Here is a 54139-nt window from a genome sequence, read left to right on the forward strand (position 1 = left end):
CCTTCGGACTGGACGGCAAGTCGTACGAGATCGACCTGAGCGAAGTCAACGCCGGAGAACTGCGGAAGGCGCTCGCGCCCTACGTGGAAGCCGGCCGCAAGCGGTCCCGCTCGGGCAAGGCGTACCGGCAGACGGAGGTCGCCCCCGACCCGTCGGCCGTGCGGGCCTGGGCCCAGGCCAACAAGATGGAGGTCCCCGCACGCGGGCGCATCCCCAAGAAGGTCTACGAGGCGTTCACCGCCGCGCAGTGACGGCCCGTCGGGCCCGGACCGGTGCCCGGCCACCCGCCCCTCGCGGCAACCGACTTGCGCAGCACCCCGGCTGATCAGCTAGAGTCTGGAGCACGCCGAGGGGCGAGGCCGAAAGGCCCGGCTCACGGAAACATGCGGGTGTAGTTCAGTAGTAGAACATCCCCCTTCCAGGGGGAAGGCGCAGTGTGCGATTCCTGTCACCCGCTCTGCATCGCCGTACCGGCCACCGTTGTGGATCAGGTAGGCTGGTGCCCGCACCGGTCGGTGAAAGCTGATCGGGAGCAATGCGGACGTAGCTCAGTTGGTAGAGCGCAACCTTGCCAAGGTTGAGGTCGCGAGTTCGAACCTCGTCGTCCGCTCGGGAAAGAAGCCCCGGTCCATCAGGACCGGGGCTTCTTCGTGTGCGCCGCACCCGCTTCTGACATTTGTCATGCCGAGTGATGACAGCGCGCACTGCTCGCGGGCCCGCACGGCCGGAACGCTTGGAGCATGGAAACCAACGGACACGAACACGTGATTGAGGTCACTGACCTGCGGCGTGTGTACGGGGGCGGGTTCGAGGCGGTCCGCGGAATCAGCTTCTCCGTCCGGCGCGGGGAGATCTTCGCGCTGCTCGGCACCAACGGCGCGGGCAAGACGTCGACCGTCGAGATCCTGGAGGGCCTCGCACAGCCGGCCGGCGGACGGGTACGGGTCCTCGGGCACGACCCCTACACCGACCGGGCCGCCGTACGGCCCCGCACCGGCGTGATGCTCCAGGAGGGCGGCTTCCCCTCCGAGCTCACCGTCGCCGAGACGGCGCGGATGTGGGCCGGATGCGTCAGCGGCGCCCGCCCCCCGGCGGAGGTCTTGGCCCAGGTCGGCCTGGAGGCGAAGACCGGCACCCGGGTCAAGCAGCTGTCCGGCGGCCAGCGCCGCCGCCTCGACCTGGCCCTCGCCCTGCTCGGCGACCCCGAGGTGCTCTTCCTCGACGAGCCGTCCACCGGTCTGGACGCCGAAGGCCGCCGCGCCACCTGGGAGTTGGTGAGCGCGCTGCGCGACGGCGGAACGACCGTGCTGCTCACCACGCACTACCTGGAAGAGGCCGAGAACCTCGCCGACCGGCTCGCGATCATGCACGAGGGCCGGATCGCCACCACCGGCACCCCCGCCGAGGTGACCGCCGCCGAGCCGTCGCGGATCTCCTTCGAACTGCCCGACGGCTACTTCGTCGGCGACCTCCCTCCGCTCGGTGAACTGGGCGTGACCGGCCACGACACCGACGGCCGGATCGTCCGGCTGCGCACCCACGAACTCCAGCGGTCGGCCACCGGCCTGCTGATGTGGGCCGCGCAGGCCCGGGTCGAACTGCGCCGCCTGGACGTGCGCTCGGCCTCCCTGGAGGAGGCGTTCCTCGGGATCGCCAAGGACGCCTCGACGCGGCAGAACACGGGCATGACCACGAAGGAGTACGCGGCATGAGCGCCACCCACACGACGCCCCGCCCGGCGACGACCCCGCTGAGCCGGATGACCGCCCTGGCCCGCGCCGAACTGACCCTGCTGGGGCGGACCCGGGGCGCGCTCTTCGCGGCGCTGTTCGTGCCGCTGGTGATGCCGGTCAGCGTGCGGTCGGCGTCCGAGGAGATGGATCTCGCCGGGGCCGGACTGAGCCCCGGCACCCTGGTGCTGCCCGCCGCGGTCGGCTTCTCCCTGCTGTTCGCCGTCTACTCCGTGCTCGTCGGCGCGTTCGTCGTGCGGCGTGAGGAGCTGGTGCTCAAGCGGCTGCGCACCGGTGAACTGCGGGACACCGAGATCCTGGCCGGCACAGCGCTGCCGGCGGTCCTCACCGGGCTCGCGCAGTGCCTGCTGCTGGTGGTGGGGTGCGCGGTGCTGATGGACCTGTCCGCGCCGGCGGCGCCGCACCTGGTCGTCCTCGGGCTGCTGTCGGGGCTCGTGATCAGCGCCGCCCTGGCCGCGGTCACCGCGGCTTTCACCCGGACCGGCGAAAGCGCCCAGGTCACGCCCATGCCGCTGCTGATGGTCTCGATGATCGGCTCCGGCATGTTCGTCCCCCTGGAACTGTTCCCGGACAAGGTGGCCTCCGTCCTCGAACTGCTGCCGCTGACGCCCGTCGTCACGCTGGTGCGCGGCGGCTGGACCGGGAACCTCTCCTCGTACGAGGCGCTGGGCGCACTCGCGACCGCCATGGCCTGGATCCTCATCGCGGTGTTTGCTGTACGGCGGTGGTTCCGCTGGGAACCGCGGCGTTGACCGAAGGGGAGTGACGGGGCTCATGCGCACGCCGGGCAGGTGGTGGCGGCACAAGACCACGCCGGAGAAGGTCGAGACGTACACACGGTGGTCGTTCCACTTCTTCGCGGTGATGGAGTTCTTCTCCATCGGGCTCACGTCCGTGGGCCCGCTCGGGGTGCGGCTGGGCGGTGCCGCCATGCTGGTGGTGGCCCTGCACGCCGGGCTCTGCTTCGTGGCCGTCTCCCGGGCGATCGACTGGACCCGAGGCCGCAGGCCCCAGCCCACCGGGCTGCTGTGGACCCTGGCCGCCGTCACCGCCGCCATCGCCGCCGCCGCGATCGGACTCGCCGAGCTCGGGCCTCACCGCGAGAGCGTCGACACGGCCGCCGGTGGTGTCTTCGGCGTGATCCTGATCTTCGGCCCCGGCATCATCGCCCTCGGCGTCCGCTCCCGGCGGCGCGCGTTCGGCATCGCGGGCGGCTTCGCGGCGGGCAGCAGCGTCCTGGCGCTCGCGCTCGGCGCCCCGGTGCTCGCGGCGCTGTTCACGGGCCTGATCGTGCTGCTCGGCGGCGTGTTCATCTGCTTCACGGCCGTCTTCTCGGTATGGCTGCTCAATGCCGTCTACGAACTCGACGAGGCCCGCGAGACCCGGGCCCGGCTCGCCGTCGCCGAGGAGCGGCTGAGGTTCGGGCGGGATCTGCACGACGTCATGGGGCGCAACCTCGCCGTGATCGCCCTGAAGAGCGAGCTGGCCGTGCAGCTGGCCCAGCGGGGGCGGCCCGAGGCCGTCACGCAGATGGTCGAGGTGCAGCGGCTCGCGCAGGAGTCGCAGCGGGAGGTGCGGGAGGTCGTGCGCGGTTACCGGGAGGCCGACCTCGGCTCGGAACTCGCCGGGGCGCAAGGGGTGCTGGCGGCGGCCGGTATCGACTGCACGGTCGGCGGGGCGACGGCGGCCGGACTGCCCGCGGCGGTGCAGTCCGCCCTGGGGTGGGTGGTGCGGGAGGCCGCGACCAACGTCCTGCGGCACGGGGACGCGCGGCGGTGTGCGGTGCGATTGCAGGTGCTGGAGGAGCGGGTGTTGTTGTCCGTGGAGAACGACGGGGTGCGCGAGGCGGGGCCGGAGTCCGAGACCGGGCCGTCCGGCTCGGGGCTCGCCGGGCTGCGGGAACGGCTGGCGGAGATCGACGGCACGCTGGAGGCCGGGCCCGACGGGCGCGGGCTGTTCCGGCTGACGGCGGAGGTTCCGCTGCCGTCGCGGCCCACCTCGCTCGACGCCGTCCCGGCCGCCGTCGCGGCGCGTTCGGTGAGTTCCGTGAGTTCCCCGGGTTCCCCGAGTTCCGTGAGTTCCCCGAGTTCCGTGAGTGAGGTCACACCGTGACGGTCGTGGAACCCGTACGGCTGCTGCTCGCCGACGACGAGCACCTCATCCGGGGGGCGCTCGCCGCGCTGCTGTCGCTGGAGGACGACCTCGTCGTCGTCGCAGAGGCCGCCACCGGCCCCGAGGCGCTGGCCATGGCCCGGGCGCACAAGCCCGATGTCGCCGTGCTGGATCTCCAGATGCCCGGCGCCGACGGTGTGAAGGTCGCCACATCACTGCGGACCGAACTGCCCGGCTGCAAGGTGCTCATCGTGACCAGCCACGGACGGCCCGGCCATCTGAAGCGGGCGCTGGCGGCCGGAGTACGGGGGTTCGTACCGAAGACCGTGAGCGCGCAACGGCTCGCCGAGCTCATCCGGACGGTGCACGCCGGGAACCGTTACGTCGACCCCGAGTTGGCCGCCGACGCGATCGCCGCCGGGGACTCACCGCTGACCGCGCGGGAGGCCGAGGTCCTGGAACTGGCCGCCGACGGCGCGCCCGTCGCGGAGATCGCCGAGCGGGCCGCGCTGTCACAGGGGACCGTGCGGAACTATCTGTCGTCGGCCGCGTCGAAGCTCGGCGCCGAGAACCGCCATACGGCGGTACGGCTCGCGCGGGAGCGAGGTTGGGTATAGTGGTTCTCGCGCCACGGCGCATGCGAACGTAGCTCAGTTGGTAGAGCGCAACCTTGCCAAGGTTGAGGTCGCGAGTTCGAACCTCGTCGTTCGCTCCATCAAGAAGCCCCCCGGTTCCGGCCGGGGGGCTTCTTCGTCTCCTACGACCAGCTCGTCCCGGTCAGGCGCTCGTACGCCTCCACGTACTTGGCGCGGGTCGCCTCGACGACCTGCTGCGGCAGGGCCGGCGGCGGCTGCTCGCTCTTGCGGTCCCAGCCGGACTCCGCCGAGGTCAGCCAGTCCCGGACGAACTGCTTGTCGTACGACGGCTGCGCACGGCCCGGCTGCCACTGGTCGGCCGGCCAGAAACGGGAGGAGTCCGCGGTGAGGACCTCGTCGGCGAGGACCAGGTCGTCGCCGTCGAAGCCGAACTCGAACTTGGTGTCGGCGAGGATGATGCCCCGCTCCCGGGCGATGTCCCGGCCCCGGGAGTAGACGGCGAGGGTCGCCTGGCGCAGCCGGGCCGCGGTGTCCGCGCCGACCTGGCGGGCCACCTCCTCGTAGGAGACGTTCTCGTCGTGCTCGCCCACGGCGGCCTTGGTGGCCGGGGTGAAGATCGGGGCGGGCAGTTCACTGCCGTCGGTCAGGCCCTCCGGCAGCGCGAGGCCGCAGACCGTGCGGGTCTCGTTGTACTCGGCGAGGCCCGAGCCCGTGAGGTAGCCGCGGGCCACGCACTCGACCGGGACCATCCGCAGGGACTTGCAGATCAGCGTGCGGCCCGCCCAGTCGGCGGGGGCGCCGTCGGGCAGCTCCGTGCTCAGCACGTGGTTGGGGACCAGGTCGGCGAGCCGCTCGAACCACCACAGGGACAGCTGCGTGAGGATCCGCCCCTTGTCGGGGATCTCGGTCGGCAGCACCCAGTCGTAGGCGGACATGCGGTCACTGGCGACCATCACGAGGTCGCCCGCCTCGTTCCGGTACAGCTCGCGCACCTTGCCGGTGTGCAGATGTACCAGGCCCGGAACCTGGATCGGCTCGGGCTTTTCGACGAATCCGGACACGGTTCCTCCCCGTGGTTCTGTCCAATGGCCTGATTCTCCCGTATGCGCGGGTGATCGCGGACAGTGGGTCAGTCGCGTTTGCAGATGCGGTCCAGGAGATTCGCGGTCGCGCGCTGGACGCGTGCGTCGACGTGGCCGGGACGGTCCAGAGCCGGGGACCAGGCGAACGTTCCGGATGCGAAGACCCAGGCGCCGGAGGGAGCGCGGTAGAGGGACGTCTCCTGGTGTCGCTGGGCGCCCTCCTTGTCGGTGTACGGGGAGTGGGCGAGCAGCATGCGCTCCTCGTGCTCGGGCAGCGGGGTGCGCGGGAAGTAGCGGTCGGCCTCGCCCGCCACCAGGTTGTCGATCTCGTCGCCCTCGTGCGCCCCGGTCGCCTCCCACAGCCAGTGCCCGGCGTTGCGCACGATCAGCGGGTGCGGCACGGGTACGGGCCCGGCGTACTGGATGCCCAGGAGCTGCTGCTCGGCCCGGTCGATCTCCCGCCACAGCACCGGCTTGCCCGGGCCCCGGCGCTTGCGGCAGGTCAGCAGCCGGTCGGGCACACCGGACGGGGAGGGGCCGAGCTCCACCTGCCAGTACATGGTGTTGGCGGAGAGGAAGACCAGCGAGGTGCCGGTGTCCCGGCCGCGCTCCACGGTGGCGCGCATGGCGGCCGACCAGTACTCGTCGTGGCCCGGGAAGACCAGGCCGCGGTAGCGCGTGGGGTCGACGCGGCCGGCGTGCAGGTCGCTCGCGTCGGCGTAGGCGATGTCGTAGCCGTAGCGCTCGGCCCAGCGGATGAAGTCGTAGGCGTGGCCGACGTGCAGGGGCAGGCCCGCGCCCGCGTATGGCCGGTCGAAGGACACCGTCGTGGCGGCCTCGGACTCGCCCAGCAGCCTGCCCTGCTCGTCCCAGGCGTGGTAGAGGCTGGCGCCGGTGCGGCCGTCCTCGGGGTAGAGGTTGTAGGCCTGCCAGGTGACGTCGGGCAGCACGAGCAGCAGGTCGGCGGGCTGGTCGTGGCGGACGGTGAAGGGGACGTGGGAGCGGTAGCCGTCGGCGGTGGTGAGGACGGCGACGTATGCGCCGATGTTCCAGTACGAGGGGACCTGGAGGCGCCAGGACAGCCACCAGTGGTGGCAGGAGACCGTGCGGTCCGCGGTGAGCGGCGCGGGCTGGACGATGCCGGACAGCCGCGGGCTTGTGGTGATCTTCGCGGCGCCGTCACCGCCGTAGTGGCCGATGCGGTAGATGTCGACGGCGAACTGCTGCGGCGGGTCGACGGTGATGTGGAAGTCGATGGCGTCGCCGGGCGCGACCGCGCCGGTGGAGGCGAAGCCCTTGATCTGGCGGTTGACGTCGTCGGCCGCGCGGGGGCCGCCCGAGCGGGCGTCCTTCTTCGGCGGGTGGGCCGTGTCCTGGTCGGCGTACCAGGGGACGACCTGGCCGGAGTGGTCGAAGTACGTGACGTTGCCGCGCAGCCACGGCACCGGGCCCTGTCCGAAGGGGTCCGTCACGGCGTGCGCCAGCGCTCCCGACTCCCAGCGGCGGATCTGCTCCGAGCCCATGGTTGTCTCCCCTCCCCTGTGCCCCCGTGGTGGTGCTTGGCCGTTTCTTGGTGGTGCGTGCCGGTGTGGTGCGCTGGTGCCTGCCGGTGGGTGGTGCGTGTCGGCGTGGTGCGGGCGGTGGTGCGTGCGGTGTTCTGTGGTGACGTGCGGCGTTTCGCGGTCCGTGGGGCGCGGTCGTGCCTATGTGCTTGTCGTATGTCGCAAGCTCTTGCCATGCACGCGAACGGTCCAAGCACATCACATAACGCGCGCACTTCGTCACTGTTCGTTTTGAATTGGCCAGAACCGGAAGCTCGTGCTCCGGTGATCAGCCGAGGCGGACCGGCTTCTCCGGGCGTATGCCGAGCTGGGACAGCCAGACCCGCAGGGGCGTGGCGTCGCCGTCCTCGATGAGGCTGAGGACCTTGGGCGCCAGGTCGGCCGTGCGCTCACCGTCGATCAGGAGGGTCGGGCCGTCCAGCCAGTCCAGGCCCGGGGTCGCACCGGCGGTGTCCATCGCGGCGCAGCAGACCATCGCGGTGAGGTGGTCGGCGAGCAGCTCCCTGGCCGTGCGCGGGGGCTGGAGGGGGAAGAGGGGGAGGGCCCGGTCGTCCCAGAGGGCGGCGGGGTCGGGGGCCGGGGGCGGGGAGGGGGCCGTGGGGGAGACAGCGGCGGGGGCGGAGGGGGTGCTGGAGGAGGGGGCGGCGTAGGAGGGGGTGGCCTCCTCGCGGGCCAGTTCCGCGCTGAGGCGGGCGGCGAGGGTGGCGCTGGGGGCCGTCGTACCGGCGAGGTCCTCGTCGTCGAGGGCGTGCGGTCTGCCGGGGAGTCGGCCGGTGGTTTCGGGGGGTGCCGGGTCCGGCGGGGTCGACGGGTGTGGCTGGTTCGTCTCGGTCGGCTGGTTCAGCTCGTTCGACCGGCCTGGCTGGTTCGACCGGCCTGGCTCGTCCGACTGGCCTGGCTGGTTCGGCTCGTCGGGCTGGTTCGGCCCGGGGCCGGTCGCGCCCGTGCCGCCGGTCGGCCACGCCGGGCCCGTGTCCGTGAGGTGGTCGAGGACGCGGGACAGGGTCGGGGCGACGGCGGCGGAAGCCGTGGGGCCGCTGGCGGGGCGGACGCCCATGTCGTCCAGGACGCGGTGCAGGCGGGCCGCGTCGAGGCGCCACTTGCGGTCCACGACCTCGTCCGGATACTCGCTCCAGGCCACCGGTGACCAGTCGGGGCCGGGCCCGGCGGGACCGCCGTGGAAGAGGCGGGCGGCGAGGAGGGACGCGGCCTCGTCGACCGTGCCCGGCTCCTCCAGAAGATCGCAGGCCGGCCGCTCACCGAGCCGGGAGGCGAACCCCTCGGCCAGGCGGTCGCGCCGGGACAGCTCCGTGAGCGCCGCGACCACACCGGCGTCCAGCCGGGACGGCCAGCGGCCCATCCGCCAGGCGGGCAGCGCGACCCGGGTCAGCAGCCGGTCCCAGCCCGCGTACGCCAGGCCCACCTGCTCCTGGGCGACGATCCGCAGCCCGTAATCCACAGCCTGTGCACGCTCCGCCGCCGCGGCCGCCACGCCCCGCTCCAGCTCGGCGGCATGGACCCGGCAGCTGCGCAGCAGAAGCCGGGCGACCCACCCGACCCCGGCGAGCACCGCCCGCGAGACCGGGTCACGCCGGGGCTCCGAGGCCACGGCCACCGCGGCGTCCAGACCCCGGACGAAACGCCTGGCCGCGGCTATGTCCGGGTGGGCCGAGGGACCCGTACCGGCGATGACCGGGGCGAGGACCGCGCGCAGCTCGCCGACCCGCATCCACCACAGGAACGGGGAGCCGATGACCAGGACCGGCGCCACGGGATGCCGGCGGTGCGCCTGCCTGCCCACTCCCGCGATGTCGCGGTGCTCCTCGGCCGGGGGCGGCGCGTGGGCCGGGTGGGTGCGGTCCTCCAGCCAGCTGTCGCAGTCCGGGGTGAGCGCTATCGCGGAGGGCGCGGGGACGTCGAGGCGGTCGGCGAGGTCGCGGACCATCCGGTACAGGTCGGGAGCCGCCTCCTCGGTGACCGGGACGGTCGGGCTCATGGCGGGCCGGGCCCGGACGACGACCAGGGCGATCCCGGCGGCGGCCAGCAGCACGAGGACCGCGAACGGCGTCAGCACCCAGCGGGCCGCGTCCCAGCCGGGGCCCTCAAGCCGGTCGCCGACCATGCCCGCGAGCAGGATCACGGCTACGGCGGCCGGCAGCAGGGCGACGGCCAGGGCACGGCTGCGGATCCGCAGCACGGCCAGGGCCCGTGCTCGCGCGACCTGCGCTCCTGCCTCCACACCCATTCCGGTCACGACCGACCTCACCCCCTCCCCGTTGACCCGACGCTGCCCTTGCTCACTCCCCCACTGTGGCACCCGGCACTGACATCGCAATGCCGGTGGGCCAAGTGCCGGAACGCTTGCGCCGCACCCTAGTTGGGGCTCCGCCCCCCGTCAGCCGGATAGAGCATCGGTCACTCGATGGAATGGCTTTGGGGAAAGGTGGATGACGGAAAACGAGCGTCAGGCCCCCGCCATTCGTATACGGCCCCCCGCCTGTCGTATACGGCCCCCGTCCCCTCGCATGCTTCGGGCCCCGGATCCTGAGACGGATCCGGGGCCCGGGGGGTTCATCGGCGGCGGGGTGTTTCGGGAGAAGGGGGCGTTACGCTCCCGCCGCCTTCGCGGCGATGTCCGTGCGGTGCTGAGAGCCGTCGAGGCGAATGCGGCCGACGGCCGTGTAGGCGCGGTCGCGGGCCTCGGTGAGGTCCTTGCCGGTGGCCGTCACGGACAGGACGCGGCCGCCCGCGCTGACCACGGCGTCACCCTCCTGCCGGGTGCCGGCGTGCAGCACGTACGCGTGCGGGGCGTCCTGGGCGGCGACCTCGTCGAGTCCGGTGATCGGGTCGCCGGTGCGCGGGGTGCCGGGGTAGTTGTGCGAGGCGACGACCACGGTCACGGCCGCGTCGTCGCTCCAGCGCAGCGGCTCCAGGTGGGCCAGGTTGCCGGTGGCGGCGGCCATCAGCAGGCCGGCCAGCGGCGTCTTCAGCCGGGCCAGCACGACCTGGGTCTCGGGATCGCCGAACCGGGCGTTGAACTCGATCACGCGGACGCCGCGCGAGGTGATCGCGAGACCGGCGTACAGCAGACCGGAGAACGGCGTGCCACGCCGCTGCATCTCGTCCACGGTCGGCTGCAGCACGGTCTGCAGCACCTCGTCGACCAGCTTCGGGTCGGCCCACGGCAGCGGGGAGTACGCGCCCATGCCGCCGGTGTTGGGGCCCTCGTCGCCGTCCAGGGCGCGCTTGAAGTCCTGGGCGGGCTGGAGGGGCACGACCGTCTCGCCGTCGGTGACGGCGAACAGGGAGACCTCGGGGCCGTCGAGGTACTCCTCGATGACCACACGCTCGCAGGCCGCCGCGTGGGCCCGGGCCGCTTCGAGGTCGTCGGTGACGACGACGCCCTTGCCCGCGGCGAGCCCGTCGTCCTTCACGACGTACGGAGCGCCGAAGGCGTCGAGGGCCGCGTCGGCCTCTTCCGGGGTCGTGCAGACGTACGAACGGGCCGTGGGCACCTCGGCCGCCGCCATGACGTCCTTGGCGAAGGCCTTGGAGCCCTCCAGCTGGGCCGCCTGGCCGGACGGGCCGAAGACAGGGATGCCCGCCTCACGTACGGCGTCGGCCACACCGGCGACCAGCGGGGCCTCCGGGCCGACGACCACGAGCTCCGCGCCGAGGCGGGTGGCCAGCTCGGTGACCGCGGCGCCGTCCGTGGCGTCGACCTGGTGCAGCTCGGCGACCTCGGCGATGCCGGCGTTGCCGGGGGCGCAGTACAGCGCGGTGACATCGGGGTCGTGGGACAGGGAGTGGCACAGGGCGTGTTCGCGGGCGCCGCTGCCGATGACGAGGACCTTCACGGGGGTCAGCCTAACGGCAGCCGCCGGGTTCCCTTTGTGCGGGCTTCCGAAGGGAGGGGGGATCTTGAGCTGGATGTTCCTCCAAGGCAGGCCGCGTGTTCGCCGGGCCGGGTGGTCGTCGGGCCGGGTGGTCGTTGGGCCGGGAGGTCGTCGGCCGGGTGGTCGTGAGGCCGGGAGGGGGCGTCGGGGCGTCGGGGCGTCGGGCCGGGGGGCGTCGGGCCGCTGTCCGGCTATTCGTTGGTGAACTCCTCGACCACCGTCGCCCCCAGCTCCCGGACGATCAGCTCCTGGCCGGAGAGGGCCGACTCGTCCAGGTCGGGGTCGTCGTCCTCGGGGATGTCCTCCTCGACCGAGACGTGGCGCGGCGGTGGTGCGGAGGGCTGGGGGACGGAGGCTGCCGGTGCCGGGGCCGGGGTGGAGGCCGGGGCAGGGCTGCTCGACTGCTGGGTGGGGGCGGCCGGGGGCGCCGACTGCGGCGGGGCGGGGCGCTGGGCCGTGGCCGTACCGCCGCCCGCGTTGTAGCCGCCGCCACCACCCGCGTTGTATCCGCCACCACCGCCGGTGCCGTAGCCACCACCGCCGGTGCCGTAGCCGCCACCGCCGCCGAAGCCTCCGCCGCCCCCGGAGCCGGAGGGACCGCCCGAGGGTGGGGGCGCGGAGCCGCCCGAGGGGTCGACGATCGCCTCGATCTTCCACTGCACGTTGAACTGCTCGCCCAGCGCCTGCCGCAGCACCTCCTCGCTGCCGCTGCTCAGGAAGTTGTCCCGCGCGCCCGCGTTGACGAAGCCGAGCTGGAGGGTCGTGCCGTCGAAGCCGGCCACCTGGGCGTTCTGACTGAGCAGGATCCAGGTGAAGCGGCGACGGTTCTTGACCGCGTCCAGGATGTTCGGCCACAGCATCCGGGGGTCGAGGCCACCGCCGCCGCCCGAGGCGGTGGGGGCGGGGGCCGGGGCGGTCTGCGCCGGAGCCGGGGGCGCCGCCGCGGGTGGGGCGCTGGGGGCGGGGGCGCTGGTCGGCGGGGTGTTCGCCGAGGAGGCGTTCGAGCCGCCCGCGCCCGGAGCGGCCGTGGGCCAGTCACCGGGGCGACGACCACCGCTGCCTGCGGAGGCGGCGGTGGGCCAGGCACCCGGCGCGGACTGGGGATGTTCGGCCGGGGCCGGGGCCTGGGCGGGGGCCTGGGGCGCGGCCGGTGGTGCTGGCGGCGCCGCGCCCTGGTCCGGTGCGGCGGGCTGCGGCACGCCCTGGCCCGTCGCAGGAGGGGCGGAGTCGGCGGCGGCCGGTGCGGGGCCGACGCCACCGGCGCCGGGCGCGGCACCGCCGTGGCCCGGTGCTCCCGCTGCCGGTCCCGCGCCCGCGCCTGGTCCCGCTCCGGCCGTACGGACGGCAGCACGGGCCGCGGCCGGGCCACCGCCCGGTGCCACCGCCCCGCCACCGCCCGGCGGCACGGCAGCCCCGCCACCCGCCTGCACGGGAGCCGCAGCCGCTCCCCCATGACCTTCCGGCCCGGGCGCGTATCCCGCGGCGGGCAGGCCGGCGGGGCCCGCGGAGAAGTTCACACCGCGCTCGATCCGGTCGAGGCGGGCCATCACGGACCGCTCGTCGCCGTAGGCGGCGGGGAGCAGTACACGGGCGCAGATCAGTTCGAGCTGGAGACGGGGCGAGTTGGCGCCGCGCATCTCGGTCAGGCCCTCGTTGACGAGGTCGGCGGCGCGGCTCAGCTCGGCGGGGCCGAAGACGCCGGCCTGGGCCTGCATGCGCTCGATCACATCGGCGGGGGCGTCGATGAGCCCCTTCTCGGCCGCGTCCGGGACGGCGGCGAGGATCACCAGGTCGCGCAGCCGCTCCAGGAGGTCGGCGACGAAACGCCGGGGGTCGTTGCCGCCCTCGATCACGCGGTCGACGACCTCGAAGGCCGCGGCTCCGTCGCCGGTGGCGAAGGCCTCGACGACCGAGTCGAGCAGGGAGCCGTCGGTGTACCCGAGCAGGGCGGTGGCCATGGCGTATGTCACACCGTCGGCCGCGGCACCGGCGAGGAGCTGGTCCATCACGGACATGGAGTCACGCACGGACCCGCCGCCCGCGCGCACGACGAGCGGGAGCACGCCCTCCGCGACGGGGATGGTCTCCTTCTGGCAGACCTGCCCGAGGTACTCCCGGAGGGTGCCGGGGGGCACGAGCCGGAAGGGGTAGTGGTGGGTCCGGGACCGGATCGTCCCGATGACCTTCTCGGGCTCGGTGGTCGCGAAGATGAACTTGAGATGCTCCGGCGGCTCCTCGACGACCTTCAGCAGCGCGTTGAAGCCGGCCGACGTGACCATGTGGGCCTCGTCGATGATGTAGATCTTGTACCGGCTGCGGGCGGGCCCGAAGAAGGCCTTCTCCCGCAGGTCACGGGCGTCGTCCACGCCTCCGTGGGACGCCGCGTCGATCTCGATGACGTCGATGGAACCGGGGCCGTTGCGCGCGAGGTCCTGACAGGACTGGCACTCTCCGCAGGGGGTCGGCGTGGGCCCCTGCTCGCAGTTCAGGCAGCGGGCCAGGATCCGCGCGCTGGTCGTCTTGCCACAGCCGCGCGGCCCGCTGAACAGGTACGCGTGGTTGACCCGGTTGTTCCGCAGCGCCTGCTGCAGCGGGTCGGTGACATGCTCCTGCCCGATGACCTCGGCGAAGGTCTCCGGGCGGTAGCGGCGGTACAGAGCGAGAGACGACACGCATACGAGGTTATAGGCGCCCACTGACATCGAGCCCGGCCCGGCCCCGCCCGGCAGACCGCGTCCGCGAGATCCCGGCTGACAGACCCCGTCCGGCAGGCCCCGCCCCCGGCACCCCGCCCGGGAACGCAGACGCCCCCCACGCACCCGCCAGAGCCAACCTACCCTTGCTGCCTTCCGGCCCTGGGGGAGTTCAGTCAGATAGCGCCGCGTGAGGGGCTGCGCCAAGGCTACCTGATGTCTGGGGTGGGGAACGAGTTCGCGAGCACTCCTCAACGTCTTGTATTGTTTGCGGCGGAGGATTCGCCTAGAGGCCTAGGGCGCACGCTTGGAAAGCGTGTTGGGGGCAACCCCTCACGAGTTCGAATCTCGTATCCTCCGCCAGTGCCTCACCGGGCACGATGTCGAAGGGCCCCACCGTTCGCGGTGGGGCCCTTCGACGTTGTCCGTCTCGGAACGCGGCGGCCTCAGCGGCTGGCCATGGCGGCGATGCGAACGGTGGCTGTGGGGCTCATGCCTGGCTCGCCGGGGCGATCTCGTGGATCAGGCCGCGGATGCGCTGCTCGATCTCGTCTCGGATCGGGCGAACCGCGTCCACGCCCTGTCCGGCCGGGTCGGGGAGTTCCCAGTCGAGGTAGCGCTTGCCGGGGAAGACGGGGCAGGTGTCCCCGCAGCCCATCGTGATGACGACGTCGGACGCCTGGACCGCTTCCACCGTGAGCACCTTGGGGACCTCGGCCGTGATGTCGATGCCCGCCTCGGCCATGGCCTCGACCACGGCGGGGTTGACGGTGTCGGCGGGGGCGGAGCCTGCGGAGCGGACCTGGACGCGGTCGCCCGCGAGGTGGGTGAGGAAGGCGGCGGCCATCTGTGAGCGTCCGGCGTTGTGGACGCAGACGAACAGGACGGAGGGGGTGGCTGTGTCAGGCATGGGCTGCGTCTTCCTGAGGTGCGGGGGCGGCGGCTGGGGCGGTGAAGTAGCGGCGCGCGTACAGGGCGACGTACACCAGGCCGATGAGTACGGGCACTTCGATGAGGGGGCCCACGACGCCGGCGAGTGCCTGGCCGGAGGTGGCTCCGAAGGTGGCGATGGCGACGGCGATGGCCAGCTCGAAGTTGTTGCCCGCAGCGGTGAAGGCCAGCGTTGTGGCGCGCGCGTGATCCAGACCGACGGCACGGCCCAGTGCCATCGACCCGGCCCACATGACGGCGAAGTAGACCAGCAGCGGCAGGGCGATGCGGGCTACGTCCAGCGGCTGTGAGGTGATCGCCTCGCCTTGCAGGGCGAAGAGGATGACGATGGTGAAGAGCAGCCCGTAGAGGGCGAAGGGGCCGATGCGCGGGATGAGTTCGGCTTCGTACCAGGTGCGGCCCTTGGTCTTCTCGCCGATGCGGCGGGTGAGGTAACCGGCCGCCAGTGGGATGCCGAGGAAGATGAGCACGCTGCGGGCGATCTCCCACACCGACACGTTCAGACCGGTCTGTTCCAGGCCGAGCCAGCCGGGCAGGGCGGAGAGGTAGAACCAGCCCAGCGCCGAGAAGGCGATCACCTGGAAGACGGAGTTCAGGGCGACCAGGACTGCGGCGGCTTCGCGGTGCCCGCAGGCCAGGTCGTTCCAGATGATGACCATGGCGATGCAGCGGGCCAGGCCGACGATGATCAGGCCTGTGCGGTAAGCGGGCAGGTCCGGCAGGAACAGCCAGGCCAGGGCGAACATGAGCGCCGGGCCGACGACCCAGTTCAGCAAAAGGGACGGGAGCAACAGGCGGCGATCGCTGGTGACTGTGTCGAGGCGGTCGTAGCGGACCTTGGCCAGCACCGGGTACATCATCACGAGCAGGCCCAGGGCGATCGGCAGGGACACGCCCGTCACCGTCACCTTGGCCAGAGCGTCGCCCAGGCCCGGGACCAGGCGCCCCAGGCCGAGCCCCACGGCCATGGCCGCGAGGATCCAGACAGCCAGGTAGCGATCGACGAAGGACAAGCGTCCCGCCACGTTCCCCTCGGCAACCGCGGTGCTCACGAGGCGGCCTCGGCAGGCGTCGTGCGGTCGGGCAGTGACTCTCCTGCCGGACGGGTCAGGATCGCGGCAAGCCGGTCGGTCATCTCCGGGACCAGCCAGTAGTAGACCCAGGTGCCGCGCCGCTCGCAGTCGATCAAACCGGCCTGCCGGAGCAGCTTGAGGTGATGGGAGATCGTCGGCTGGGACAGGTCGAAGGCCGGGGTCAGGTCGCACACGCAGACCTCGCCACCCGCACGTGAGGCGATCATCGACAGCAGACGCAGCCGCACCGGATCACCCAAGGCCTTGAACACCTTGGCCAGCTCCGCCGCCTGGCCCTCGTCCAAGGGCGCCGTGAGCAGCGCCGGGCAGCAGCTGCCGGCCGCATCGTCCTGACCCAGCACAACGAACTCTTGATTCGACATTTCTCTATGTTGACATCCTTCGATTAAGAGCGCAATGTTGCATCGACAGACATCAATGCAACCCGTTGGGAGTCGTGCCATGTCTCGCGCTCAGCTCGCCCTTCGCGTCAGCGACCTCGAAGCGTCGATCACCTTCTACTCGAAGCTGTTCGGCACCGAACCGGCCAAGCGTCGCGAGGGGTACGCCAACTTCGCCATCACAGAGCCCCCGCTCAAGCTCGTCCTGATCGAGGGGCAGACCGGCGAGGAAACGCGCCTGGACCACCTCGGCGTCGAGGTCGAGTCCACCGACCAGGTCAACGCCGCCACCACCCGGCTCAAGGACGCCGGTCTGGCCACCTTCGAGGAGAACGACACCTCCTGCTGCTACGCCCTCCAGGACAAGGTGTGGGTCCACGGTCCCGGCAAGGAACCCTGGGAGGTCTACGTCGTGAAGGCCGACGGCGACCACCTCGGCAAGAGCGCCGACCCCACCGCCACCGGGGACGCCTGCTGCACCAGCCAGGCGACCGAGGAAGCCCCGGCGGTCGCCGGATGCGCATGCGGCCAGTGATGCGAACGGCCTGATCGGCCGCGTGCCGGTCCGCCCCCGTTTCCGTCTCGGTCAGCGACCGTCACCACCGTTCACGCGAGTCCCGGACAACGCCAGCGGGCCGAACCGCTTTCGCGGTCCGGCCCGCTATGCCGTCGGAGGATGAGAGATTCGAAATCGTGCGGGGTCAGGGGGACTTCGCGGCGGTTCGCTTCTTGCTTCGGGGCTTTGCGGTGCCGGCGTTGGAGGGTTTGGGTTTCTGCGTGGCGGGGGTGGCAGCCGGGCGGGAGCGGGACGGCCGGGCCGGGGTCGTCGTCCACTTCAGTTCGATCTCCAGCTCGATCTCCCCGCCGCCGATCTCGACCTCCAGCTCGCTCCGCAGGTCGTCGGGGATGCGCAGGCCCAGCGTTCCGGAGCCCAGTTCCAGCTCGGCGTCGCCGCCTTCCCGCAGCGCGTCCGCGAGTGCGGTGAGCTGGTCGGCCGCCTCCTGGCGTGACAGCGAACGCTTCTGCTCGAACTTGAGGTCCGTCATGAGTGCCCTCCGATCCGGTATGGCCATTTTGCGGGCTTTTGGCCGACTGGGCATCCTCATGGGTTCCGTGCGCATCCTCACGTACTCCGTGCGCATCCTCACGTGCTCCGTGAGCATCCTCACGTGCTCCGTGAGCATCCTCATGCGTTCCGCGGGGCCAGGCGCACCTTCACGCCCTCGTCCACCGACTCCCACGGCGTACCGCGCTCCAGGGTCCGGCGGCCCTCGTCGAGCATCTCCTCGCGCAGTCTCAGCGCCGCCTCCATGAGCCTGCGCCACTCCCACTCGGAGCCGAAGGCACGTCTGGAGCGCTCCGCGGAGTCGACCAGCCAGTGGGCGGCCTCTTCCACGTCCCGCACGGACTGCGAGGCCGTTCCGATGCCCTCCAGGTCCCACGTCATCCACATGGCCACGGCACCAATGTCCTGCTCGCCGGCCGCGAGCGCACTCCGAGGGGTGCGGGGCGCCGGACTCGCCGCCGGTCAGTCGCCCGACCGTGGGCCCCAGTCCTCCGGTCCCACCCCGCGCCAGTCGATCCACGACACCTCCGCCACGTCCGCGGGGTCGATCTCCAGCCCCGCTCGGCGGAGGAACTCCGCGACATCGGTCACGTCGTGGGCGAGTCCGAGGATCTCGCCGTCCACGCGCACCCGGCGGCCGCCCGAGGGCGACGGTGGGTGCACGATCACGCGAATAGGTCCGGCCATACCTTCAGGATCATCCGGGACGTACGGTCCCGCAGGCCGGGGCGTCACCGGTGCTGCCGCTCACGAACGTCCCCGGCGGCCCGTCCCAGCTCGCGCAGCTCCCACCACGCCGCCGGATCGGGGCGTCGCCGCTGCCAGTAGGGGTGGAAGAACGCCAGGGCCGACAACCGCAGCAGACGCCTGCGCAGCTCGGTGCGGCCGGGCCGGTCGGCGAGCCGGCGGTAGGTGGCACTCCACTCCTGTTGCGCCCGGACGAGGTCGTCGGGAAACGTTCGCATGGCTGAATTCAATCATGTGTTCGATTTTTCTGGCCAATGCGACAGATCAAGCCGGCGCGACAGGAGGTTTCATGGCTTTGGCAACGCTTCTCTTACGTATCGGTTCGGGCACTGGACGTGGACAGCCGCAGCGCGATGGCCGTCGGTAGGCGCATACTGAGGCCGATGACAAAGCCTGCTGCTCCCAAGCGTCATTTGCCTACCAGCCCCTTCAAGGCCCCGGTCGCCCCGGCGCCGAAGCACTTCGCCGTGGGTGACCAGGTCACGCACGACATGTACGGGCTCGGCCGGGTCATCGGCATGGAGGACGGGATCGCCGCGCTCGTGGACTTCGGGTCCTCGCACATGCGCATCCCCAGCCCCTACGCCAAGATGACCAAGCTGTAGGACCTCCGTGCCCGGTCAGGGCACGCCTGGCCCCGACCGGGCCAGTAACGAAAAGAGACCTCTCATCGAACCGACTTCGCTGTTCTCCGCCGTGGAAGGGCAGACCAGCCGCTCCCGTGCGGCGTCGCCGGCTCCGGCGACCAACCCCTTCCAGGCCCCGGACTTCGGGGAGGACGACACCTTCTCGTTCGACGACGTGACGGAGCAGCCGGCTCAGCCCGCCTCGTCCGGCCGTCCGGCGCGCCGCAGGGCCGCCGCCTAGGCCCGCAGGGCCGCCGCCTAGGCCCGCAGGGCTGAAGCTGGGCTCGAAGCCGGGCTCATCGCAGGGCTCGAACCGGGGCCTCGCAGCGCTCGAACCGGGCCATGCCCTGGACCCGTCAGTTCGGGGACGGCTGTCCGCCCGTGCGGTCCGACGTCGGCCAGACGTACGGCAGATCGTCGGGGACGCCCGGGAAGAGGGTCGCGTAGGTCTCGGGGTCCTTGCGGACCAGGGCCGAGCGGTGACTCTCGTGGAAGGGGCCGTCGCCGAGCCAGGGCGGGACTTCACCCTCGGCGGCCAACTCGTGCTGGTCCCGGATCGGGGCGTGCGGGCGGGTCGCCGCCAGGTCGGCCACGAGCGTCGCCGCGCAGGTGTCCTGGTGGCCCTGTTCGCGCCAGACACGGCAGATCTCCAGGCCGTAGCGGACCAGCGCCTCCTCGTACCCGAGCCACATCCGCACGGCCGGGTGGCGGCGCCAGCCGTAGCCGGGGACGACCAGGCCGCGCAGGACCTGCAGCGCCTCGACGCGTTGTTTGCCGAGCCGGCGGCGGTCGAGGGTCAGGGCCGTGGTGCGGAAATCGGGGTAGGGCAGGAAGGTCTGCATGCCGTCCTCGGTCTCCTTACTACCGCGCGGCTCCCTACTACCGCGCGGCTCCCGTGGGTGTCTCGCGCCGGTTGAGGGCCAGGGCGAGGCCGATCATGGTGACGCCCAGGACGCAGTGGAGCCAGTCGTCCGCGGTGTTCAGCGGCACGAAGTTGGCGGCGCTGTCATGGCCGACCGACAGGCCGTACACCCACAGCACCAGGTAGAAGGCGCCGCCGACCAGCAGGTACGAGTACGCCCCGGCGGTGGTGCCCGCGAGGATCAGCCCCGCCAGGCCGTAGGCCAGGTGCACCAGGTTGTGCAGGATCGACACTTGGAACAGGCCGAACAGTTCGGCGCCCGACTCGTGCGAGGCGAACTCGAGCGAGCCGTAGTCGGTGGTGACGCCGGGGATGAAGCCCAGCACGCCGAACAGGAGGAAGACCAGGCCGAGCAGCACTGCGGCCTGCTGGACGGGGGCGCGGGCGGCCCGGTGGGACGCGGGTCTGGTCATGGCCGGTGGCCTCCTCACGCGGGGGTCAGAGTCTGTTCCGCCCAGATGGTCTTGCCCGTGGCGCCCTGCCGGGTGCCCCAGCGTTCGGTCAGCTGGGCGACGAGGAGCAGGCCACGGCCACCCTCGTCGTAGCTGCGTGCGCGCCGCAGGTGTGGTGCGGTGCTGCCGCCGTCGGAGACCTCGCAGATCAGGGTCGAGTCGTGGATCAGGCGGAGTGTCACCGGCGGCTCGGCGTGCCGGATGGCGTTGGTGACGAGTTCGCTGACGACCAGTTCCGTGACGAACACGGCGTCGGAGAGCCCCCACCGCTCCAGTTGCTCCACCACGTCCTTGCGGGTCTGCGCGACGGCTGACGGCTCGGCCGGCACCGCCCAGGTGGCGACCTGCCGCGCGTCGAGCGCACGGGTGCGGGCGATGAGCAGGGCCACGTCGTCGCCCGGGCGCGGCGGCAGCAGGTCGGCGAGGACCGTGTCGCACAGGGCGTCCAGCGAGGCCGCCGGGCGGGCCAGGACCTCCCGCAGCCGGTCGACACCGGCGTCGAGGTCCCTCTCGGGCGTCTCGACCAGGCCGTTGGTGTAGAGGGCGAGCAGACTGCCCTCGGGCAGGTCCACCTCGGTGGCCTCGTACGGCAGGCCGCTCACGCCCAGCGGGGGCGCGGCCGGGAGGTCCACCAGGTCGACGGTGCCGTCGGGGCTCACCACCGCCGGTACGGGATGCCCGGCCGCGGCGAAGCAGCAGCGCCGCGTCACCGGGTCGTAGACGGCGTAGAGGCAGGTGGCCCCGACGTCGCTGGAGGTCTCGGCGGAGCCGGAGCGGGGGGCGGAACCTCCGGAGCCCGCGCGGGTGCTCCCGCTCTGGAGACCGCCACCCGGGGCGGTGTCACGCTCCTCCTCCGTGTTCAGCCGGGCGACCAGGTCGTCGAGGTGGGTGAGCAGTTCGTCGCAGGGCAGGTCGATGTCGGCCAGGGTGCGCACGGCGGTACGCAGTCGCCCCATGGTCGCCGACGCGACCAGGCCGTGGCCGGCCACGTCTCCGACGACCAGGGCCACCCGCGCGCCCGACAGCGGGATGACGTCGAACCAGTCCCCGCCGACACCGGCGTGCGGGCCCGCCGGGAGGTAGCGGGAGGCGACCTCGACGGCCGCCTGCCGGGGCAGCCGCCGCGGCAGCAGACTGCGCTGGAGCGTGACCGCGGTGGCCCGCTCGCGGGTGTAGCGGCGGGCGTTGTCGATGCTGACCGCGGCCCGGGCGACGAGTTCCCCGGCCAGGACCAGGTCGTCGTGCCGGAAGGCCTCCTGGTTGCGGTGCCGGACGAAGTAGGCGACGCCCAGGGTGGTGCCGCGGGCGGCCAGCGGTACGGCCATCACGGAGTGGATGCCGAACTCCCGGACCCGGGTGGCGCGGGCCGGGTCGCGGCCGAGCCAGGCGGTGAACGCCGGGTCGGTCGTCTCCTGCAGGGCGGGGCGCCCGGTGCGCAGGCTCTCGAAGGGCATCGAGCCCGGCGGGTAGGAGTCGACCGCCCCGGCCGCCACGACCGACTCCGGGGCGCCCGGGGTCACCGACCGCAGCGCGGCCCTGCGCAGCAGCAGCGGCCCGTCCGCCGGAACCGCCGACGCGGGCGGCTCGGGTGCGTCGTCCAGCGCGGCCAGCAGATCGACGCTGACGAAGTCGGCCAGGACCGGGACGGTCACGTCCGCGAGTTCCTGGGCCGTGTGCGTCACGTCGAGTGTGCTGCCGATGCGCCGGCCGGCCTCGGCGATCAGCTGGAGGCGCTTGCGGGCCCAGAACTGCTCGGTCATGTCGTGCGCGGACAGGCAGACGCCCTGGACGGTGCCCTCGGGGTCGCGCAGCGCGGAGATGAAGACCGACCAGGCGTGCTCGTGCTGCTCGCCGGGGGCGCGCAGGAAGTTCTCCTCGTACTCCGGCTCGCCGGTGCGCAGCACCCGGGCCATGGCGCGTTCCGCGCGCCGTCCGGCGTCGTCGTCGACGATCTCGGACACCCGCAGGCCGCGCATCTCCTCCTCGGTGAGCGCGGTGGCGCGCTCCATGTCGGCGTTGGCCAGGCGCAGCCGCAACCGGGTGTCGTAGATCGCCTGGGCGCAGCACGGGGACTGGGTGAAGGTCCAGCTGACCAGGGAGTCGTCGAGACCGGCCGTGGGCTGCCGGTCGGCCGGGGCGGAGACGATGAGCCAGGCGGGGGCGTCGGCGCCGGGCGGCCTGTGGTGGGCGAGGATCCTGACCGTCAGTTTTCGGCCGTCACGGTGCCGGAGCGCAACGTCGCCGTTCCAGCGGGGCAGTCCGGCGAGGGTGGGCAGACCGCCGCGCACCGGGATCGGCTCGGCCAGCAGATCCGCGGCGCGGGTGCCGGTCAGTTGCCCGGCGGAGTACCCGAGGAGCCGCTCGGCGCCCGCGTTCCAGCCGGTCACGACTCCGTGTTCGTCGAGGGTGACGCGGGCCGTGAGGGATGCGTCGACAAGGGCTCCGAGGGTCTCGGGGTCCTCGCCGAACGACCGGCCGGACCGGCCGGTCGTGACGGGCTGCTCCATGATCGGTCATCTCACTCTCGGGGAGGATCGCCCCGTAGCCCCCTATATGAGCACATATTCACCTGCTTACCCCGATTGCGGAGGGTTCTCACCGCGATGTCGGGCCGAGTCGCGGAGCCTGGTGGCGCACGGCCCGGGTAACCGCTCCCCCATGGGTCAGATCCTCGTGGGCACGTGTTCCTGGACCGACCGGGCGCTGGTCGGCAGCGGCTGGTACCCGCCGGGGCGGCGGGACGCCGAGGGGCGGTTACGGCACTACGCCGAGCGGTTCGGTGTCGTCGAGGTCGACGCCTCGTACTACGCGCTGCCGGGCGAGCGGAACAGCCGGTTGTGGGCCGAGCGCACACCGGACGGGTTCGTCTTCGACGTGAAGGCGTTCTCGCTGCTCACCGGGCACCCCACCCGGGCGGCGGTGCTGCCGGACGGCCTGCGGGCCGACTCCCGGGACCCGGCGGTGCTGGACGAGGTGTGGGCCCGGTTCGCGGCCGGGATCGAGCCGCTGCGGGAGGCGGGGCGGCTCGGGAGCGTGCTGTTCCAGTTCCCGCCCTGGTTCCGGCCCGGGCCGCGGGCACAGGCGTTCCTCCGGGAGTGCGCGGAGCGGACCGAGGGCTGGCCCGTGGCCGTCGAGTTCCGGCATCCCTCCTGGTGGGAGCCGGGGCAGGACGAGGCGACCGGCGCGCTGCTGACCCGGTACGGCCTGGCCGCGGTCGCCGTCGACATGACGCAGACGCTGCCCTCCTCCGTCCCGCCCGTCACCCCCGTGACCTCGCCCCGGCTCTCCGTGGTCAGGTTCCACGGCCGCAGCACCGCGTGGGGCACCGGCAGCAAGGAGGACCGGTTCCGGCATGCCTACGACGAGGACGAACTCGCCGAGTGGCTGCCCCGTGTGCGCCGGCTGGCGGAGCGGACCGAGCAGGTCCACGTCCTGTTCAACAACTGCTGCGGTGACGCCGCCGTCCGCGCCGCCGAGACCATGACAGCGCTCCTGGACGGGGACCGGCCGGGGGCGGCACGGCTGCCTAGGGCGCGATCCGCACCTTCCGCTCCACCGTCACCTGGTCCACGTCCGACACCCGCACGGTCGTCTTCATCGTCCAGTTCCCGGGGAGCGGCAGATTGACGGAGTTGGTGCCCCAGTAGCCGCCCACGTCGGTGAGTCCGGCGTCGATCGGGCCGACCTTACGGGAGGGCAGGGTGAAGGTGATGCGGACCTCGGGGACGACGACCAGACCCGTGTCGGCGCCGTAGACCACCGCCTGGACGCCGTTCTCGCCGACCCGGGCCGGATCCAGGGTGACCTGCACCGTGCCGCGTCCGGTCACGCTCCCCCCGCCCGTGTCGAAGGGCACCGTGGCCTGGGTGGTGGGGGGCAGCGCACCCGCCGGGGCCTGCTGGGCCGCCTCGGCCTGGGCACGGCCCGGGAGGGTGCCCGTGAGCACGGTCGTGATCATCAGTACGACCGCGGCGACGGCGACCTCCACGAGGACGGAGCGGCGCAGCAGGCGCCGGGTGTCCCGGCCGGGGCCGGACGGGGAGGGCTTGGACGGTGAGGGTTCGGAGGCGGAGGGTTCGGACGTGGAGGGTTCGGACGTGGAGGGTTCGGACATGGAGGGCTGCTCATCGGCCGACGCGCCGGGCGTCCCGCTGCCATGGGCCTCCCGGGGTTCATGGGGTTGCCGGGCTTCCACGGTTTCCTGCGGCTCCTCGGCTTCCCCGTGCCGGGCCGGTGCGCCGACCGGCTGCGGCACCCGCTCGTGGACGGCGACCCGGGCCACGGACGCCCGGGCCACGGCCGCCGGTGCCGCGAGCCGCCGCGTCCAGCGCCGCGAGTACCCGGCGACCAGCAACAGCACGGCCACCCCGGCGAGTTTGGCGAGCAGCAGACGGCCGTACGGCGTGCCGGTCAGGGCGGAGAGGGAGCCGAGGCCGCGCCAGGACTGGTAGAGGCCCGTGACGGCCAGGACGATCACCGAGGCGAAGGCGATCCGCGAGAAGCGGGCGACGACGTCCACCAGGCCGACCCGGTCGTCCGAGGCGTCCACGTCGTCCAGGTCGTCCAGGTCGTCCAAGGAGTCCAAGGTGTCCAAGGTGTCCGGGTTCTCACCGGCCGGGCGGCGCAGGACCAGCAGCAGCGCCACCAGGCCGCCGAGCCAGACCCCGGTCGCCAGCAGGTGCAGTACGGACGACGTCATCGCCAGCGGCACCTGGATCCCGGCGGAGGCGTGCTCGGCCGCCGCCCAGGTCAGGGCCAGGGCCGCGGCCAGGGCGGTGCCGATCGCCAGGGTGACGGGCCGCTCCTCGGAGGTACGGCGCCTGGACAGCCGTAGCAGGAAGGCGGCGGCCAGCAGGAGGACGACCAGCCGGGCCAGCAGGGCCTCGCCCGGCCGGCCGGTCAGGGTGCGGCCGAGGGCGGTGGCGTCGAGGGCGGCGGCCGGGCCCGTGCCCGTCTCGTAGGGGGCGCGCAGCAGGAGCAGCACGACCGTCGAGCCCAGCAGCGTCCACCAGGCGGCCATCAGCGGTTTGCGCAGCGGGGACGTGTTCGCCGGCCGGCACAGCAGCGCGAACGCGGCCAGGCCGACGAGCAGCGCGGCGGCGAGGTAGGCGAGGTAGCGGGCGGCGTCGTGGAGAGCGCCGGTGAGCGGGTCCTCGGCGGGGCCGGTGTCGATCTGCCCCTTGGTCGCGGACGGTTTCCCCACGGAGAAGGTGAAGGCGCCGGAGACGGGATGGCTGTCGGCGGAGACCACACGCCAGGCCACCGTGTACGTGCCCTGGGCGAGCTTGCCGGGCAGTGCGACCCGGGCCGTGTCGGAGCGGCCGTCCGCGTGCGTGGCCTCGCCGGTGTGGACCCGGCGCTGGTCGGGGCCGAAGACCCGGAAGGAGTCGTCGAGCAGGCCCACGGACTCGGTGAAGCTCAGGGTGAGATGGCGGGGGGCCTGCCGGAGGACGGATCCGTCGTCCGGGTCGGTGCCGCGGAGGGCGGCGTGGGCGGAGGCGGGGGCTGCTCCGGCGAGGAGCAGTACCAGCACGGTGCCGAGCAGCACCAAGGCCTGGAACCGCCGGGGGTGTCCGGCATTGCGATCCTCGTTCCGCCGTTGGTCCACGTGGGTCTCCGGGGTCGGGCTGTACGGCTACGAGTGAAGTACGGACGGGATCGGTGTAGTGCTCACCGGGCTCAGGAGGCCGGTCTGGACAGCTCCGCGATCTCGTCGGCCAGCGCCGGATAGCGGGCCGTCAGTTTCGCGGCGTCCCCGTGCTCGTAGCCGCCGAACGTGAAGCCGGGCGCCATCGTGCAGCCGAACAGGGCCCACTGCCCGGCCCCGCGCACCCGCCCGCCCATCCACGTGCCCGCCGGGACCGTGAACTGGACATGCTGGCCGGCCAGGACGTCCGGCCCGAGGACCACCGTCCGCGTGCTGCCGTCCGGGGCGAGCAGAAGCAACTCCAGGGGGTCGCCCCGGTAGAAGTGCCAGATCTCGTCCGTCGGCAGGCGGTGGAGGGCGGAGAAGTCGCCGGCGGTGAGGAGCGCGACGATCGCCGTGCCCTCCGGCCTGCCGTCGGGGCGTTCGGGACCGGCCCAGGTCTGGCGGAACAGGCCGCCCTCGCGCGGGATCGGTTCGAGGCCGTAGTGGGCGATGAGGTCCTCTGGGGTCACGCCGGGAACAGTATCTCCCGGTCCAGGAAGGCGAGCTGGGCCTTCTTCTCCGGCAGGTACACGTCCGGCAGGTCGATCTCCGGCAGCACCACCACCGGCCCCGGCGCGAAACCGAGCTTGAGGAAACGGGCGACGGCCTTCTCGTTGCGCACGTCCGGGTCGACCACGACGCGCCGGCGGTCCAGGCCGAGCAGGACGTATCCGGCGATGGCCGTCACCAGCCGCGCGGTCCAGCCGGTCCGGACGCCGCCCGGCCCGGCGGGGGCGAGGAGCAGGTGGACGCCGATGTCGCCGGGGCGTACGTCGTAGCACTCGCTGACGCGGTCGGCCTCCGGCTCGTAGGTCTGGAGGAGTGCCACCGGCTCGCCGTCCCGGACGACGAGGTGGGCGTGGTGGGTGTCGAGGGTGGCCATGTGGGCGTAAGTGTCGGCGACCTGTCGCTCGGTCAGGCCGGTCATGCCCCAGAAGGCGGCCCGCTCCTCGCGGACCCACCGGTGGATCACGGCGGCGTCGGCCCCGGGGTCCAGCGGCAGGACGCGGACGGTGCCGAAGCCGTCGATCACCTGCTCGTGGAGGGGCGTGCGGGAGGCGTACGGGTCAGACATCGGTTTCCTTCTTCAGCCGGGTCCAGTCGGTGACGACCGGGACGAGTTCTCCCGCGAGCCAGAGGGGCAGCTGGTCGCGGCGGTGGGGCGAGCCGGGGACGCCGGAGGCGCCGAGCGGGACCACCCAGCGGCTGTCCTCGCGCCGGGCCAGGTCCCAGACGTAGCGGGCGGCGGGGCCCCGCGCGGCACGGTCGGTGAGGCCCGGCACGCCCGAGGTGCACAGCACGCAGTCGTGGTCGCCGGACAGCCCCGGTTCGTCGTACGGCCGCTCCGGCTCCAGGGCGCGCCAGGGGGCGAGGCGGTGGGTGTCGCCCCAGACACCGGCCGGTGGGCGCAGCGCCACGTCCTCGATCGCCGCGCGGACGGCCGCCGGGCGGTCGATCCCGTACAGCTCCTCGGCCCGCAGCAGGTGTTCGAGGGCGAAGCCGACCCGGGGGAGGAGGGCGAGCCAGGGCTGGAACACCTCCGGGTACGCCGGTGGTGTGGTGAGCGCGGCGAATGCCGGGTGCGCCGCGAGATGCCGTACGACCGCCGCGCGCACGGCCGCGTAGAGGGCCGCGTCGGCGCTGCCCGCGTCCATACGGCGGTCCCAGCCGCGGAGCCGGTCCCGCAGGACGGTGGCCTCGGGGGTGAGGTCGTCGAGGGCGTCGAGGTGGTCCAGGAGGGGGGCGGCGGAGGCCAGGTGGGTGTCCATGTGGAGGGCGGGCATGTCGGCGGCGGACCAGCGCCGCTCGCTCGCGAGCAGGGCGGCGATGCGGTCGGCGCGGTGCGGCGGGGCGAACTCGACGCCGAGGGGTTCGGCGGGGCCGCGCTGGTTGGCCATGACGGCGACGCCGTCGGTGAGCCCGGCACGCGGTGGCACGTGCCAGTCCCGCCACTCGTGGCCGGGCTCCCAGGCGGGCACCACGCGGAGGGAGTTGGCCGCGGCGCGCACCGGCACCTGCCCGGCCACGCGGTGCAGGACACCGCCCTCGGTGTCGGCCGCCTGGACGACGTTGACCGGCTCGGCCCACTGGTCGAAGGCCCGGTCCACATCGGCGACCCGCCGAGCCCGCAGCAACGGCAGCAGCGCGCCGAAGCCGAGGTCGCCGGTGACGCGGGGCGGGTAGCGCAGGCTGATCGCGACGGGCGGGGGGAGGGGGGCGCGGGCCGGGTCGGTGTCGTACGCCACGCCGGCCGGGTCACCGGCCGCCGCCACGTCCGCCGGGTCGGTGTCGTACACCAGGTCCGCCGGATCACCGTCGTACGCCAGGCCCGCCGGATCGCCGTCGATGCCCTCCGGGCCGCCGATGATCACCGGGCCCCGGTCGGTCTCGATGACCTCGATCTCGATCGGCTGCTCGCCCGCCACCTCGATGGTCTCGGTGTGCCGGGACGCCCGTCGCCACACCCCGTCCGGGCCAAGGGCCTCCACCCCGGCGCCGGTGCGCCGCAGCCGCTCCCGGTAGAGGTCCTGGTAGTCGGCCATGGCGTTGGTGATGGCCCAGGCGACCGAGCCGGTGTGGCCGAAGTGGGCGATGCCGGGGACGCCGGGGACGGCGAGGCCCACGACGTCGAACTCGGGGCAGGACAGGTGGATCTGCTGGTAGACGCCCGGGTCCTCGATCCAGCGGTGGGGGTCGCCCGCGATGATCGCCTGCCCGGTGACCGTCCGCTCGCCGCCGACCAGCCAGCCGTTGCTGCCGGAGGTGCCGGGGCCGTCGGTGGCGAAGAGGCCGATGGCGTCCGCGTCCAGGTGCGCGGCGACCTGCTCGCGCCAGAGCTTGGCCGGGAACCCGGCGAACAGGATGTGGGTGGCGAGCCAGACGCCGAGCGGGGTCCACGGTTCCCAGCGGCCCGGGGTGAGGCCGGTGCGGGCGAACTCGGGTGCGGTGGAGTCGGCCAGCCCCTGGTTGACCCCGTCGACGTACGCGCGCACCCACCGCGCCGTCCCGGGGTCCCGTCTCTCCAGGTCCGCGAAGCAGCGTCTGGCGGTGTCGTCGACTCTGGCGCGTCTGGCGAACCGGTCCCAGGCCAGGGCGCTCCCGCCGAGGAAGGACGCCGAGGTGCCCTGCGCCCGGTGACGCTCGACCTCCAGCTGCCAGGCCCGGTCGCGGGCGGTGACGAGGCCCTGGGCACGGGCGAGTTCGGCCGCGCTGCCCGCGCGCAGATGCGGGATGCCCCAGGCGTCACGGTAGATCTCGGTGGCCACGCTGCCCTCACTTCTTCCGGAGATTTCTTTAGGTTAGGCTTGCCTAAGTCACAGCTGTGGCCGGAATCGTACGCGAAGGGGCGGAAAAGCGATGGGGCAGGGGCGGGGTTGGGAGGGCGCGGTCCTCAAACTGATGCGCGGCAAGGACTTCGAGTTCACGGTGACGGACGTCGAGGACGTCACCCCGGAGTACCGGCGGCTGCGCTTCACCGACGGCGGTCTGCTGGCCGCCACCGGAGTGCACCCCACCATGTGGGTACGGCTGTGGTTCGACAACGCGGGCAAACCGCACCAGCGTGCCTACACCCTGGTCGACCCGGACACCGAGGCCGGCACCTTCGGCCTGGAGTTCGCCCTGCACGAGGGGCGCGCCAGCGACTGGGCCCGGGCGGCGAAGCCCGGCGACACCATCGAGGCGACCGTCCAGGGCACCGGCTTCGAACACCCGGACCCCGCGCCCTCGCACGTCTTCGCCGTCGGCGATCCCGCCTCGCTCCCCGCCATCAACTCCCTCCTGGACGCCCTGGGCTCCGCCCCGGCCACCGTCTGGTTCGAGGGCGGCGACGACGAGCTGCCGTTCCGCACCGACCCGGACCGGCACGAGCTGCGCAAGGTGCCGCGCCAGGACGCCGGTGCCCATCTGGTCGACCGTGTGAAGTCGGACCTGCCCGCCCTGCTCCGGGGCACGGCCGACCCCTACGTCTGGATCGCCTGCGACACGGTGACGACCCGGGCCCTGACGGCGTACGTCCGCAAGGAACTGGGCCTGCCCAAGCAGCGGGTGCACGCGCTGGGCTACTGGCGGGCCACCTGAGCAGCGGGCGGGGCCGCCCCGGGGGATGATCGGGGCATGGACGTCGCTCTTCACCTCGCCCAGGATCCCGAGGCCGACGCGCTGCTCGGCCGCAGCCCGCTCGCCGCGCTGGTCGGCATGCTGCTGGACCAGCAGGTGCCGATGGAGTGGGCGTTCAAGGGCCCGGCGACGATCGCCCAACGGCTCGGCACGGACGATCTGGACGCGCACGAGATCGCCGCGCACGAGCCGGAGGCCTTCGCCGCGCTGCTCTCGCAGAAGCCTGCGGTGCACCGCTACCCGGGCTCCATGGCCAAGCGGATCCAGCAGCTGTGCCAGTACCTCGTCGAGCACTACGACGGTGACGCCGAGGCCGTCTGGAAGGACGTCGCCAGCGGCAAGGACCTGCTGAAGCGGCTCGCGGAACTCCCCGGCTTCGGCAAACAGAAGGCCCAGATCTTCCTCGCCCTGCTCGGCAAACAACTCGGCGTCCGCCCCACGGGCTGGCGAGAGGCAGCGGGCTCCTACGGCGACCCCGACTCCTTCCGCTCGGTCGCCGACATCACCGGCCCGGAGTCCTTGACCAAGGTCAGAGCCCACAAGCAGGAAATGAAAGCAGCGGCCAAGGCAGCAAAGGCCTCCAACACCTAGGGCGCACCCGGGGCAGCGTGACCGGCCGGGGCGATCTGACTCGCCGGGGCGTGTGACCGGCCGGGTGGCGTGACCGGCCGGGGCGGCGTGACCGGCCGGGGCGATCTGACTCGCCGGGGCGTGCGACTGGCCGGGGCGTGTGACCGGCCGATGCGTGTGACCGGCCGATGCGGCGCGGCGGCGTGCGCCGGGCCGCGCCTGCGTGGACTCCCCCTCGGGCCCCCGCCGGGCCTGCCCACTCGACGCTGCCCGCTCAACCGCGTCCTCTAGGACGGTCCACCGACCCGCGTCTGCTCGGCCGCGTCCACTGGGCCGCGCCGGCTCAGCCCTATCCCCCCGGCGCTCGGCGCTCGCCGCTCGGCGCTCGCCGCTTGCCGCCAGGCCGCATCCGCCGGGCAACGTCCGCTCAACCACCCCTCGCCCCGCCCCCTCGGCCCAACCCCCTCACCACTGCCCTACAGCCCTACCCGCTCGCCACTGCCCCACCGCCCTGCCCGCCGGGCCGTGGCTTGGCGAACGCGGCCGAGCAGTCGGTGCCGGGGAGAGGGCTGAGGGGCAGGGCCGAGCGGGTGTGGTTCGGTGGGTACGGGCGGCGGACGCGCCTCGCGGGCTTCCGCTTCGCCCCTATCGTCCCTCGGCCCGGTTCGGGTCCTGGTGGCTGTCGTCCGACTGGACCCTCCTGGTGGCGGGGCGCTCGGGACCGGGTCGAGCATGGAGCATGGCTGAGCCACCGAGCGGCTCCCCTCGGGGCCCGGAGCAGGACACCGACCGTGACCGTGCCCCCCAGGGGCTGGAACCGCCGGTCCGGCAGGGCCCGGGCCCGAACGGCCCCCGCACCCATGACCAGCACGAACGGCACGGCCCGGATCGCTGGCCGTACGACCCTGAGGCGCCTCGCGAGCGTGCCCCCCGGCCCGGGCCGCAGGACCCCTGGCCCTCCGACCCGCACGGCCCGGAGCCCTCCGCCGAGAGGCGTCATGGTCCGGGCACCCGCATGGGCCGGGTGGGCGGTTCTGGCGGCAGGTGGGATGAACGGCGTGGCCGCGGCGGGGAGTGACCTCCCGTGACGCCCGCACCGCAGCCGGTCCCCCGCAGCCCGCGTCGACACGCCTGGCTACGGGTCCTCGTCCTGCTGCTCGCCCTGCTCGTGCCGGGCACGCACGCCGAGGCCGCGACGGGGTGGACCGCCGGTGTCTCCGGCGAGAGCACCACCGTCGAGTGCGACCTCCTCGACACCGCCCTGCGCCCACCGGCCCGGGCCGCCCGCCGCACCGCAGCCGTCGCGTCCGTCCCCGCCCCACTTCCGGGCCCGGGGCCCGCGCCCACCGCACAGCACCCGGTTCCCGTACCGCCGAGCCCACCGCTCGACCCCCGCCCCCTGCGTTCCGAGGTCCTGCGCTGCTGACCGGACCGGCCCGCACCGGTCCGTCCGTCCCGCACGGAACCCCAGCACGACCAGGAACGACGAGGAACCCAGCCATGCTTCAGGACCCGTACGCCGTCCTGCGCGCCCTGCTGCGCGCGGAAGCCGCCCGCAGCACCCCCAGGGCCGACCCCCAGCCCCACCCCATGCCCCACCCCGAACCCGACACGGGGAAGCCGCCGCAGCGCCCGACGGGAGGGAGGGGCGACCGCGGCTGACCCTCGCACCCACCTCCCACACCCACCCCCCATCCACACCCGGCGGAGGCACGACCTCGCCTCCGCCGGGCGGCCTACCGCCTACCTCCTACCTCCTACCGCCTCCGCCTGCCCGAGCGGCGGGCCGTGCCGAACAACGACCTGGTGATCTCCCGCCCGATCTGCGTCCCCACCGACCGGGCCAGGGACTGGAACACCCCGCTCCCGACCACCTGCTCCACAGCGGACGGGCGCTCCTCCCCCTGAGACGCCCGGGACTCCCGGGACTCCCGCGGCGCGGCCTCCCGCATCTCGTCCGGCCCCTTCGCACCACGCCCGCGCTCCAGCCGTTCGTACGCCGACTCCCGGTCCACGGCCTGCGCGTACCGCTCGTACAGCCCGGACTCCGCGACGGCGCGCTCCAGGGCGTCCTGCCCGAGCGGGCCCATCAGCGACTCGGGTGCCCGCAGCCGGGTCGCCGCGACCGGCGTCGGCGCGCCCTTCTCGCTGAGCACCGTCACGACCGCCTCGCCGGTGCCCAGGGTGGTCAGCACCTCTTCGAGGTCGTAGGGCGACTTCGGAAACGTCTTCACCGTGGCGTTCAGGGCCTTCTGATCGTCCGGTGTGAAGGCCCGCAGCGCGTGCTGCACCCGGTTGCCGAGCTGGGCGAGGACATCGGCAGGCACGTCCTTCGGGGTCTGCGTCACGAAGAACACCCCGACCCCTTTCGAGCGAATCAGGCGCACGGTCTGCGTGATCGACTCCAGGAACGCCTCGGACGCGTCGTCGAACAGCAGATGCGCCTCGTCGAGGAAGAACACCAGCCGCGGCTTGTCGACGTCACCGAGCTCGGGCAGATCATGGAAGAGATCGGCCAGCAGCCACATCAGGAACGTCGAGAACAACTGCGGCCTGTCCTGCACGGCGCTCAGCTCCAGGACGGAGACGACACCCCGCCCGTCCTCGGCCGTGCGCAGCAGCTCGCCCGTGTCGAACTCCGGCTCACCGAAGAAGCCGGACGCGCCCTGCGCCTCGAAGGCGGTGAGGGACCGCAGGATCACCCCGGCCGTGGCGGCCGAGAGACCACCGATCGTCTTCAGCTCCGGCCGGCCCTCGTCCGAGGTCAGGAACGTCACGACCGCCCTGAGGTCCTTCAGGTCGATCAGTTCGAGGCCCTTGCTGTCGGCGTAGTGGAAGATCAGCGCGAGGGACTGCTCCTGGGTCCGGTTCAGCCGCAGCACCTTGGACAGCAGCACCGGGCCGAACCCGGTGACCGTCGCCCGGACGGGGATGCCGCGACCGATGCCGCCGAGGGCGTAGTACTCGGCCGGGAAGCCCGTCGCCGACCAGCTCTGGTGGACGTCCGCCGCCCGCCCCGCCACCCGGGCGTCCTGGCGGCCCGGCGCGGCGATCCCGGAGAGGTCGCCCTTGATGTCGGCGAGGAAGACCGGCACGCCCTGCGCCGACAGCTGCTCGGCGATCAGCTGGAGCGTCTTGGTCTTGCCGGTGCCGGTGGCCCCCGCGACCAGGCCGTGGCGGTTCAGCACCGCCAGCGGCACCCGGATCTGCGCGTCCGGCAGGCACTGTCCGTCCCAGAGCAGGGCGCCCAGTTGCAGGGCCGGTCCGGTGAACGCGTAGCCGGAGGCGATCCGCAGGGCGTCCTGGGGGAGAGCGGCGGCACGCCCGGAAACCTCCGGAGCGGGCGCCGACGGCATGGTCTCGCGATCCGGCATGTTCACGCACCTGTTCCGGGTTCGTACCGCCTTGTATTGATTTTTTCAGCGTCGCACTCGCCCGCCATGGCTGCGCCCGGAAGGTCTTGACCGGTAGGCTTTCCGTGTGATCTTCAAGCGCATCGGAAACGGCCGGCCGTACCCCGACCACGGCCGGGAAAGCACCCGGCAGTGGGCGGACGTCGCGCCGCGCCCGGTCCGCCTCGATCAGCTCGTGACGACCAAGGGTCAGCTCGATCTGGAAACACTGCTCGCCGAGGACTCCACGTTCTACGGCGACCTCTTCGCGCACGTCGTGAAGTGGCAGGGCGACCTGTACCTGGAGGACGGGCTGCACCGCGCGGTGCGGGCGGCACTCCAGCAGCGCCAGGTGCTGCACGCGCGCGTGCTCGAACTCGACTGATCCCCGCCCCTAGCGGGTTGGCCCTTTCGGGTTCCGCTGGGCGACGTCGAATGATCATCTAGTAGGCATCGTCGCCCGGGCGCACTACGCTGCGCTCATGAGCATGCTGACTCCCCCCGGCATGGGCGGCAAGTACCGCATCACGGGCAACAAGTACCCCCGGATGCGGGGGCCCCGGCGGCGCGGCAGGCTCGTCGGCCTGACCGTCGCGTCCGTCGTCGTCCTCGGCGTGGGCGGCTGGGGAACGCTGCAGCTCATCGATGCCTTCACCGGCGGCGGCCGAAAGGCCTCGGCGGCGGGCGGCGGCACGGACTGCGGCATCAAGACCAAGGCGAGTCCCTCGCCCAGCGCCAAGTCCCTGCCCGAGCCGCGCACGATCACCGTCAACGTGCTCAACGCCACCACCCGCGCGGGCCTGGCGAAGAAGACCGCCGACGAGCTGAAGAAGCGCGGCTTCAAGATCGGCGACGTGGGGAACGCGACCAAGCAGTACGACAAGAAGGTCAAGGGCACCGGACTGCTCCTCGGCCCCGCCGCCGCCCGCGACACCGCGCTGCCCGTGCTCGGCGCCCAGCTCCCGGGCGCGGAACGGCGCACCGAGGCGGCTCGCGAGGGCGCTGCGATCGACCTCCTCATCGGGGACGGTTTCAAGGAGTTGGCGAAACGGCAGGACGCCGACCGGGCGCTGACCGAGCTGGCCAGGCCCGAGCCGGCGCCCACGACGAAGAAGGACTGCTGAGAACGGGCTGCTGAAAGGGGCGGGAGCCTACTCGGCCGCCCCGTACATCCGGTCCCCCGCGTCGCCGAGCCCCGGCACGATGTAGCCGTGCTCGTTCAGCCGCTCGTCGACCGAGGCGGTCACGACCGTCACCGGCGTACCGGCCAGCTCGCGCTCCATGATCTCGACGCCCTCGGGGGCCGCCAGCAGCACCACGGCGGTCACGTCGTCGGCGCCGCGCCGGATCAGCTCACGGATGGCCGCGACCAGCGTGCCGCCGGTGGCGAGCATCGGGTCGAGCACGTAGACCTGACGCCCCGACAGGTCCTCCGGCATCCGCGTCGCGTACGTGGAGGCCTCCAGCGTCTCCTCGTTGCGGATCATGCCGAGGAAGCCCACCTCGGCGGTCGGCAGCAGCCGCACCATGCCGTCCAGCATGCCGAGCCCGGCCCGCAGGATCGGCACCACCAGCGGCCGCGGGTGGGACAGCTTGACGCCCGTGGTCCGCTCGACCGGCGTCTGGATGTCGACCTGTTCGGTGCGCACGTCACGCGTGGCCTCGTAGGCGAGCAGGGTGACCAGCTCGTCGGCGAGACGGCGGAAGGTCGCGGAGTCGGTGCGCTGGTCGCGCAGCGTGGTGAGTTTGTGAGCGACCAGAGGGTGGTCGACGACGTGGAGACGCATGTCCACAACATTAGCCGGGCGGGGTGCCCCGGGCCGCACGGCAAGGCCGCCGTCCGGCCGTCACCCGAACGCTGGCGTCAAACCGCTCGTCCGGGGGAAAGTGGAAATACGGACTGGGGGTGGTGAACCAGATGCCCGACCGGGATTTCCGAGACGATCCGTCGCCACGCACACGGCCGGGGGCGAGCCGGGGGCCCGACCGGACGAGGGCGGGCCGGACGAGGGCGGGCCGGGGGCCCGACCCGACGGCCGGGGCCGGAGTCCGCGCCTCAGACGGGACGGACGGGCCGGGACTCGCGGACCCCGACCGGGCGGACGAGACCGGGGCCGCCGGTACCGGCCGGAGGGGCGGGGCGCAGGTCGCGAACCCCGACCGGGCGGATGGGGCCGGGATCGTCGGCTCCGAGCGAGCGGGCGAGAACAGGCTGGCCGACTCCGAGCGAGCAGACGGAAACAGGCTGGCCGACTCCGAGCGAGCGGACGGAAACAGGCTGGCCGACTCCGAGCGGGCAGACGGGAACAGGCTGGCCGGCTCCGAGCGAGCGGACGGAAACGGGCTGGCCGGCTCCGAGCGGGCGGACGGGAACGGGCTCTTGGGCCCCGGGCTGGCGGACGGGGCCGACGAGTCCGATGCCGAGCGGCGTCGGCGTCGCGCCCGGTTCCTGCGCGATCTGGCCGAGGCCCGGGAGCTGCGCGACCGCGTGCAGCCGCGCCGCGCCAAGACGGCCCGGCTGCGCCACGCCATGCGCATGCGCACCTTCCGCTGGTAGGAAACGGGTACGGAAACCCCCGGCAAAGATCACGAACCGCGCGAAGGTTGTGGTGGTTGACCGCGCGTGGAGCGGGGTAAAGCCGCGTACGATCCGCAGGTGGTGGCAACGGGCGTGCGAACAGAACTGCCCAACACAGGGAGCCGAAGACGTCCCCTGAACGCCTTGTTTCTGCCACGATTCCGAGTGGGTGGGGCTCGGCCGAGCACTTCCCGCCCGTAACCTCCGCCGGGGGGACCCCCAACCGGCACGCCTAGGACCAGTGGGAGAGTCACGGTGTACTTCGCCGCACTGCTCGCGCGCACCGAAGACGGGTGGGAAGCGAGCGACACAGAGCTCGACGATGTGGAAACCCTGTCGGATCTGGCCGACCTGGCCCGTGAAGCCTCCCCCGACGAGGACACGGTGCTCGTGCTCATCGAGCAGGAGGACGCCTGGTTCGGCGTGGTCCGCGTGGACGGCGAGGAAGACCCTCGCATCTACGTCTCGGACGCCGCCGCCGCTGCGCGCAGCAGCTATGGCGAGATCCTGCTCACCGACGAGCTGCTCGGCCGCGATCCGGACGACGACGTCCTCGACGCCCTCGACCTCGACGGCACCGAGGACGGTGAATCCGACGAGGACGAGGACGACGATGCCGAGGACGGTGCCGGGACCGCCGGCGCCGCCGACGTGCCGCACGGGCCGGTCGGCGACACGCTGATCCTGGACGACCTCGGCGTGAGCGAGAAGGAACTGCGCCTGATGTCGACGGACGCCGTCACCGAGATCGCCGAGTCCCTGGGCGCCTCGGAAACCCTGGAGACCGTCCGCTGACCGGCCGTGCCGCCACGGGCCCACCGGATCCGGATCCTGTTCCCCTCGGTGGTGCGCAGGAGCCGGCCGGTGCGGGCCCGGGCGATCCCGTTCGGGATCCCTGGCGGGTGGCCATGCGGGTCGCTCTGGACGAGGCCGCCGAGGCCGCGCAGGGCGGGGACGTGCCTGTCGGCGCCGTCGTGCTGGCACCGGACGGCACGACCGTGCTCGCGGCCGGGCACAACGAACGCGAGGCCGGGGGCGATCCGACGGCACACGCGGAGGTCCTCGCCCTGCGGCGGGCCGCGGCCGCCCTCGGCGCGTGGCGGCTCACCGGCTGCACCCTCGTGGTGACGCTGGAGCCCTGCACGATGTGCGCGGGCGCGATCCAGCAGTCCCGCCTCGACCGGCTCGTCTACGGCGCCCGCGACGAGAAGGCCGGGGCGGCCGGATCGCTCTGGGACCTCGTCCGCGACCGGCGGCTCAACCACCGCCCCGAAGTGATCGAGGGCGTGCTGGCCGAGGAGTGCGCGGGACTGCTCACCGCGTTCTTCCGCGACCGCTGAATACCGATTTCAAAGCACGCGGCACCTTGCTGTAAGGTCTCCCTCGGTAGCGTGTCCGAGCGGCCGAAGGAGCTCGCCTCGAAAGCGAGTGTGGCGCAAGTCACCGAGGGTTCAAATCCCTCCGCTACCGCAGATTGACGAAGGGCCCGGTCCATTGGACCGGGCCCTTCGTGTGATCGGTCCTTCGTGCGATCATGTGCGCTGCATGGGACACCAGTGACAGGGGAGGCCGCGATGGCGGTGAACGCGAAGAAGGTCGCCGTCTACGCTCTCGTGGTCTTCGCGCTGTACGTGATCATCACGGACCCGCAGACGGCAGCCGATTACGTCCTTATAGGCTTCCAGGGCATTTCGGACGCCGCCGGGGCCCTCGGCGACTTCGCCACGTGGGTCGCCAAGGGAGGAAAGTGATGATCCGCCACCTGGTTCTCTTCAAGCTCAACGAGGGTGTCGAGCGCGACGACCCCCGGGTCGTGGAGGGCGTCGAGGCCTTCCGCGCGCTCGGCGACAAGATCCCGGAGCTCCGCTTCTGGGAGCTCGGCTGGAACGTCAGCGACCGCCCCATCGCGTACGACTTCGCCATCAACTCCGCGTGCGACGACGCGGACGCGCTGCGGCGGTACGTGGAGCACCCGGATCACCAGGCGGGAGTCGCGCTGTGGCGCGAGTTCGCCACGTGGGTGATCGCGGACTACGAGTTCTGACCCTTCCGGCTCCCGCCGCTCCGGGCCCCCTGTCGCTGCGACAGGGGGCTCTTGTGTTGCGTGAGTTGATTTGTGGGGTGTTCATCCCTCAACACGTAGTTATGGGGTGCTTGCACACAGTGCACATGTCTTGTGATGCTATGACCGCTTTTGATGGAAGAGTTGACGGATGAGTTGACGATGACGAGGTGGAGTTGACCGTGCTGGCCAGTACCGCACCTCAGGCACCGTCCCCTCAAGCGCCGGTTCCTCAAGCGCCGGCTCCTCAGGCCCCGGTTCCGCACGGAGCCCCTGCTCAGGCCGCGCCTGCGGAAGGCGCTCCCGCCGCTCCTCAGCGGAGCAGCCGTGGGGCCGACACCCGGGCCCTCACGCAGGTCCTCTTCGCGGAGCTCAAGGAACTTCAGCCGGGTACGCCGGAGCACGACCGCGTACGCGGGGCGCTCATCGAGGCCAACCTCCCGCTCGTGCGCTACGCGGCCGCCCGGTTCCGCTCCCGCAACGAGCCGATGGAGGACGTCGTCCAGGTCGGCACCATCGGGCTCATCAACGCCATCGACCGCTTCGACCCGGACCGGGGCGTGCAGTTCCCGACGTTCGCGATGCCCACGGTCGTCGGCGAGATCAAGCGGTACTTCCGCGACAACGTCCGCACCGTCCATGTGCCGCGCCGGCTGCACGAGCTGTGGGTGCAGGTGAACAGCGCGACGGAGGATCTGACGACCTCGTTCGGGCGGACCCCGACGACCTCCGAGATCGCCGAGCGGCTGCGCATCACGGAGGACGAGGTGCTGTCCTGCATCGAGGCCGGGCGGTCGTACCACGCGACCTCCCTGGAGGCCGCCCAGGAAGGCGACGGGCTGCCGGGACTGCTGGACCGGCTCGGCTACGAGGATCCCGCCCTGGACGGCGTGGAGCACCGGGACCTCGTACGGCATCTGCTCGTCCAGCTGCCCGAGCGGGAGCAGCGGATCCTGCTGCTGCGGTACTACAGCAATCTCACGCAGTCTCAGATCAGTGCGGAGCTGGGTGTTTCGCAGATGCATGTGTCGCGGCTACTCGCGCGTAGCTTCCAGAGGTTGCGGTCTGCGAACCGTATCGACGCCTAACCGCAAACGTTAGCGAGAGGTCACCGCGGGGAGGGAATCGCTCATCAGGGCCGTTCCCGACAGTTGAGAGCCGAAAAGCCGTCAGACCCCTTGTTTGCAGGGCGGATTCGCGTCTCAGATGTCGACATGTCACTACAGCGTGTTGCCGACATGTGACATTCTGCGGGAAGCGCGTTTGCCGGGGCTTCGGCGCCGGTATTCAGGTGAAGGCTGCGTTCCTCAGACGGGACGTTCGCCGCGACCGTCCCGCGACCCAAAGGGGGTGGCATGTCCGCAGAACAGGGCAGCTCGAAGGTGCTCACGCTCGCGGAGAGCGAGACAGCTCCCCATGCTCTCGACTCACTCGGCCCCATCGATGACGTACCGGCCGTCCCGGCCGAGCCCGTTCCGGTCCTTCCGGCTGCGGGCGCCATCGACACCCGCACCCTGTCCCGCTCCCTGTTCCTGCGGCTGGCCGCGCTCGACGAGGACAGCCCCGAGCGTGCGTACGTCCGTGACACGCTCATCGAGCTCAATCTCCCGCTGGTGCGGTACGCCGCAGCGCGGTTCCGGTCCCGGAACGAGCCGATGGAGGACATCGTCCAGGTCGGCACGATCGGATTGATCAAGGCGATCGACCGGTTCGACTGCGAACGGGGCGTGGAGTTCCCGACGTTCGCGATGCCGACGGTGGTCGGGGAGATCAAGCGGTTCTTCCGCGACACGTCGTGGTCGGTTCGCGTGCCGCGACGGTTGCAGGAGCTGCGGCTCGCGCTGACCAAGGCGAGTGACGAGCTCTCGCAGAAGCTGGACCGGTCGCCTACGGTGACCGAACTGGCCGCCGTGCTCGGGGTGTCCGAGGAGGACGTCGTCGACGGGCTGGCGGTGGGGAACGCGTACACCGCGTCCTCGCTGGACTCGCCTGCGCCGGAGGACGACGGTGGCGAGGGGTCGCTGGCGGATCGGCTGGGGTACGAGGACACCGCGCTGGAGGGTGTGGAGTACCGGGAGTCGTTGAAGCCGCTGCTGGCGAAGTTGCCGCCTCGGGAGCGGCGGATCATCATGCTGCGGTTCTTCGCGAACATGACGCAGTCGCAGATCGGTGAGGAGGTCGGCATCTCGCAGATGCACGTCTCCCGGTTGCTGACCCGGACGCTGGCGCAGCTGCGGGAAGGTCTGATCTCGGACTGACGGAGGGGTGAGGCGCGGCCGTTGGGCCGCGCCTTTGCCTGTGTCTGCGGGGGCGCGTTGGTTTCGCGTGCCGCCGGGTGGGGGTCGGGGCCGCGCCGGGGGGTATCCGTCCTCGGAACGGCGCGATGGGCTCGGACACCGACTCACTGTCCGTTGACGCGCCAACCGCTGCGGGCGGACACCCCCCGACACGACCCCTTACGTCCGACGGCGGGTGCGGGCGCGCTTCGCTGCGCGTCGTCCGCAGCGGCCCCGGCTGCGCCTGGCGGCGGGCGCGCGCAGCCGCCCAGCTGCGGGCATGCGTGCCGCTAGGGGCGGCACGGGTGGGCGCAGCGGCACCCCGCTACGCCGGGCTGCGGACGCACTCGGCCCCAGCAGAAACGCCGTGTGTCCTGCTACGCCGGGGCCGTGGACCCGGCCCCAGCAGAAAACGCCGGGTACTCGTTACGCGGGGGCGTGGGCCCACCCGGTGTTACGACAGGGCCAGCCACGCCACCGCTGCGATGACCGCTGCTGCGGCGATCACGCCGAGGATGAGGCCGATGCGGGGGCCGCCGTTGGAAGGGGCCGCGGCCTGACGGCCCTGCGGGGCCTCGTCGACGAACGCGCGGAACATCTGGGTGCTGCCGGCGGGGTCGTGATTGCCCTGCGGGGCCTGGTTGTTAGCCATGGCCCGAGACCCTAGCGAAAACGGCGGAGCTCCCCAAGTGGGGGTTGGGATTCCGTTTGACTCCGACCGACCCGTATCACCACGCTCGTCACCAGCGCGTTTACTCCCGCAATACTTGCCTTTGCCAACTTTTTATGGCTGCACCCCCTCTTTTATTTGCCTGCAGCAACCAACAGCTCCTATGGTTGCCCTAAGCAACGAAAGCGGGAGGTGTCATGGCCGAAAAGGCGCAGTACGAAGAGCTGGTCCGCCAGTTCAGCGCCTTCGGCGCCGTGAAGCGGGAGCTCGGGCGGATCATGCCCGCCGAGTGCCCCGGCGGGTCGGCGGCCGTGCTGACCCTGCTGGGCCGCCACGGCGACATGCGCATGAGCAAGCTCGCCGAGCTCCTGGCGGTCGACATGTCCGTCACCAGCCGGCACGTCGCGCACGTCGTCGACCGGGGCTGGATCGAGCGCTCCCCCGACCCCGCGGACAAACGCTCACGCATCCTGCGCCTCACCCCCGCGGGCCACACCCAGCTCGACGAGCTGTCCCGGCGGACCACCGAGGTCCTCGCCGAGCGCCTGAGCGACTGGACCGACGACGACGTCGGCCGGCTCACGAGCCTCATGGCGCGGCTGAGGGAGAGCTTCGACGGCCGGCCCGGGCCCCGGGCCGCACCGACCGCTTTCGACCAGACCACCCGTACACCCGCAAGCACGTAAGAAAAGGAAGCCCATGGCAACGACCACACCAGCCGGTGTGCGGGCTCATGCCAAGCACGGGGGAGGCTCCCACGGCTCCTCCGGTGACGGCGCTCCGATGACGCACCGGCAGATCATGGAGGCCCTCACCGGTCTCCTGCTCGGCATGTTCGTCGCGATCCTGTCGTCGACGATCGTCTCCAACGCCCTGCCCCGGATCATCAGCGACCTCGGCGGCGGCCAGAGCGCCTACACCTGGGTCGTCACCGCGTCCCTGCTGACGATGACCGCGTCCACCCCGCTGTGGGGCAAGCTCGCGGACCTGTTCTCCAAGAAGCTGCTGATCCAGTTCGCGCTGGTCATCTTCGTGCTGGGCTCGGCCGCGGCCGGCATGTCCCAGAACCCGGGCATGCTCATCACCTTCCGCGCGATCCAGGGCATCGGCATGGGCGGTCTGTCCGCGCTGGCCCAGATCATCATGGCGGCGATGATCTCGCCCCGTGAGCGCGGCCGGTACAACGGCTACCTCGGCGCCACCTTCGCCACCGCCATGGTCGGCGGCCCGCTGGTCGGCGGTGTCATCACCGACACCGACTGGCTCGGCTGGCGCTGGTGCTTCTACGTCGGCGTGCCCTTCGCCGTGATCGCCCTGATCGTCCTGCAGAAGACCCTGCATCTGCCCGTGGTCAAGCGGAAGGTCAAGGTCGACTGGGCCGGCGCCTTCCTGATCACCGCCGCGGTGTGCCTGCTGCTGGTCTGGGTCACCTTCGCCGGTGACAAGTACGACTGGGTGTCCTGGCAGACGTACGCCATGGTCGGCGGTTCGCTGGTGCTGCTCGCGCTGTTCGTCCTCGTCGAGTCCAAGGCGAGCGAGCCGATCATCCCGCTGCGGCTGTTCCGCAACCGCACCATCACCCTGGCCTCCCTCGCGTCCCTGTTCGTCGGTGTCGCGATGTTCGCCGGGACCGTCTTCTTCAGCCAGTACTTCCAGCTGGCCCGCGGCAAGTCGCCGACCATGTCCGGTGTCATGACGATCCCGATGATCGCGGGTCTGTTCATCTCCTCCACCGTCTCCGGCCAGGTCATCACCCGGACCGGACGCTGGAAGGCGTGGCTGATCGGCGGCGGTGTGCTGGTGACGGCCGGACTCGGTCTGCTGGGCACCATCCGGTACGACACCGAGTACTGGCACATAGCGATCTTCATGGCCCTGCTGGGTCTCGGCATCGGCATGATGATGCAGAACCTCGTGCTGTGCACGCAGAACCAGGTGGAGCCGGGCGACCTGGGCGCGGCCAGCTCCACGGTGACCTTCTTCCGGTCCCTGGGCGGTGCCGTGGGCGTCTCGGCGCTCGGCGCGGTCCTGGGCAACAAGATCACCGACTACGTCAAGGACGGCCTCGCCGACCTCGGCGCGAAGGGCGCGGCCCTCGGTCACGCCGGTACCGGCGGGGGCGGCATCCCCGACCTCGGCACCATGCCCGCGCCGATCCGCACGGTCGTCGAGAGCGCCTACGGGCACGGAGTCGCGGACGTGTTCCTCTACTCGGCCCCGCTGGCGCTGCTCGCGCTGCTGGTGTCGCTGTTCATCAAGGAGGTCCCGTTGCGGACGAAGGGCGGGCTGGCGCAGGCCACCGAGCCGGAGACGCCTGCCGTGGTTCCGGCGGCCGCCGAGGTCGTCGAAGCGGAGAAGGGCGTGCCCAGTTGGGCCGTCGCCGAGACCGAGGCCATCGCCGACGAGGCGGGGACCGAGGGGACTCAGCGGCTTGCCGCCGTCGCCACGGCGGTGCGGGCCGAGGAGGCCTCCGGTGGGATTCCGGTCCGCGGCTTCGTCCGCGGGAACGAGTCCGCGCCCGTGCCGCAGGCCGCCATCACGCTGATCTCGCTGGCCGGGCGCCAGCTGGGCCGGTCCGTGGCGCAGGCCGACGGCTCGTACGCGGTGGACGCCCCGGGCTCCGGCTCGTACGTCCTGATCGCCTCCGCCGACGGCTTCCAGCCGCAGGCGTCCACGGTCGTGGTGAACGGCGAGCCGGTCGCCTACGACATCCTGCTCAGCGGCACCAGCGGGCTGACCGGCCTGGTGCGGGCCGCCGAGAACGGGCAGCCGGTCAAGGACGCCATGGTCATCGTGACCGATGTGCGGGGCGATCTGCTGGCCAACGGAACCACCGGTGAGCAGGGCGAGTTCTCCTTCGCCGAGCTGGTGCCGGGGGCGGTGACCGTCGCGGTGAACGCCGCCGGGTACCGGCCGCGCGCCCTGCCCGTCGAGGTGGGCGGCACCGGGGTCACCCGGGTCGAGATCGACCTGGACCCGGGTGCTCGCGTGCAGGGTGTCGTCCGCGCCCCGCACGGGCCGCTGGCCGACGCACGGGTGACGCTGGTCGACCAGGCGGGCAATGTCGTCGGCTCGGCCACCACCGGGACGGACGGGGCGTACGCCTTCACCGACCTGGACGGCGGCGAGTACACGGTCATCGCCACGGGCTACCCGCCGGTGGCCACCGCCCTGACGATCACGGGCGCCGGCACCGACGCCCACGACATCGAACTCGCCCACCCCGGCGAGTAGCAACGACCCCGGCCCGTGACGGGTGGGCGCGCTCCGAGCGGAGGCGCGCCCCCGTCGCGGGCCGGTTTCATTCCGAGGAGCAGCTGAGATGGGACTGACCGCGAGGATCCGTACCCGGGACGGATGGGCCGTGTCGCACGCGGTCGTCACCGTGGCGGACATGACCGGCGCGCAGGTGCTGCGGGCCGAGGCCGACGCGGAGGGCGCCGTACGGGACGCGACGCCGATGGAGCCGGGGGCGTACACCGTCATCGTCACGGCGGTGGGCTATGCGCCCGCGGCCTCCAGTGTGATCGTGACGGCGAGCGGGCGGGCCGAGGTCGGCTCGGTGACGCTGGCCCGGCAGGGCGGTACCGAGCTGCCGCCGCCCGGGCCGTGGACCGTCGACCCGGTGCACTCCAGTGTGGCCGCCGTGGCCCAGCATCTGGGCATCTCCAGCGTGCACGGCCGGTTCACGGAGTTCTCCGGCTCGATCGAGATCGCGCCGGACGACGTCACCAAGTCGCGGGTCGAGGCGGTGATCCGGGCCGCGTCGATCGACACCGGCAACGGCATGCGCGACGGGCACCTGAAGTCGCCGGACTTCCTCGATGTGGAGCGGTTCCCGGAGATCACCTTCCGGTCGACCGGGCTGACGGCGGCCGGGTCCGACCGGTGGATCGTGCGGGGGGAGCTGGGCATGCACGGTGTCGTGCGGCCCGTGGATCTCGATCTGGCCTACCTCGGCACGGGTCCGGATCCGTGGGGCGGCACCCGGGCCGCGTTCCGTGCCACGACCGAACTGCACCGCGAGGACTTCGCGATGAACTACAACCAGGTCCTCCAGGCGGGCATCGCCGCCATCGGCACCACCCTCAAGGTGGAGCTGGACATCCAGGCCGTGCAGGGCGAGTCGCTTCCGGTGGTGTGAGGTCGGATCACTTCCCGGGGCGGGCACGCGGGGTGGACACTCGCGCCACCAACTGGCCGCACAGGTCCCGGAGTTTGATGTTCCGGTCCTGCGAGGCCCGGCGCAGTCGTTCCAGCGCGATCCGCGCGTCGATCCGTTCCCGGGCCATCAGGATGCCGATCGCCTGGTCGATGACGCTGCGGGAGAGCAGCGCGGTGCGCACATCGGCCGCCGACTGGCGTCGCCGCTCGATCCGCAGCGCCACGTCGACCGCCTCCTTGGACCGGGCCGCGAAGGCACGGGCCGCGTCCCGGCCCGTGCCCAGCGCTCCGGCCCGCACCGCGTAGAAGTTGATCGCGGCGCCGCTCTCGTCCTCGACGGTGACCGGCACCGCCAGCACGCAGCGGACGCCCGCGGAGAGCGCGTACTGCGTGTACGAGGGCCAGCGCGGCTCCTCGGCCAGATCCGGGGCGTAGTGCTCCTCGCCGGTCGCGGCCGCGTCGACGCAGGGCCCCGAGCCGTTCTCGTACTGCCGCAGGTCCAGGCCGCTGGGCATGCCGTCGCTGCCGGCCAGGGTGAGCAGCCGGCCGGCGCGGCGCACGGTGATGCTGCACGCGTCGGCGCCGGGCACCTCCCGCACCGCCCGGTCGGTCAGATCGCGCAGCAGGGTGTCGAGACCACGGCTGCGCACCATCGCCTGGTCCAGCGTGTCGGACGTCTCGGAAGTCATGACCGTACGGATATCCCGTCACCGGCGGGACACGCCCCCGGCGTCATCCATCTCACTCAGGGGGCGTCGGGGGCGGCCACAATGCGGCGGGCGAGGTCGCGCAGCTTCACGTTCTCCCGCTGGGAGGCCCGCACCAGGCTCTCGAAGGCCGCGGTCGCGTCGATGCCCTGGCGCTCCATGAGGATGCCGGTGGCCTGACCGATCAGGTCCCTGGTGTGCATGGCCTCGGTGAGCTGCTCACGCACGGTCGCGGAGTCCAGTGCGATGCTGACGTGCGCGCCGAACAGCCGTCCGACGCGGGTGGCCTCCTCGTCGAAGGCGCCCGGTTTGCGCGCGTAGGCCGTCAGCACGGTCAGCCGGCGCCGGTCGGTGCGCAGCCGCAGCGACAGCGCCGAGCGCAGGCCCAGGGCCGCCAGCACGTCCCAGCCGTCGTCCGCCTCGCTGTCCGTTATCCGCGCGACCGGGCCGTCCCACAACTGGTCCCACAGCCCGTGCTGTTCGCGGCCGGAGTAACGGGACTCGGCGGACCGCACGGTCTCGTCGGTCCAGGCGAGCGTGCGGATCTTGCCGGCGCGCTCGAGCACGGAGATGCCCGCGTGCTCGGCGCCCGGCATGAGGTGCACGGCCAGCCGGACCGCGGTGCGCAGCGTGCTGTGCGGTGTGAGGGTCTCGTGCAGCTGCTGCGACGCCACCGTCAGCGCTTCGGCCAGCTCGGAGCCGACCGGGAAACGGGGCAAATCAGGAAACTCGGACGCAGCCACCACGAACCTCTTCGGCATGCACGGCCAACGGCCGTGCGCAGGAGAGCTCCGCAGCACATTCCCGACTGCGAGCACAGGACGGACAGCACTCTAACTGCTCGGTTGCCTCCGGGTGACGTCCGGCCGACGCCGCCACCGGGCGCTTCCGCCACCCGCCACCCGCGTGGTGGAATGGCCCACGGGTCAGGAAGCGGCCTTACCGGAATCCGGACGAACGTCTGCCAGGTGAGTGCCGTGACCTTCTTCACGAATCCCACAGAACCGCGCGACCTTCCCGGCCGCGTCCACCTCACGATGCCCGCCGAGATCGACTTCTGTAACGCGGCGGAGCTGCTGCCCGTCCTCATGTCCGCGGTCCGCGCCCGCGGGGACCGGCTGGAGATCCTCGTCCTCGACCTGTCCACGACCGTCTTCATGGACTCCCAGGGCATCCGCCTCATCAACGACGTACGGCGCCGGCTGCGCCCCGGGACATCGGTGCGCCTGGTGGCCCGGCCGGAGGGCACCACGAGCCGCGTCCTGGAGGTGACGGGCCTGCGCCGGGACGTCCCCGTGTACGACAACCTCGCCGAAGCCCTGGCGTCGTAGGCTGCGGCCATGGCACCGAACATCGCGACGAACACCCGTGTCTCCCTGGACGAGTTGCTCGACTTCGTACGCCCCCGGCACCACGCGATCCTGCTGACCCGGCGGGCCGACGGCAGCCCCCAGGGCTCCCCGCTGACCTGCGGTGTCGACGACTCCGGCCGAATTGTGGTCTCGACCTACCCGGAGCGCGCCAAGACCCGCAACGCCAAGCGGGACCCGCGCGTGAGCCTGCTCGTGCTCAGCGACGACTGGAACGGCCCATGGGTGCAGATCGACGGCGCCGCCGAGGTCGTCGACTCCCCCGACTCCGTCGAACCGCTCGTGGAGTACTACCGGAACATCGCCGGGGAGCACCCCGACTGGGACGAGTACCGCGCGGCCATGGTCAAGCAGGGCAAGTCGATCATCCGGATCACGCCGGAGCGGTGGGGACCGGTGGCGACCGGGGGGTTCCCGGCGCGGCTGGTGGAGGGGGAGTAGGGCGGGGTTTCGTGATCGGCCGGCCTCTTCCGCCCCGTGGCCGGCCGTCCCCTCTTCAGCTCGCCGGTCCGCTCTCCTCCGAGGGGCCGGGGGGTTCCGCTTCGCGGATGACCATCGCCTCGATGCCCGCGATCAGCAGGTCCAGCGCGAACGCGAAGTCGCGCTCCAGCATCTCGGCGACCGTGTCGCCGCCGCGCGCCGCCATGATCTCCCGGGACTCCTGGAGGACCTCGGCGGCCTGCGGGGCGGCGGTCACGGCGTCCAGGGACTGCTGGAAGTACTCGTCCACGCTCATGCCGCCGGAGGTGGCCCGGGCGGCGAGATGGCCCTCCAGGGTGCCGTAGCCGTAGACGAACTGGAAGACGGCCGAGATCGTGCCCGTCAGGCGTTTCGCGGGTAGTCCGGTCCTGCGGACGACGCGCTGGACGACCTGGGAGAACGCCAGGTTGTTGGGGCCGATGTTGAGGAAGATCCCGACCAGTGCGGACACCCAGGGGTGCCGCACCAGCAGCGCCCGGTACTCCCGGGCCAGCTTCCGCACCTCCTCGCGCCAGTCGTCACCGGCGTCCGGATCCGGCAGCCGCATCTCGCCCATGACCTGGTCGAGGGCGAGTTCGAGCAGGTCGTCCTTGGTGTCGACGTACCAGTAGACGGACATCGCCGTGACGTTCAGCTCGCCGGCCAGCCGCCGCATGGAGAACTTGGCCAGCCCCTCGGCGTCCAGCAGCCGCACGGTGACCTCGATGATCCGGTCCCGGTCGAGGCCCGAGGGCTGACCGCCACCGCGCCGCCGCTGTGCCTTGCCCTCCAGCCAGACACTGGACCGGGCAGCCTTCTCGGCCGACTTCGCCATGGCGCTACCTTCCTCGACCTCTTACTGCCGATCATGCCAGGTGCCCTCGGGGCGCGGGGCTGTCTCGATGTGCGGCTCCGCCGCGTGGGCGCGATCGACCACGATGCGCCCGCACCCGCACTCCAGCCATCAGCCCCGAGCTCCTAGGCGGACTCTGCCCGCTCGGCCCGACGAAGCAACGCCGCCGCGACCAACCCGCCTGCCAGTACAGCGACTGCCCCGACCAGCTGGCTGGTCTCCAGCCCGGAGGCGAAGGCGTCGGAGATGCGCGCCTTCTCCTCGGCGCTGTCGGCCGCCGCCAGCGCCGCGGGCAACGAGGCCGCGGACACGGCGACCAGCGACGCGAACCGGGAGTTGAGCACGGCTCCGAGGACGGCGACACCCAGCCCGTTGCCGAACTCCGCGAGCGTGCCGTTGATCCCGGCTCCGACGCCCGCCTTCTCCGGCGGGATCGCGCTCATGATCGCGTTGGCCATCGCCGGCATCGACAGGGCGACACCCGCGCCCATCACGATCAGCCCGAGCAGCATGCCGCCGTACCCGTGGCCCCCGAGCAGCGCGATCGCCGCGAGCCCGGCGGACACCAGGGTCATGCCGAGCGCGATCGCCGCCGGCGTCCCCGCCTTCAGCACCAGCTTCGGCCCGAGGCCCGTGAAGTTGAGCGCGACGACGGTCAGCGCCAGCGGCGCCGTCCGCAGCCCGGCCTCCAGCGGCTCGTACCCCAGCACGAACTGGAGGTGCTGGGTGAGCAGGAACAGCGACCCCGTCATGCCGAACGCCACGAGGATCGCGCCCGCGACCGCGCCCACGAACTTCTGGTTGCGGAAGAAGTGCATGTCGAGCATCGGGTGCTCGGTCCGCAGCTCCCACAGCACGAACGCACCGAGTACGACCACGCCGATCAGCGCCGAGACCAGCACCTGCGCGGAGGTCCAGCCGTGCTCCGGCCCGGTGATGATCGCGTACACCACCGCCGTCATGCCGAGGGTCGACAGCACCGCGCCGACCAGGTCGGGCCGGTCCCCGGCCTTCTGCTTGGACTCCGGCACCAGCGCGGCGACCGCGACCAGGCCGAGCAGGGCGACCGGAATGTTGATCAGGAAGATCGCGCCCCACCAGAAGTGGTTCAGCATCACGCCGCCGATCAGGGGACCGGCCGCGAACCCGAGTGAACTGACCGTCGACCAGAGCGCGATGGCCTTCACGCGCTCCTGGTCGTCGAAGATCTGTACGACCACGGCGAGGATGGTGGTCATCAGCAGCGCCCCGCCGACGCCCATGCCCGCGCGGGCCGCGATCAGCTGGCCCGGACTCTGGGACAGTCCGGCCGCGAGCGAGCCCAGGCCGAAGATCGCGAGGCCGGACATCAGCAGCAGCTTGCGGCCGTAGCGGTCGGCGGCGTTCCCGGCGGTGAGCAGCAGGCCGGACTGCACCAGCGCGTACGCGTTCATCATCCACTGGACGTCGGCGGTCGAGGCGTGCATCTCGCGGGTGAGCGAGGGGATGGCCACGTTGAGGATCGTGTTGTCGAGCAGCACGGTGAGCTGCGCGAGGCAGATGACACCGAGGATCAGCCAGCGCTGGGGGTGGCCGCCCGGTGTGGTGTGCGGCGGGGCCGTTTCCTGGGGGGACGTCGTCATGCTGTACACCGTAGAACAGTTCCTATACGGCGTACAACGGAGTTTCGGTGGGAACGGCGACGGGCGGTGACTTTCGGCCACCGCCCGTTCTGTCAGGCCCTGCCTGGTTCAACCGCTTCTGTCAGCTGCTCGCCTTCTGGGTGAGGTCGTAGAACGTGGTCGAGCCGACCGTGACCTTCTTGAAGGTGGCCTCGACCCAGGAGGTGATCCGGGAGGAGGTGCCGTCGCTGCTGCCGCCCATGCCGCCGCCCATGCCGCCCGAGGCGATGAAGTAGTGGATCTTTCCGTCCGCCACGTACTGCTTGAACTGGGTCAGGGTCGGGGACGGGTCGGTCCCGTTGAAGCCGCCGATGGCCATCACCGGGTCGCCGGTGGAGAGCTGGTAACTCGCCGCGTTCTGGGCGCCGATGGCCGCGGCGGTCCAGGTGTACCGGTCGGCGTCGGTCTGCAGCAGCTTCTTGGCCTCGGAGGTGACGCCGGCGCCGTTGAGCAGGCCGCCGACGCCACCGCCTCCGCTCATGCCGCCCCTTGCTCCCGTCCGGCCGCCGTCGCCGTTCTGCTGGGTCTGGCCCTGGCCCTGGCCTTGCTGGTTCTGGTTCGGCTGATTCTGGTTCTGGTTCGGCTGGTTCTGGTTCGGCTGGTTCGGGCCGCCGCCGGGGAAGCCGTTGCCGTTCTGCTGGTTCTGGCCCTGCTGGTTCTGGCCCTGCTGGCCCGGGAAGCCGCCTCCGCCGCCGGGGCCCCCGCCGCCACCCGGGCCGCCTCGGCCGCCCGCGACCGTCGGGCCCGCCGTGACGATCGAGCCGGTGTGCCCCTCGTTCACCGTGGTGAGGGTGTACGCCGCCGGGCCGGCCAGCGCCGCGACGAGCCCCAGCCCGGCCGCTCCCAGCGCCAGCCGGCGTCCCAGCCGCCCGGCGAAGATCAGGCCGAGGGCCGCCGTCAGACCGCCGACCAGGACCAGCCACTTGAGCCAGGGCAGGTAGTCGGAGGAACGGTTGAGCAGGACGTACCCCCAGGCCGCGGTCGCCGTCATCGCGGCGGCCAGGGTCAGCGAGGCCCACACCTTGTCCCGCTTCTCCCAGAGCAGCGTCACGCCCATGCCGACCAGCGGGGCGATGTAGGGGGCGAGGGCCACCGTGTAGTACTCGTGGAAGATGCCCTGCATGTAGCTGAAGACCAGCATGGTGGTGAGCAGCGCGCCGCCCCACACCAGGAACGCGCCCCGGGTCGCCGAGGTCCGCCGGGCCATGGGGGTCCCCCCGCTCGAGCGAAGTCGAGAGTGGGGGAGTGTGACCACCAGCCCCGCGACGAGCAGGATCAGCGCGGCCGGGATCAACCAGGAGATCTGGCCGCCGATGGCGGAGCCGAACAGCCGGTCCCAGCCGGTCTCGCCCCAGGCTCCACCGCCGTTGCCGCCCCCGCCACCGCCTCCCACGCTGCCGGTCTCGTCGCCGTTGAGGCGGCCCAGGCCGTTGTAGCCGAAGGTCAGCTCCAGGAAGCTGTTGTTCTGCGAGCCGCCGATGTACGGGCGCGAGGACGCGGGCCAGAGTTCGACGACGGCGACCCACCAGCCCCCCGAGACGACGATCGCGGCGAGGGCCGCGGCCAGTTGACCGATCCGCTTCCGCACCGTCACCGGAGCGCAGACGCCGTACACGAGGGCGAGCGGCGGCAGGATGAGGAAGGCCTGGAGCGTCTTCGCGAGGAAGGCGATGCCGATCGCGGCACCGGCCCACAGCAGCCACTTCGTACGGCCGTCCTCCAGGGCGCGGATGACGAAGTAGCAGGCCACCGCCATGAACAGCGCCAGCATCGCGTCGGGGTTGTTGAAGCGGAACATCAGAGCCGCGACGGGGGTGAGCGCGAGCACGGCCCCCGCGATCAGACCGGCCGCGGGGCTGAACCGGCGGCGCACGGCGGCGTAGACGACGGCCACCGTGCCGACGCCCATGAGGACCTCGGGCACGAGGATCGCCCAGGAGCTGAGGCCGAAGAGCCGCACGGAGAGGGCCATGGGCCACAGGGCGGCCGGGGGCTTGTCGACGGTGATGGCGTTCGCCGCGTCGAGCGAGCCGAAGAAGAACGCCTTCCAGGACTGGCTGCCGGCCTGTACGGCCGCCGAGTAGAAGGAGTTGGCGTAGCCGGAGGCGCTCAGGTTGTAGAGGTAGAGGGCGGCCGTCGCCAGCAGCAGGGCGAGGAAGGCCGGGCGGGCCCAGCGGGGGTCCTCGGGGCGGCCGTGCCACAGCCGCTGCGGGAAGGGCCGGGCCGGGGCACCGGCGTGCGGCTCGGTTGCCGGGGGCCGGGTGCCGGGGCTCACGCCTGTGCCGGTGATCTGCTGGTCGAAGTGGACGGTCATCGCGAGTCCCTCGCATCGGTGTCGTGCGGGCGTACCAGCATCAGCTGCACGGTGGCGTCCCGCCAGGGGTCCGCGACTTCGCCGGCGCGGAAGGGGGTGGTGTCGTACGAGGGCGAGGCGGCACGCGGCGGGTCGACCTCGCGCCGGTCCGGGAACACCCACGCCCGGAAGAGCAGGAAACGCAGCACCGTCGCCGCGAGGTTGGCCGCGACGAGGACGGCCAGTTCGGTGGAGTGGGCGGGCTCGGAGGTCGCCGCGTTCAGGGCCGCGAGCGAACCGCTGGTCAGGGCGAGTCCGATACCGAAGACGACCAGGCCCTGCGCCTGGTGCCGTACGGACCCGCCGCGCCCGCGCACCCCGAAGGTGAGCCGCCGATTGGCCGCGGTGTTGGCGACCGCCGACACCAGCAGGGCCAGGGCGTTGGCGCTTTGGGAACCGGTGAAGACCCGGAAGCCGCTGTAGAGCAGCAGGTAGAAGAGGGTGGACAGGGCGCCGACCACGCAGAATCCGACCAGCTGGCGGGCGAGCCCCTGGGGCACGTCCTTGATGTCACGGTCGCGCGGGTCGTCGCCGAACGGCCGGGTGATCCGGTCCAGCGGCAGCGAGCCGGAGGCCAGGGCCCGGCCGACCCGCCACACGCCCTTGAGGTCGTCGGTCGCGGTCCTGACGATGTGCACGGTCGAGTCGGGGTCGTCGACCCAGTCGACCGGCACCTCGTGGATCCGTAGTCCGGCGCGCTCGGCGAGCACCAGCATCTCGGTGTCGAAGAACCAGCCGGTGTCCTCGACGAGCGGCAGCAGCACCTGCGCCACGTCCCGGCGGATCGCCTTGAAGCCGCACTGGGCGTCCGAGAACCGCGCCTGGAGCGAGCCGCGCAGGATGAGGTTGTAGGCCCTGCTGATGAACTCCCGCTTGGGACCGCGCACCACCCGTGAACTGCGGGCCAGCCGGGAGCCGATGGCGACGTCGGAGTGGCCGGAGATCAGCGGCGCCACCAGCGGGAGCAGGGCGTTGAGGTCGGTGGACAGGTCCACGTCCATGTAGGCGAGGACCGGGGCGTCGGAGGCGGACCAGACGGCCCGCAGGGCCCGGCCGCGTCCCTTCTGCTCCAGCCGGAAGGTGCTGACCTCGGGGATCTCCGCCGCCAGCCGCCCGGCGACCTGCGGGGTGGTGTCCGTGGAGGCGTTGTCCGCGATCGTGATGCGGAACGCGTACGGGAAGGTGCGGACGAGGTGCTCGTGCAGTCTGCGGACGCACGGCTGGAGGTCCTTCTCCTCGTTGTAGACGGGGATCACTACGTCCAGGACAGGCGTACCGGCTGGTGC

The 54139-nt window shown here is 72.2% G+C and carries 55 protein-coding genes, 5 tRNA genes and 1 other RNA gene (2 of these 61 only partly in view); 32 read left to right on the plus strand and 29 right to left on the minus strand.

Going from position 1 to position 54139, the window contains the following annotated elements:
• The 8 genes from ACFZDE_RS17650 to ACFZDE_RS17685 all read left to right on the plus strand — a co-directional run.
• Positions 1 to 251 carry the 3' portion of an Lsr2 family protein gene (locus tag ACFZDE_RS17650; protein ID WP_031109676.1) on the plus strand. The gene continues 67 nt to the left of window position 1, outside the view, so 251 of the gene's 318 nt are visible here — the last part of the coding sequence; the start codon falls outside the window, past its left edge; it ends in the stop codon at positions 249 to 251.
• Positions 252 to 385: 134 nt separating this feature from the next.
• Positions 386 to 457, plus strand: a tRNA-Gly gene (locus ACFZDE_RS17655).
• Between the two features lie 80 nt (positions 458 to 537).
• Positions 538 to 610, plus strand: a tRNA-Gly gene (locus ACFZDE_RS17660).
• 130 nt (positions 611 to 740) lie between these two features.
• Positions 741 to 1712: an ATP-binding cassette domain-containing protein gene (locus ACFZDE_RS17665; RefSeq protein ID WP_391200567.1), complete on the plus strand. Its 972-nt coding sequence runs from the start codon at positions 741 to 743 to the stop codon at positions 1710 to 1712.
• Positions 1709 to 2503, plus strand: coding sequence for an ABC transporter permease (locus ACFZDE_RS17670; protein ID WP_390998135.1), 795 nt, complete (start codon positions 1709 to 1711; stop codon positions 2501 to 2503). Before ACFZDE_RS17665 ends, ACFZDE_RS17670 begins: the two co-directional genes overlap by 4 nt.
• Positions 2504 to 2525: 22 nt before the next feature.
• Entirely contained in the window at positions 2526 to 3863 is a 1338-nt protein-coding gene (locus ACFZDE_RS17675; protein WP_391200569.1) for a histidine kinase, read from the plus strand.
• Positions 3860 to 4480, plus strand: a complete 621-nt coding sequence (locus tag ACFZDE_RS17680) for a response regulator (RefSeq protein ID WP_390998141.1) — start codon at positions 3860 to 3862, stop codon at positions 4478 to 4480. The genes ACFZDE_RS17675 and ACFZDE_RS17680 overlap by 4 nt, the downstream gene beginning before the upstream one ends.
• Before the next feature lie 22 nt (positions 4481 to 4502).
• Positions 4503 to 4578, plus strand: a tRNA-Gly gene (locus ACFZDE_RS17685).
• A 42-nt stretch (positions 4579 to 4620) separates the two neighbouring features.
• Here ACFZDE_RS17685 and ACFZDE_RS17690 read toward each other — a convergent pair.
• From ACFZDE_RS17690 to ffs, 6 genes are all read right to left on the minus strand, one after another.
• Entirely contained in the window at positions 4621 to 5520 is a 900-nt protein-coding gene (locus ACFZDE_RS17690; protein ID WP_391200572.1) for a phosphoribosylaminoimidazolesuccinocarboxamide synthase, read from the minus strand.
• 68 nt (positions 5521 to 5588) lie between these two features.
• The gene (locus ACFZDE_RS17695; protein WP_390998147.1) at positions 5589 to 7064 is read right to left on the minus strand and encodes a N,N-dimethylformamidase beta subunit family domain-containing protein; all 1476 of its coding nucleotides are present in this window, start codon (positions 7062 to 7064) and stop codon (positions 5589 to 5591) included.
• Positions 7065 to 7371: 307 nt separating this feature from the next.
• Positions 7372 to 9348: a hypothetical protein gene (locus ACFZDE_RS17700; protein WP_391201336.1), complete on the minus strand. Its 1977-nt coding sequence runs from the start codon at positions 9346 to 9348 to the stop codon at positions 7372 to 7374.
• Between the two features lie 361 nt (positions 9349 to 9709).
• A complete protein-coding gene (gene purD, locus ACFZDE_RS17705; protein ID WP_391200574.1) occupies positions 9710 to 10960 on the minus strand; it encodes a phosphoribosylamine--glycine ligase in 1251 nt (416 codons plus the stop codon).
• Between the two features lie 230 nt (positions 10961 to 11190).
• Positions 11191 to 13671 (minus strand): DNA polymerase III subunit gamma and tau, encoded by a 2481-nt coding sequence (locus tag ACFZDE_RS17710; RefSeq protein ID WP_391200576.1) that lies wholly within the window; start codon positions 13669 to 13671, stop codon positions 11191 to 11193.
• A 127-nt stretch (positions 13672 to 13798) separates the two neighbouring features.
• Positions 13799 to 13895: signal recognition particle sRNA small type (gene ffs, locus ACFZDE_RS17715), an RNA gene on the minus strand.
• A 72-nt stretch (positions 13896 to 13967) separates the two neighbouring features.
• On the opposite strand from ffs, the gene ACFZDE_RS17720 reads away from it, so the two are divergent.
• Positions 13968 to 14055, plus strand: a tRNA-Ser gene (locus tag ACFZDE_RS17720).
• A 127-nt stretch (positions 14056 to 14182) separates the two neighbouring features.
• On the opposite strand, the gene ACFZDE_RS17725 is transcribed toward ACFZDE_RS17720, so the two are convergent.
• Genes ACFZDE_RS17725 through ACFZDE_RS17735 form a run of 3 tightly spaced genes read right to left on the minus strand, consistent with a single transcriptional unit; the run spans position 14183 to position 16099 of the window.
• Positions 14183 to 14602 carry an arsenate reductase ArsC gene (locus ACFZDE_RS17725; RefSeq protein ID WP_391200578.1) on the minus strand — a complete coding sequence of 140 codons (420 nt, stop codon included), beginning with the start codon at positions 14600 to 14602 and terminating at the stop codon, positions 14183 to 14185.
• Positions 14595 to 15695, minus strand: coding sequence for an ACR3 family arsenite efflux transporter (gene arsB / locus ACFZDE_RS17730; protein ID WP_390998157.1), 1101 nt, complete (start codon positions 15693 to 15695; stop codon positions 14595 to 14597). The genes ACFZDE_RS17725 and arsB overlap by 8 nt, the downstream gene beginning before the upstream one ends.
• Positions 15692 to 16099, minus strand: coding sequence for a metalloregulator ArsR/SmtB family transcription factor (locus ACFZDE_RS17735; RefSeq protein ID WP_390998159.1), 408 nt, complete (start codon positions 16097 to 16099; stop codon positions 15692 to 15694). The genes arsB and ACFZDE_RS17735 overlap by 4 nt, the downstream gene beginning before the upstream one ends.
• A gap of 79 nt (positions 16100 to 16178) precedes the next feature.
• On the opposite strand from ACFZDE_RS17735, the gene ACFZDE_RS17740 reads away from it, so the two are divergent.
• Positions 16179 to 16652 (plus strand): ArsI/CadI family heavy metal resistance metalloenzyme, encoded by a 474-nt coding sequence (locus tag ACFZDE_RS17740; protein WP_390998161.1) that lies wholly within the window; start codon positions 16179 to 16181, stop codon positions 16650 to 16652.
• A gap of 166 nt (positions 16653 to 16818) precedes the next feature.
• On the opposite strand, the gene ACFZDE_RS17745 is transcribed toward ACFZDE_RS17740, so the two are convergent.
• The 4 genes from ACFZDE_RS17745 to ACFZDE_RS17760 all read right to left on the minus strand — a co-directional run bounded on the left by ACFZDE_RS17745 (position 16819) and on the right by ACFZDE_RS17760 (position 18148).
• The gene (locus ACFZDE_RS17745; RefSeq protein ID WP_391200580.1) at positions 16819 to 17163 is read right to left on the minus strand and encodes an amphi-Trp domain-containing protein; all 345 of its coding nucleotides are present in this window, start codon (positions 17161 to 17163) and stop codon (positions 16819 to 16821) included.
• 140 nt (positions 17164 to 17303) lie between these two features.
• A complete protein-coding gene (locus ACFZDE_RS17750; protein ID WP_391200582.1) occupies positions 17304 to 17576 on the minus strand; it encodes a hypothetical protein in 273 nt (90 codons plus the stop codon).
• Positions 17577 to 17645: 69 nt separating this feature from the next.
• Positions 17646 to 17870: a hypothetical protein gene (locus tag ACFZDE_RS17755; protein ID WP_390998170.1), complete on the minus strand. Its 225-nt coding sequence runs from the start codon at positions 17868 to 17870 to the stop codon at positions 17646 to 17648.
• A gap of 44 nt (positions 17871 to 17914) precedes the next feature.
• Entirely contained in the window at positions 17915 to 18148 is a 234-nt protein-coding gene (locus ACFZDE_RS17760) for a hypothetical protein (protein WP_390998172.1), read from the minus strand.
• Positions 18149 to 18313: 165 nt separating this feature from the next.
• Between ACFZDE_RS17760 and ACFZDE_RS17765 the strand changes: the two genes are divergently transcribed.
• The gene (locus tag ACFZDE_RS17765; protein WP_390998175.1) at positions 18314 to 18535 is read left to right on the plus strand and encodes a hypothetical protein; all 222 of its coding nucleotides are present in this window, start codon (positions 18314 to 18316) and stop codon (positions 18533 to 18535) included.
• A 91-nt stretch (positions 18536 to 18626) separates the two neighbouring features.
• A complete protein-coding gene (locus tag ACFZDE_RS17770; protein WP_390998178.1) occupies positions 18627 to 18797 on the plus strand; it encodes a hypothetical protein in 171 nt (56 codons plus the stop codon).
• Positions 18798 to 18912: 115 nt separating this feature from the next.
• On the opposite strand, the gene ACFZDE_RS17775 is transcribed toward ACFZDE_RS17770, so the two are convergent.
• The 3 genes from ACFZDE_RS17775 to ACFZDE_RS17785 are packed head-to-tail and all read right to left on the minus strand — an operon-like array spanning position 18913 to position 22437.
• Positions 18913 to 19398 carry an MSMEG_6728 family protein gene (locus tag ACFZDE_RS17775; protein ID WP_390998180.1) on the minus strand — a complete coding sequence of 162 codons (486 nt, stop codon included), beginning with the start codon at positions 19396 to 19398 and terminating at the stop codon, positions 18913 to 18915.
• 37 nt (positions 19399 to 19435) lie between these two features.
• On the minus strand, positions 19436 to 19891 hold the full coding sequence (locus tag ACFZDE_RS17780; protein WP_391200584.1) for a DUF4383 domain-containing protein: 456 nt from the start codon (positions 19889 to 19891) through the stop codon (positions 19436 to 19438).
• Positions 19892 to 19905: 14 nt separating this feature from the next.
• Positions 19906 to 22437 carry a SpoIIE family protein phosphatase gene (locus ACFZDE_RS17785; protein WP_391200586.1) on the minus strand — a complete coding sequence of 844 codons (2532 nt, stop codon included), beginning with the start codon at positions 22435 to 22437 and terminating at the stop codon, positions 19906 to 19908.
• Between the two features lie 151 nt (positions 22438 to 22588).
• Here ACFZDE_RS17785 and ACFZDE_RS17790 point away from each other — a divergent pair, with 151 nt between their 5' ends.
• Complete coding sequence (locus tag ACFZDE_RS17790) at positions 22589 to 23557, plus strand: DUF72 domain-containing protein (protein ID WP_391200588.1); 969 nt, start codon at positions 22589 to 22591, stop codon at positions 23555 to 23557.
• Here the strand turns inward: ACFZDE_RS17790 and ACFZDE_RS17795 are convergent.
• The 4 genes from ACFZDE_RS17795 to ACFZDE_RS17810 form a co-directional block, all read right to left on the minus strand.
• Positions 23457 to 25478, minus strand: a complete 2022-nt coding sequence (locus tag ACFZDE_RS17795) for a copper resistance protein CopC (protein WP_391201339.1) — start codon at positions 25476 to 25478, stop codon at positions 23457 to 23459. The two genes, ACFZDE_RS17790 and ACFZDE_RS17795, sit on opposite strands and share 101 nt — an antisense overlap.
• Before the next feature lie 131 nt (positions 25479 to 25609).
• Entirely contained in the window at positions 25610 to 26089 is a 480-nt protein-coding gene (locus ACFZDE_RS17800) for a cupin domain-containing protein (RefSeq protein WP_391200590.1), read from the minus strand.
• On the minus strand, positions 26086 to 26694 hold the full coding sequence (locus ACFZDE_RS17805; RefSeq protein WP_391200592.1) for a GNAT family N-acetyltransferase: 609 nt from the start codon (positions 26692 to 26694) through the stop codon (positions 26086 to 26088). The genes ACFZDE_RS17800 and ACFZDE_RS17805 overlap by 4 nt, the downstream gene beginning before the upstream one ends.
• Complete coding sequence (locus ACFZDE_RS17810; protein WP_391200595.1) at positions 26687 to 28885, minus strand: penicillin acylase family protein; 2199 nt, start codon at positions 28883 to 28885, stop codon at positions 26687 to 26689. The genes ACFZDE_RS17805 and ACFZDE_RS17810 overlap by 8 nt, the downstream gene beginning before the upstream one ends.
• 91 nt (positions 28886 to 28976) lie before the next feature.
• On the opposite strand from ACFZDE_RS17810, the gene ACFZDE_RS17815 reads away from it, so the two are divergent.
• The 4 genes from ACFZDE_RS17815 to ACFZDE_RS17830 all read left to right on the plus strand — a co-directional run bounded on the left by ACFZDE_RS17815 (position 28977) and on the right by ACFZDE_RS17830 (position 31970).
• Positions 28977 to 29699 carry an SIP domain-containing protein gene (locus ACFZDE_RS17815; protein WP_391200597.1) on the plus strand — a complete coding sequence of 241 codons (723 nt, stop codon included), beginning with the start codon at positions 28977 to 28979 and terminating at the stop codon, positions 29697 to 29699.
• A 36-nt stretch (positions 29700 to 29735) separates the two neighbouring features.
• On the plus strand, positions 29736 to 30329 hold the full coding sequence (locus tag ACFZDE_RS17820) for an HhH-GPD-type base excision DNA repair protein (protein WP_391200599.1): 594 nt from the start codon (positions 29736 to 29738) through the stop codon (positions 30327 to 30329).
• Positions 30330 to 31392: 1063 nt separating this feature from the next.
• Positions 31393 to 31734, plus strand: a complete 342-nt coding sequence (locus ACFZDE_RS17825; protein ID WP_390998204.1) for a hypothetical protein — start codon at positions 31393 to 31395, stop codon at positions 31732 to 31734.
• A gap of 74 nt (positions 31735 to 31808) precedes the next feature.
• Entirely contained in the window at positions 31809 to 31970 is a 162-nt protein-coding gene (locus ACFZDE_RS17830) for a hypothetical protein (protein WP_391200601.1), read from the plus strand.
• Positions 31971 to 32065: 95 nt separating this feature from the next.
• Here ACFZDE_RS17830 and ACFZDE_RS17835 read toward each other — a convergent pair whose 3' ends face one another.
• Complete coding sequence (locus ACFZDE_RS17835; protein WP_391200603.1) at positions 32066 to 33682, minus strand: helicase HerA-like domain-containing protein; 1617 nt, start codon at positions 33680 to 33682, stop codon at positions 32066 to 32068.
• A gap of 106 nt (positions 33683 to 33788) precedes the next feature.
• Here ACFZDE_RS17835 and ACFZDE_RS17840 point away from each other — a divergent pair, with 106 nt between their 5' ends.
• Entirely contained in the window at positions 33789 to 34085 is a 297-nt protein-coding gene (locus ACFZDE_RS17840) for a type II toxin-antitoxin system VapB family antitoxin (RefSeq protein ID WP_003999914.1), read from the plus strand.
• A gap of 121 nt (positions 34086 to 34206) precedes the next feature.
• Positions 34207 to 34824, plus strand: coding sequence for a LytR C-terminal domain-containing protein (locus ACFZDE_RS17845; RefSeq protein WP_391201342.1), 618 nt, complete (start codon positions 34207 to 34209; stop codon positions 34822 to 34824).
• Positions 34825 to 34851: 27 nt separating this feature from the next.
• On the opposite strand, the gene upp is transcribed toward ACFZDE_RS17845, so the two are convergent.
• The gene (upp, locus tag ACFZDE_RS17850; protein ID WP_097217661.1) at positions 34852 to 35487 is read right to left on the minus strand and encodes a uracil phosphoribosyltransferase; all 636 of its coding nucleotides are present in this window, start codon (positions 35485 to 35487) and stop codon (positions 34852 to 34854) included.
• Between the two features lie 593 nt (positions 35488 to 36080).
• Between upp and ACFZDE_RS17855 the strand changes: the two genes are divergently transcribed.
• From ACFZDE_RS17855 to ACFZDE_RS17890, 8 genes are all read left to right on the plus strand, one after another.
• The gene (locus ACFZDE_RS17855; protein ID WP_391200605.1) at positions 36081 to 36257 is read left to right on the plus strand and encodes a hypothetical protein; all 177 of its coding nucleotides are present in this window, start codon (positions 36081 to 36083) and stop codon (positions 36255 to 36257) included.
• Positions 36258 to 36533: 276 nt separating this feature from the next.
• Positions 36534 to 37073, plus strand: a complete 540-nt coding sequence (locus ACFZDE_RS17860; RefSeq protein WP_390998216.1) for a hypothetical protein — start codon at positions 36534 to 36536, stop codon at positions 37071 to 37073.
• A 113-nt stretch (positions 37074 to 37186) separates the two neighbouring features.
• On the plus strand, positions 37187 to 37618 hold the full coding sequence (gene tadA, locus ACFZDE_RS17865) for a tRNA adenosine(34) deaminase TadA (RefSeq protein ID WP_391200607.1): 432 nt from the start codon (positions 37187 to 37189) through the stop codon (positions 37616 to 37618).
• A gap of 45 nt (positions 37619 to 37663) precedes the next feature.
• Positions 37664 to 37748, plus strand: a tRNA-Ser gene (locus tag ACFZDE_RS17870).
• Positions 37749 to 37852: 104 nt separating this feature from the next.
• Positions 37853 to 38029: a hypothetical protein gene (locus ACFZDE_RS17875; protein ID WP_266460659.1), complete on the plus strand. Its 177-nt coding sequence runs from the start codon at positions 37853 to 37855 to the stop codon at positions 38027 to 38029.
• On the plus strand, positions 38029 to 38322 hold the full coding sequence (locus ACFZDE_RS17880) for a Dabb family protein (RefSeq protein WP_351639284.1): 294 nt from the start codon (positions 38029 to 38031) through the stop codon (positions 38320 to 38322). Before ACFZDE_RS17875 ends, ACFZDE_RS17880 begins: the two co-directional genes overlap by 1 nt.
• Before the next feature lie 200 nt (positions 38323 to 38522).
• Positions 38523 to 39428: a SigB/SigF/SigG family RNA polymerase sigma factor gene (locus ACFZDE_RS17885; RefSeq protein WP_391201345.1), complete on the plus strand. Its 906-nt coding sequence runs from the start codon at positions 38523 to 38525 to the stop codon at positions 39426 to 39428.
• A gap of 267 nt (positions 39429 to 39695) precedes the next feature.
• A complete protein-coding gene (locus tag ACFZDE_RS17890; RefSeq protein ID WP_390998224.1) occupies positions 39696 to 40598 on the plus strand; it encodes a SigB/SigF/SigG family RNA polymerase sigma factor in 903 nt (300 codons plus the stop codon).
• A 472-nt stretch (positions 40599 to 41070) separates the two neighbouring features.
• Here ACFZDE_RS17890 and ACFZDE_RS17895 read toward each other — a convergent pair whose 3' ends face one another.
• Positions 41071 to 41268, minus strand: a complete 198-nt coding sequence (locus ACFZDE_RS17895; RefSeq protein ID WP_391200609.1) for a hypothetical protein — start codon at positions 41266 to 41268, stop codon at positions 41071 to 41073.
• A gap of 215 nt (positions 41269 to 41483) precedes the next feature.
• On the opposite strand from ACFZDE_RS17895, the gene ACFZDE_RS17900 reads away from it, so the two are divergent.
• The 3 genes from ACFZDE_RS17900 (at position 41484) to ACFZDE_RS17910 (ending at position 45430) form a co-directional block, all read left to right on the plus strand.
• Positions 41484 to 41972, plus strand: a complete 489-nt coding sequence (locus ACFZDE_RS17900) for a MarR family transcriptional regulator (protein ID WP_391200611.1) — start codon at positions 41484 to 41486, stop codon at positions 41970 to 41972.
• A 13-nt stretch (positions 41973 to 41985) separates the two neighbouring features.
• Positions 41986 to 44520 carry an MFS transporter gene (locus ACFZDE_RS17905; RefSeq protein ID WP_391200613.1) on the plus strand — a complete coding sequence of 845 codons (2535 nt, stop codon included), beginning with the start codon at positions 41986 to 41988 and terminating at the stop codon, positions 44518 to 44520.
• Between the two features lie 88 nt (positions 44521 to 44608).
• Positions 44609 to 45430, plus strand: coding sequence for a YceI family protein (locus ACFZDE_RS17910; RefSeq protein WP_391200615.1), 822 nt, complete (start codon positions 44609 to 44611; stop codon positions 45428 to 45430).
• A gap of 7 nt (positions 45431 to 45437) precedes the next feature.
• On the opposite strand, the gene ACFZDE_RS17915 is transcribed toward ACFZDE_RS17910, so the two are convergent.
• Complete coding sequence (locus ACFZDE_RS17915; RefSeq protein WP_391200617.1) at positions 45438 to 46139, minus strand: ANTAR domain-containing protein; 702 nt, start codon at positions 46137 to 46139, stop codon at positions 45438 to 45440.
• A gap of 56 nt (positions 46140 to 46195) precedes the next feature.
• Entirely contained in the window at positions 46196 to 46918 is a 723-nt protein-coding gene (locus ACFZDE_RS17920; protein WP_391200619.1) for an ANTAR domain-containing protein, read from the minus strand.
• A gap of 276 nt (positions 46919 to 47194) precedes the next feature.
• On the opposite strand from ACFZDE_RS17920, the gene ACFZDE_RS17925 reads away from it, so the two are divergent.
• Positions 47195 to 47488, plus strand: coding sequence for an STAS domain-containing protein (locus tag ACFZDE_RS17925; protein ID WP_390999098.1), 294 nt, complete (start codon positions 47195 to 47197; stop codon positions 47486 to 47488).
• Positions 47489 to 47497: 9 nt separating this feature from the next.
• Complete coding sequence (locus ACFZDE_RS17930) at positions 47498 to 47968, plus strand: TIGR03618 family F420-dependent PPOX class oxidoreductase (RefSeq protein ID WP_390998242.1); 471 nt, start codon at positions 47498 to 47500, stop codon at positions 47966 to 47968.
• A gap of 55 nt (positions 47969 to 48023) precedes the next feature.
• On the opposite strand, the gene ACFZDE_RS17935 is transcribed toward ACFZDE_RS17930, so the two are convergent.
• The 4 genes from ACFZDE_RS17935 to ACFZDE_RS17950 all read right to left on the minus strand — a co-directional run.
• Positions 48024 to 48821 (minus strand): TetR/AcrR family transcriptional regulator C-terminal domain-containing protein, encoded by a 798-nt coding sequence (locus tag ACFZDE_RS17935; protein ID WP_391200621.1) that lies wholly within the window; start codon positions 48819 to 48821, stop codon positions 48024 to 48026.
• A gap of 143 nt (positions 48822 to 48964) precedes the next feature.
• Positions 48965 to 50461 (minus strand): MFS transporter, encoded by a 1497-nt coding sequence (locus ACFZDE_RS17940; RefSeq protein WP_391200623.1) that lies wholly within the window; start codon positions 50459 to 50461, stop codon positions 48965 to 48967.
• A gap of 121 nt (positions 50462 to 50582) precedes the next feature.
• Positions 50583 to 52814, minus strand: coding sequence for a glycosyltransferase family 39 protein (locus ACFZDE_RS17945; RefSeq protein WP_391200625.1), 2232 nt, complete (start codon positions 52812 to 52814; stop codon positions 50583 to 50585).
• Positions 52811 to 54139: the 3' portion of a glycosyltransferase gene (locus ACFZDE_RS17950; protein ID WP_391200627.1), read on the minus strand. 54 nt of this gene lie beyond the right edge of the window; 1329 of the gene's 1383 nt are visible here — the last part of the coding sequence; its start codon lies off the right edge, out of view — the gene reads right to left on this strand; its stop codon occupies positions 52811 to 52813. Before ACFZDE_RS17950 ends, ACFZDE_RS17945 begins: the two co-directional genes overlap by 4 nt.

The organism is Streptomyces sp. NPDC007929 (genome assembly GCF_042959065.1).
GTDB lineage: Bacteria > Actinomycetota > Actinomycetes > Streptomycetales > Streptomycetaceae > Streptomyces.

Bases quoted from the DNA above. Each gene is read 5' to 3' on its own strand.
- ACFZDE_RS17665 (WP_391200567.1), top strand. From the start codon at position 741: ATGGAAACCAACGGACACGAACACGTGATTGAGGTCACTGACCTGCGG.
- ACFZDE_RS17670 (WP_390998135.1), top strand. From the start codon at position 1,709: ATGAGCGCCACCCACACGACGCCCCGCCCGGCGACGACCCCGCTGAGC.
- ACFZDE_RS17675 (WP_391200569.1), top strand. From the start codon at position 2,526: ATGCGCACGCCGGGCAGGTGGTGGCGGCACAAGACCACGCCGGAGAAG.
- ACFZDE_RS17695 (WP_390998147.1), bottom strand. From the start codon at position 7,064: ATGGGCTCGGAGCAGATCCGCCGCTGGGAGTCGGGAGCGCTGGCGCAC.
- ACFZDE_RS17700 (WP_391201336.1), bottom strand. From the start codon at position 9,348: ATGGGTGTGGAGGCAGGAGCGCAGGTCGCGCGAGCACGGGCCCTGGCC.
- ACFZDE_RS17725 (WP_391200578.1), bottom strand. From the start codon at position 14,602: ATGCCTGACACAGCCACCCCCTCCGTCCTGTTCGTCTGCGTCCACAAC.
- ACFZDE_RS17735 (WP_390998159.1), bottom strand. From the start codon at position 16,099: ATGTCGAATCAAGAGTTCGTTGTGCTGGGTCAGGACGATGCGGCCGGC.
- ACFZDE_RS17740 (WP_390998161.1), top strand. From the start codon at position 16,179: ATGTCTCGCGCTCAGCTCGCCCTTCGCGTCAGCGACCTCGAAGCGTCG.
- ACFZDE_RS17745 (WP_391200580.1), bottom strand. From the start codon at position 17,163: ATGACGGACCTCAAGTTCGAGCAGAAGCGTTCGCTGTCACGCCAGGAG.
- ACFZDE_RS17755 (WP_390998170.1), bottom strand. From the start codon at position 17,870: ATGGCCGGACCTATTCGCGTGATCGTGCACCCACCGTCGCCCTCGGGC.
- ACFZDE_RS17760 (WP_390998172.1), bottom strand. From the start codon at position 18,148: ATGCGAACGTTTCCCGACGACCTCGTCCGGGCGCAACAGGAGTGGAGT.
- ACFZDE_RS17765 (WP_390998175.1), top strand. From the start codon at position 18,314: ATGACAAAGCCTGCTGCTCCCAAGCGTCATTTGCCTACCAGCCCCTTC.
- ACFZDE_RS17775 (WP_390998180.1), bottom strand. From the start codon at position 19,398: ATGCAGACCTTCCTGCCCTACCCCGATTTCCGCACCACGGCCCTGACC.
- ACFZDE_RS17780 (WP_391200584.1), bottom strand. From the start codon at position 19,891: ATGACCAGACCCGCGTCCCACCGGGCCGCCCGCGCCCCCGTCCAGCAG.
- ACFZDE_RS17785 (WP_391200586.1), bottom strand. From the start codon at position 22,437: ATGGAGCAGCCCGTCACGACCGGCCGGTCCGGCCGGTCGTTCGGCGAG.
- ACFZDE_RS17790 (WP_391200588.1), top strand. From the start codon at position 22,589: ATGGGTCAGATCCTCGTGGGCACGTGTTCCTGGACCGACCGGGCGCTG.
- ACFZDE_RS17805 (WP_391200592.1), bottom strand. From the start codon at position 26,694: ATGTCTGACCCGTACGCCTCCCGCACGCCCCTCCACGAGCAGGTGATC.
- ACFZDE_RS17815 (WP_391200597.1), top strand. From the start codon at position 28,977: ATGGGGCAGGGGCGGGGTTGGGAGGGCGCGGTCCTCAAACTGATGCGC.
- ACFZDE_RS17820 (WP_391200599.1), top strand. From the start codon at position 29,736: ATGGACGTCGCTCTTCACCTCGCCCAGGATCCCGAGGCCGACGCGCTG.
- ACFZDE_RS17830 (WP_391200601.1), top strand. From the start codon at position 31,809: ATGCTTCAGGACCCGTACGCCGTCCTGCGCGCCCTGCTGCGCGCGGAA.
- ACFZDE_RS17835 (WP_391200603.1), bottom strand. From the start codon at position 33,682: ATGCCGGATCGCGAGACCATGCCGTCGGCGCCCGCTCCGGAGGTTTCC.
- ACFZDE_RS17845 (WP_391201342.1), top strand. From the start codon at position 34,207: ATGGGCGGCAAGTACCGCATCACGGGCAACAAGTACCCCCGGATGCGG.
- upp (WP_097217661.1), bottom strand. From the start codon at position 35,487: ATGCGTCTCCACGTCGTCGACCACCCTCTGGTCGCTCACAAACTCACC.
- tadA (WP_391200607.1), top strand. From the start codon at position 37,187: ATGCGGGTCGCTCTGGACGAGGCCGCCGAGGCCGCGCAGGGCGGGGAC.
- ACFZDE_RS17875 (WP_266460659.1), top strand. From the start codon at position 37,853: ATGGCGGTGAACGCGAAGAAGGTCGCCGTCTACGCTCTCGTGGTCTTC.
- ACFZDE_RS17880 (WP_351639284.1), top strand. From the start codon at position 38,029: ATGATCCGCCACCTGGTTCTCTTCAAGCTCAACGAGGGTGTCGAGCGC.
- ACFZDE_RS17890 (WP_390998224.1), top strand. From the start codon at position 39,696: ATGTCCGCAGAACAGGGCAGCTCGAAGGTGCTCACGCTCGCGGAGAGC.
- ACFZDE_RS17895 (WP_391200609.1), bottom strand. From the start codon at position 41,268: ATGGCTAACAACCAGGCCCCGCAGGGCAATCACGACCCCGCCGGCAGC.
- ACFZDE_RS17900 (WP_391200611.1), top strand. From the start codon at position 41,484: ATGGCCGAAAAGGCGCAGTACGAAGAGCTGGTCCGCCAGTTCAGCGCC.
- ACFZDE_RS17905 (WP_391200613.1), top strand. From the start codon at position 41,986: ATGGCAACGACCACACCAGCCGGTGTGCGGGCTCATGCCAAGCACGGG.
- ACFZDE_RS17910 (WP_391200615.1), top strand. From the start codon at position 44,609: ATGGGACTGACCGCGAGGATCCGTACCCGGGACGGATGGGCCGTGTCG.
- ACFZDE_RS17915 (WP_391200617.1), bottom strand. From the start codon at position 46,139: ATGACTTCCGAGACGTCCGACACGCTGGACCAGGCGATGGTGCGCAGC.
- ACFZDE_RS17920 (WP_391200619.1), bottom strand. From the start codon at position 46,918: ATGCCGAAGAGGTTCGTGGTGGCTGCGTCCGAGTTTCCTGATTTGCCC.
- ACFZDE_RS17925 (WP_390999098.1), top strand. From the start codon at position 47,195: ATGCCCGCCGAGATCGACTTCTGTAACGCGGCGGAGCTGCTGCCCGTC.
- ACFZDE_RS17930 (WP_390998242.1), top strand. From the start codon at position 47,498: ATGGCACCGAACATCGCGACGAACACCCGTGTCTCCCTGGACGAGTTG.
- ACFZDE_RS17935 (WP_391200621.1), bottom strand. From the start codon at position 48,821: ATGGCGAAGTCGGCCGAGAAGGCTGCCCGGTCCAGTGTCTGGCTGGAG.
- ACFZDE_RS17940 (WP_391200623.1), bottom strand. From the start codon at position 50,461: ATGACGACGTCCCCCCAGGAAACGGCCCCGCCGCACACCACACCGGGC.
- ACFZDE_RS17945 (WP_391200625.1), bottom strand. From the start codon at position 52,814: ATGACCGTCCACTTCGACCAGCAGATCACCGGCACAGGCGTGAGCCCC.